48 protein-coding genes (1 of these 48 cut by a window edge) are annotated in these 56,717 nt (G+C 71.9%); 26 read left to right on the top strand and 22 right to left on the bottom strand.

What is annotated here, in order from left to right:
- Positions 1-148: 148 nt before the first annotated feature.
- Positions 149-619, bottom strand: a complete 471-nt coding sequence (locus ABB07_RS27790; protein ID WP_208901278.1) for an RDD family protein — start codon at positions 617-619, stop codon at positions 149-151.
- 210 nt (positions 620-829) lie between these two features.
- On the opposite strand from ABB07_RS27790, the gene glnA reads away from it, so the two are divergent.
- Positions 830-2,239 (top strand): type I glutamate--ammonia ligase, encoded by a 1,410-nt coding sequence (gene glnA / locus ABB07_RS27785; protein ID WP_208901277.1) that lies wholly within the window; start codon positions 830-832, stop codon positions 2,237-2,239.
- Positions 2,240-2,768: 529 nt separating this feature from the next.
- Positions 2,769-3,023 carry an SCO2583/SCO2584 N-terminal domain-containing protein gene (locus tag ABB07_RS27780; RefSeq protein WP_208901276.1) on the top strand — a complete coding sequence of 85 codons (255 nt, stop codon included), beginning with the start codon at positions 2,769-2,771 and terminating at the stop codon, positions 3,021-3,023.
- Between the two features lie 60 nt (positions 3,024-3,083).
- On the opposite strand, the gene ABB07_RS27775 is transcribed toward ABB07_RS27780, so the two are convergent.
- On the bottom strand, positions 3,084-4,112 hold the full coding sequence (locus ABB07_RS27775) for a methyltransferase (protein WP_208901275.1): 1,029 nt from the start codon (positions 4,110-4,112) through the stop codon (positions 3,084-3,086).
- A gap of 142 nt (positions 4,113-4,254) precedes the next feature.
- On the opposite strand from ABB07_RS27775, the gene ABB07_RS27770 reads away from it, so the two are divergent.
- Positions 4,255-4,440, top strand: a complete 186-nt coding sequence (locus tag ABB07_RS27770) for a hypothetical protein (RefSeq protein WP_208901274.1) — start codon at positions 4,255-4,257, stop codon at positions 4,438-4,440.
- Positions 4,441-4,487: 47 nt separating this feature from the next.
- Here the strand turns inward: ABB07_RS27770 and ABB07_RS27765 are convergent, their stop codons facing one another.
- Complete coding sequence (locus ABB07_RS27765; protein ID WP_208901273.1) at positions 4,488-5,147, bottom strand: TetR/AcrR family transcriptional regulator C-terminal domain-containing protein; 660 nt, start codon at positions 5,145-5,147, stop codon at positions 4,488-4,490.
- A gap of 116 nt (positions 5,148-5,263) precedes the next feature.
- On the opposite strand from ABB07_RS27765, the gene ABB07_RS27760 reads away from it, so the two are divergent.
- Positions 5,264-6,865: an MFS transporter gene (locus ABB07_RS27760; RefSeq protein WP_208901272.1), complete on the top strand. Its 1,602-nt coding sequence runs from the start codon at positions 5,264-5,266 to the stop codon at positions 6,863-6,865.
- A 28-nt stretch (positions 6,866-6,893) separates the two neighbouring features.
- Here ABB07_RS27760 and ABB07_RS27755 read toward each other — a convergent pair whose 3' ends face one another.
- The 7 genes from ABB07_RS27755 to ABB07_RS27725 all read right to left on the bottom strand — a co-directional run bounded on the left by ABB07_RS27755 (position 6,894) and on the right by ABB07_RS27725 (position 14,378).
- Positions 6,894-7,958: an LLM class flavin-dependent oxidoreductase gene (locus ABB07_RS27755; RefSeq protein ID WP_208901271.1), complete on the bottom strand. Its 1,065-nt coding sequence runs from the start codon at positions 7,956-7,958 to the stop codon at positions 6,894-6,896.
- A gap of 32 nt (positions 7,959-7,990) precedes the next feature.
- On the bottom strand, positions 7,991-9,304 hold the full coding sequence (locus ABB07_RS27750) for a CPBP family glutamic-type intramembrane protease (RefSeq protein ID WP_208901270.1): 1,314 nt from the start codon (positions 9,302-9,304) through the stop codon (positions 7,991-7,993).
- 616 nt (positions 9,305-9,920) lie between these two features.
- Positions 9,921-10,715, bottom strand: coding sequence for a CPBP family glutamic-type intramembrane protease (locus tag ABB07_RS27745; protein ID WP_208901269.1), 795 nt, complete (start codon positions 10,713-10,715; stop codon positions 9,921-9,923).
- Positions 10,693-12,066 carry a YcaO-like family protein gene (locus ABB07_RS27740; RefSeq protein WP_208901268.1) on the bottom strand — a complete coding sequence of 458 codons (1,374 nt, stop codon included), beginning with the start codon at positions 12,064-12,066 and terminating at the stop codon, positions 10,693-10,695. The genes ABB07_RS27745 and ABB07_RS27740 overlap by 23 nt, the downstream gene beginning before the upstream one ends.
- Positions 12,059-13,096 (bottom strand): TOMM precursor leader peptide-binding protein, encoded by a 1,038-nt coding sequence (locus ABB07_RS27735; protein ID WP_208901267.1) that lies wholly within the window; start codon positions 13,094-13,096, stop codon positions 12,059-12,061. Before ABB07_RS27735 ends, ABB07_RS27740 begins: the two co-directional genes overlap by 8 nt.
- Positions 13,097-13,224: 128 nt before the next feature.
- Complete coding sequence (locus ABB07_RS27730; protein ID WP_208901266.1) at positions 13,225-14,148, bottom strand: SagB family peptide dehydrogenase; 924 nt, start codon at positions 14,146-14,148, stop codon at positions 13,225-13,227.
- Positions 14,149-14,228: 80 nt separating this feature from the next.
- On the bottom strand, positions 14,229-14,378 hold the full coding sequence (locus ABB07_RS27725) for a hypothetical protein (protein ID WP_159025178.1): 150 nt from the start codon (positions 14,376-14,378) through the stop codon (positions 14,229-14,231).
- 392 nt (positions 14,379-14,770) lie between these two features.
- Here ABB07_RS27725 and ABB07_RS27720 point away from each other — a divergent pair, with 392 nt between their 5' ends.
- From ABB07_RS27720 to pspAB, 3 genes are all read left to right on the top strand, one after another.
- Positions 14,771-16,012: a cytochrome P450 family protein gene (locus tag ABB07_RS27720; RefSeq protein WP_208901265.1), complete on the top strand. Its 1,242-nt coding sequence runs from the start codon at positions 14,771-14,773 to the stop codon at positions 16,010-16,012.
- Positions 16,013-16,151: 139 nt separating this feature from the next.
- Entirely contained in the window at positions 16,152-17,072 is a 921-nt protein-coding gene (htpX, locus tag ABB07_RS27715; protein ID WP_208901264.1) for a zinc metalloprotease HtpX, read from the top strand.
- A 31-nt stretch (positions 17,073-17,103) separates the two neighbouring features.
- Positions 17,104-17,688, top strand: coding sequence for a PspA-associated protein PspAB (pspAB, locus tag ABB07_RS27710; RefSeq protein ID WP_208901263.1), 585 nt, complete (start codon positions 17,104-17,106; stop codon positions 17,686-17,688).
- 19 nt (positions 17,689-17,707) lie between these two features.
- Here the strand turns inward: pspAB and ABB07_RS27705 are convergent, their stop codons facing one another.
- The gene (locus ABB07_RS27705; protein WP_208901262.1) at positions 17,708-17,986 is read right to left on the bottom strand and encodes a hypothetical protein; all 279 of its coding nucleotides are present in this window, start codon (positions 17,984-17,986) and stop codon (positions 17,708-17,710) included.
- A 713-nt stretch (positions 17,987-18,699) separates the two neighbouring features.
- On the bottom strand, positions 18,700-19,014 hold the full coding sequence (locus ABB07_RS27700) for a hypothetical protein (RefSeq protein WP_208901261.1): 315 nt from the start codon (positions 19,012-19,014) through the stop codon (positions 18,700-18,702).
- A 220-nt stretch (positions 19,015-19,234) separates the two neighbouring features.
- Between ABB07_RS27700 and ABB07_RS27695 the strand changes: the two genes are divergently transcribed.
- Complete coding sequence (locus tag ABB07_RS27695) at positions 19,235-19,603, top strand: arsenate reductase family protein (RefSeq protein WP_208901260.1); 369 nt, start codon at positions 19,235-19,237, stop codon at positions 19,601-19,603.
- A 119-nt stretch (positions 19,604-19,722) separates the two neighbouring features.
- Positions 19,723-20,490, top strand: coding sequence for an RlpA-like double-psi beta-barrel domain-containing protein (locus tag ABB07_RS27690; RefSeq protein WP_208901259.1), 768 nt, complete (start codon positions 19,723-19,725; stop codon positions 20,488-20,490).
- 3 nt (positions 20,491-20,493) lie between these two features.
- Here the strand turns inward: ABB07_RS27690 and ABB07_RS27685 are convergent, their stop codons facing one another.
- Positions 20,494-21,351, bottom strand: coding sequence for an alpha/beta fold hydrolase (locus ABB07_RS27685; protein WP_208901258.1), 858 nt, complete (start codon positions 21,349-21,351; stop codon positions 20,494-20,496).
- Between the two features lie 68 nt (positions 21,352-21,419).
- Between ABB07_RS27685 and ABB07_RS27680 the strand changes: the two genes are divergently transcribed.
- The 6 genes from ABB07_RS27680 (at position 21,420) to ABB07_RS27655 (ending at position 28,819) form a co-directional block, all read left to right on the top strand.
- Entirely contained in the window at positions 21,420-21,914 is a 495-nt protein-coding gene (locus ABB07_RS27680; RefSeq protein ID WP_244189542.1) for a MarR family winged helix-turn-helix transcriptional regulator, read from the top strand.
- Between the two features lie 148 nt (positions 21,915-22,062).
- Entirely contained in the window at positions 22,063-23,094 is a 1,032-nt protein-coding gene (gene glnII, locus ABB07_RS27675) for a glutamine synthetase (RefSeq protein ID WP_208901257.1), read from the top strand.
- A gap of 104 nt (positions 23,095-23,198) precedes the next feature.
- Positions 23,199-25,013: a HEAT repeat domain-containing protein gene (locus ABB07_RS27670; RefSeq protein WP_208901256.1), complete on the top strand. Its 1,815-nt coding sequence runs from the start codon at positions 23,199-23,201 to the stop codon at positions 25,011-25,013.
- Between the two features lie 418 nt (positions 25,014-25,431).
- Positions 25,432-26,007 carry a winged helix-turn-helix domain-containing protein gene (locus tag ABB07_RS27665; protein ID WP_208901255.1) on the top strand — a complete coding sequence of 192 codons (576 nt, stop codon included), beginning with the start codon at positions 25,432-25,434 and terminating at the stop codon, positions 26,005-26,007.
- A gap of 69 nt (positions 26,008-26,076) precedes the next feature.
- Positions 26,077-27,108 (top strand): NAD-dependent epimerase/dehydratase family protein, encoded by a 1,032-nt coding sequence (locus tag ABB07_RS27660; RefSeq protein ID WP_208901254.1) that lies wholly within the window; start codon positions 26,077-26,079, stop codon positions 27,106-27,108.
- A 136-nt stretch (positions 27,109-27,244) separates the two neighbouring features.
- Positions 27,245-28,819, top strand: coding sequence for a DUF1996 domain-containing protein (locus ABB07_RS27655; RefSeq protein WP_208901253.1), 1,575 nt, complete (start codon positions 27,245-27,247; stop codon positions 28,817-28,819).
- Positions 28,820-28,961: 142 nt separating this feature from the next.
- Here ABB07_RS27655 and ABB07_RS27650 read toward each other — a convergent pair whose 3' ends face one another.
- Positions 28,962-29,372 (bottom strand): hypothetical protein, encoded by a 411-nt coding sequence (locus ABB07_RS27650; protein ID WP_208901252.1) that lies wholly within the window; start codon positions 29,370-29,372, stop codon positions 28,962-28,964.
- 113 nt (positions 29,373-29,485) lie between these two features.
- On the opposite strand from ABB07_RS27650, the gene ABB07_RS27645 reads away from it, so the two are divergent.
- The 5 genes from ABB07_RS27645 (at position 29,486) to ABB07_RS27625 (ending at position 34,865) form a co-directional block, all read left to right on the top strand.
- On the top strand, positions 29,486-29,995 hold the full coding sequence (locus tag ABB07_RS27645) for a tetratricopeptide repeat protein (RefSeq protein ID WP_425264768.1): 510 nt from the start codon (positions 29,486-29,488) through the stop codon (positions 29,993-29,995).
- A gap of 194 nt (positions 29,996-30,189) precedes the next feature.
- Complete coding sequence (locus ABB07_RS27640) at positions 30,190-32,106, top strand: hypothetical protein (protein WP_208901251.1); 1,917 nt, start codon at positions 30,190-30,192, stop codon at positions 32,104-32,106.
- A gap of 105 nt (positions 32,107-32,211) precedes the next feature.
- Positions 32,212-33,090, top strand: coding sequence for a metal-dependent hydrolase (locus tag ABB07_RS27635; RefSeq protein WP_208901250.1), 879 nt, complete (start codon positions 32,212-32,214; stop codon positions 33,088-33,090).
- Entirely contained in the window at positions 33,090-34,112 is a 1,023-nt protein-coding gene (locus tag ABB07_RS27630) for a PDR/VanB family oxidoreductase (RefSeq protein WP_208901249.1), read from the top strand. The genes ABB07_RS27635 and ABB07_RS27630 overlap by 1 nt, the downstream gene beginning before the upstream one ends.
- 36 nt (positions 34,113-34,148) lie before the next feature.
- Entirely contained in the window at positions 34,149-34,865 is a 717-nt protein-coding gene (locus ABB07_RS27625; RefSeq protein ID WP_208901248.1) for a TetR/AcrR family transcriptional regulator, read from the top strand.
- A gap of 1 nt (position 34,866) precedes the next feature.
- Here the strand turns inward: ABB07_RS27625 and ABB07_RS27620 are convergent, their stop codons facing one another.
- The 7 genes from ABB07_RS27620 to ABB07_RS27590 all read right to left on the bottom strand — a co-directional run bounded on the left by ABB07_RS27620 (position 34,867) and on the right by ABB07_RS27590 (position 47,535).
- Complete coding sequence (locus tag ABB07_RS27620) at positions 34,867-35,232, bottom strand: 5-carboxymethyl-2-hydroxymuconate Delta-isomerase (RefSeq protein WP_208901247.1); 366 nt, start codon at positions 35,230-35,232, stop codon at positions 34,867-34,869.
- 34 nt (positions 35,233-35,266) lie between these two features.
- Positions 35,267-40,603, bottom strand: a complete 5,337-nt coding sequence (pulA, locus tag ABB07_RS27615; protein WP_208901246.1) for a pullulanase-type alpha-1,6-glucosidase — start codon at positions 40,601-40,603, stop codon at positions 35,267-35,269.
- A gap of 231 nt (positions 40,604-40,834) precedes the next feature.
- Positions 40,835-42,211 (bottom strand): alpha-amylase, encoded by a 1,377-nt coding sequence (locus ABB07_RS27610; protein WP_208901245.1) that lies wholly within the window; start codon positions 42,209-42,211, stop codon positions 40,835-40,837.
- 167 nt (positions 42,212-42,378) lie between these two features.
- Positions 42,379-44,073, bottom strand: a complete 1,695-nt coding sequence (locus tag ABB07_RS27605; RefSeq protein WP_208901244.1) for a glycoside hydrolase family 13 protein — start codon at positions 44,071-44,073, stop codon at positions 42,379-42,381.
- Positions 44,074-44,228: 155 nt separating this feature from the next.
- Complete coding sequence (locus ABB07_RS27600; RefSeq protein WP_208901243.1) at positions 44,229-45,134, bottom strand: sugar ABC transporter permease; 906 nt, start codon at positions 45,132-45,134, stop codon at positions 44,229-44,231.
- Positions 45,135-45,153: 19 nt separating this feature from the next.
- A complete protein-coding gene (locus tag ABB07_RS27595; RefSeq protein WP_208901242.1) occupies positions 45,154-46,158 on the bottom strand; it encodes a carbohydrate ABC transporter permease in 1,005 nt (334 codons plus the stop codon).
- 102 nt (positions 46,159-46,260) lie between these two features.
- Positions 46,261-47,535, bottom strand: a complete 1,275-nt coding sequence (locus ABB07_RS27590; protein WP_208901241.1) for an extracellular solute-binding protein — start codon at positions 47,533-47,535, stop codon at positions 46,261-46,263.
- A 344-nt stretch (positions 47,536-47,879) separates the two neighbouring features.
- On the opposite strand from ABB07_RS27590, the gene ABB07_RS27585 reads away from it, so the two are divergent.
- Both ABB07_RS27585 and ABB07_RS27580 read left to right on the top strand, forming a co-directional pair.
- Positions 47,880-48,914: a LacI family DNA-binding transcriptional regulator gene (locus ABB07_RS27585; RefSeq protein ID WP_279617403.1), complete on the top strand. Its 1,035-nt coding sequence runs from the start codon at positions 47,880-47,882 to the stop codon at positions 48,912-48,914.
- A gap of 68 nt (positions 48,915-48,982) precedes the next feature.
- Positions 48,983-49,843, top strand: coding sequence for a phosphatase PAP2 family protein (locus ABB07_RS27580; protein WP_208901239.1), 861 nt, complete (start codon positions 48,983-48,985; stop codon positions 49,841-49,843).
- Here ABB07_RS27580 and ABB07_RS27575 read toward each other — a convergent pair.
- Positions 49,825-52,824, bottom strand: coding sequence for a bifunctional [glutamine synthetase] adenylyltransferase/[glutamine synthetase]-adenylyl-L-tyrosine phosphorylase (locus ABB07_RS27575; RefSeq protein ID WP_208901238.1), 3,000 nt, complete (start codon positions 52,822-52,824; stop codon positions 49,825-49,827). The two genes, ABB07_RS27580 and ABB07_RS27575, sit on opposite strands and share 19 nt — an antisense overlap.
- 645 nt (positions 52,825-53,469) lie before the next feature.
- Between ABB07_RS27575 and ABB07_RS27570 the strand changes: the two genes are divergently transcribed.
- The 4 genes in view from ABB07_RS27570 to ABB07_RS27555 are tightly spaced (at most 54 nt apart) and all read left to right on the top strand, a layout consistent with a single transcriptional unit that may run on beyond the window.
- Positions 53,470-54,357, top strand: coding sequence for an alkaline phosphatase family protein (locus tag ABB07_RS27570; RefSeq protein ID WP_208901237.1), 888 nt, complete (start codon positions 53,470-53,472; stop codon positions 54,355-54,357).
- Position 54,358: 1 nt separating this feature from the next.
- Positions 54,359-55,618 carry an MFS transporter gene (locus ABB07_RS27565; RefSeq protein WP_208901236.1) on the top strand — a complete coding sequence of 420 codons (1,260 nt, stop codon included), beginning with the start codon at positions 54,359-54,361 and terminating at the stop codon, positions 55,616-55,618.
- The gene (locus ABB07_RS27560) at positions 55,615-56,634 is read left to right on the top strand and encodes a TolB family protein (RefSeq protein WP_208901235.1); all 1,020 of its coding nucleotides are present in this window, start codon (positions 55,615-55,617) and stop codon (positions 56,632-56,634) included. Before ABB07_RS27565 ends, ABB07_RS27560 begins: the two co-directional genes overlap by 4 nt.
- A gap of 54 nt (positions 56,635-56,688) precedes the next feature.
- Positions 56,689-56,717: the 5' portion of a hypothetical protein gene (locus ABB07_RS27555; RefSeq protein WP_208901234.1), read on the top strand. It continues 256 nt past the right edge of the window; 29 of the gene's 285 nt are visible here — the first part of the coding sequence; its start codon is at positions 56,689-56,691; its stop codon lies off the right edge, out of view.

Here is a 56,717-nt window from a genome sequence, read left to right as displayed (position 1 = left end):
CCGCGACGATGCCGGTGGCCGTGCGACCGGGCAACCGGGTGAGGGCATCCGGGCCATTGCCGGGTGCGGGGCCGTGGCGGCTTGTCGCGCGGTTTCCCGCGCCCCTTGAGGCAAGCCGCGGCTCACCCAGCTGAGGGGCCGGAAACGGTCAGACCCGTACCTCTACGGTCTTCGCCAGCCGGTCGTGCAACCCGCGCCCGTCCCGGTCCCAGATCAGCGCCGGAATGGCGATACAGAGCAGCACCGTACGCAGAACGGCCCGCAAGGGATGCACCGTGCCGGTCTCCAGGGCCACCACTCGAATGCCGAAGAGCCGCTTGCCCGGGGTGAAGCCGATCGTGCCCACGGTGAGCACGCTCATGACGAAGAAGACGCCGAGCGCCCAGTTACTCGTGGCAGGGATCTTGTAGCCGCCCGTGATCAAGCTGTATGCGATCAGGACACTCAGGCCCCAGTCCACCGCCAGCGCGCCGAGCCGCCGGCCGGGCCGGGCGATGGAGTCCGGCCCCTCCTCGGGGAGGCCGAGCTGCTCCCCCCGGTAGCCGAAGTCCGCACCGGCCTCTTCCATGGCCGCGCGGGGCCCGGAGAGCCACGATCCGAGTGCTTGCCTGTTGTCCACCCGTCCACGGTACTGCGCCCGGATTCGGCCGCTGTGCCGAGGGGTGGGTCGGGGCTACGGTGGAGAGGTGGCCGGTTAACTTCTGCGAAACAAATGGGTCACGCCCGAGAAATCACCCGTCCCTAGGGTCATGACCAGCGTGTGCCACCGCACTGGCCGCACGAACGATCTACCACCCCGGCGAGGACGGTCGGGAGTAGGAGGAGCTGGATGTTCCAGAACGCCGACGAGGCCAAGAAGTTCATCGCGGACGAGGACGTCAAGTTCGTCGACGTCCGCTTCTGCGACCTGCCGGGCGTCATGCAGCACTTCACGGTGCCCGTCGAGGCGTTCGACCCGGACGAGGAGCTCGCCTTCGACGGATCGTCGATCCGTGGTTTCCAGGCGATCCACGAGTCCGACATGGCGCTGCGCGCGGACCTGTCGACCGCCCGGGTCGACCCCTTCCGCCGCGACAAGACGCTCAACATCAACTTCTTCATCCACGACCCGATCACGGGCGAGCAGTACTCCCGTGACCCGCGCAACGTGGCGAAGAAGGCCGAGGCCTACCTCGCCTCGACCGGGATCGCGGACACCGCGTACTTCGGCCCCGAGGCCGAGTTCTACGTCTTCGACAGCGTGCGCTTCGCCACCTCGGCGAACGAGAGCTTCTACCACATCGACTCCGAGGCGGGCGCCTGGAACACCGGTGCCCTCGAGGACAACCGTGGGTACAAGGTCCGCTACAAGGGCGGCTACTTCCCGGTCCCGCCGGTCGACCACTTCGCCGACCTGCGCGCCGAGATCTCCCTGGAGCTGGAGAAGGCCGGCCTGAAGGTCGAGCGCCAGCACCACGAGGTGGGCACCGCCGGCCAGGCGGAGATCAACTACAAGTTCAACACGCTGCTGGCCGCCGCCGACGACCTGCAGCTGTTCAAGTACATCGTGAAGAACGTGGCCTGGCGCAACGGCAAGACCGCGACCTTCATGCCGAAGCCGATCTTCGGTGACAACGGCTCGGGCATGCACGTGCACCAGTCGCTGTGGAGCAACGGCGACCCGCTGTTCTACGACGAGGCCGGGTACGCGGGCCTGTCGGACACCGCCCGCTACTACATCGGCGGCATCCTCAAGCACGCCCCGTCGCTGCTCGCCTTCACCAACCCGACGGTGAACTCGTACCACCGTCTGGTGCCGGGCTTCGAGGCGCCGATCAACCTGGTGTACTCGCAGCGCAACCGCTCCGCGGCCATGCGTATCCCGATCACGGGCTCCAACCCGAAGGCCAAGCGCGTCGAGTTCCGCGCGCCCGACTCCTCCGGCAACCCGTACCTGGCCTTCTCGGCCCTGCTGCTGGCGGGTCTGGACGGCATCAAGAACAAGATCGAGCCGGCCGAGCCGATCGACAAGGACCTGTACGAGCTGGCTCCGGAGGAGCACGCGAACGTCGCCCAGGTCCCGACCTCGCTGAACGCCGTCCTCGACGCGCTCGAGGCCGACCACGAGTTCCTCCTCCAGGGCGACGTGTTCACGTCCGACCTGATCGAGACGTGGGTCGACTTCAAGCGCACCAACGAGATCGCCCCGCTGCAGCTGCGTCCGCACCCGCACGAGTTCGAGCTCTACTTCGACGTGTGACAGACGGTCCCAGCAGACCGGACAGGCCCCTCGGCACAGCCGGGGGGCCTTCCCCGTGCCCGGCCCGCCTGCCGGAAGCGGCGGCGGCACTCCGTAGGGACCGCGTCCGGCCCCGCGCGGGCTGGGCGAGACGGTCGGATCGGCGCGCTGAACCGGCTCCGGCTCCCCGAAGTCCTTGGCGCCGAGGCGAGCGGCAGCCTTGACGTGTCGGCCGGCAGTCCAGCGGCGGCCGGCACACGCGCCCCCGACGCACGCCGAAGAGACGCGCCGGGCCCGTACGGCGGGCGTGTGCACCCGGCGGACCGCGTCCTCGCGGTCGGGGCGCCCGCCCGGCGCCGGTTTCCGGCCGCGGGTCGTCGTCCCGGCCGCCGCGACGCCCGGCGCCGCGGGTCGTCGGCCGGCTGCTGCGGCGCCCGGCCGATTTCGGTGCCACGGCCGCCGCCGGGGGCAACCTTTCCCGCTTCCCAGGCTTCCTACTCTCGGGGAATCATCTCTCCTGACCCTGCCGGACGAGAGAGGTTGAACGGGGATGACGGAACAGGACGACTGGGAGCGGGAGTTCGATCACCGCTGGGCGAACTCCGCCGAGCACAAGGAGCCCTCGGCCCGGGCCCGGATGCTCGCCGCACGCTGGAAGGACAACCCGCCGGCCCCGGCGCCCTTCCGCGCCGACCCGGACCCGGTGCCGCACCGGGCGTCCTGGGCGTCGACGGCCGTGGTCTTCGGGTGCGTGATCGTGGTGATGGTGCTGCTCGCGGTCGTACAGCTGAGTTCGGCCTCCTGAGGAGGTGAGCCACGCGGGACCCGACGGGGGATGCAAGCCCCGCGTGGCGTTCTCGGGGTGTCAGCGCACCGCGGCGACCTCCAGCAGGGACTGCGGCGGTGTCACCGGGGTGACGGACACCAGATGCAGGCCCGCCGATTCCAGCAGCCTGGTCCACTCGTCGAGGCGGCGTTCCCGGCCGCCGTTGTTCACCATGACCTCGATGTCGATGAACTTGCTCCAGTGGAAGGAGCCGTCGTCCGGGACCACCGTGTCCAGCACCAGGACCCGGGCGTCCGGCCGCTCGCGCAGCGCCGCGGCGAGCGGGAGCAGCATGGCGCGGGCGTCCGCGTCGCCGAAGCAGTGCAGGGTGTTCTTGAGCAGGTAGGCGTCCGCTTCGGGGGGCGTGGTCCCGGGCAGGGTGCCCGGGAAGAAGGTGATGCGGTCGTACTCGGGGGTGCCGGAGAGGGCGGGGCGGGCCGCGTCCAGTACCTCCGGGCGGTCCATCAGGACGCCTCGTGAGGAGGGGGCCGCGCCGAGCAGGTGGCGCAGCATCCGCCCGTGGCCGCCGCCGATGTCCGCGATCACCGGGTACCGGCCGAAGTCGTAGGCCTCGGCGGCCTCGGGAGCCAGCTCGTCGGTGAGGCTGCCCCACGCGCCCTGATAGGCGCGGGCGAGATCCGGGTGGTCGGCCAGGTAGGCGAAGAGATCGGTGCCGTGCACCCGGGGGAAGGCCGGCTCGCCGGTGCGCACGGTGTGCATGATGGCGCCGAAGGAGGCCCAGGTCGGCTCCGATCCGAGCAGGACCGTGAAGTCCCGGACGCTGCACGGCACGTCGGAGCGGAGCGCCTCCCCCATGGGGCGCAGGGAGTAGCGGCACTCCGGTTCCTCGGCCAGGACACCGAGGGCGGCCGCGGCGCGCAGGCAGCGGCCCAGCGCGTCCGCGTCCACGTCCAGGGCGGCCGCGAGCTCGGCGGCCGTACGGGGCTTGTCGGCCAGCAGGTCGGCGACGCCCAGCTCGGCCAGGACGTAGAGGGGCTGAGCCATCCATTTGCCGGCGACCAGGCCCATCAGCTGTACGTGCGGCGGCAGTTGCGGTGCGGTGGCCATCTGCCCACTCCCTCCCTAACGGCGTTAGGTATACTCTAACGGTGTTAGTGAGAGTGCGCAGGCGGAATCTCGCCAAAGGCGAGCCGATCCGCGGCGAGGCCCACGAGGCGTCCACGGCGGGCGCCGGAGGAGGTGTCAGGCGATGCGAGCTCCCTGGAAGGGCGACCCGGCCGAACGGGCACGGCAGCGCGCGGCGCAGGCCGAGAAGCAACGCGCGCAGGCCCGCAGGCAGGAGGAACAGCGGCTGGCGCAGGAGCGGCGGGAGCAGCAGCGCGCGGCCGAGGAGCAGGAGCGCGAGGCGAGGCGCGGCGAGCGGGACGGCCGGTGACGCACTCCGTCCCGTGTCCGGCCCCGGCCCGGCCCGGTGCGGCCGGCTCAGCGCACGTGGGCGGACAGCCCGTCGATGAGCCGGTCCAGGCCGAACCGGAAGCGCTCCTCGAGGTTGGCCTCGGTGAGCGCGTCCACGGACTCCGCGAGGTGCGGGAACTCGTCCTCCGGCAGCGCCCCGATCGCCGCCTTCACCCCGCGCAGCGCGTCCGAGCGCTCCATGCCCTCGGCGTTGGAGGCGGACAGCGGGGAGCTCTCGTGCAGGACGAAGCCCTGGACGTAGACGATGATCGTGTAGACGGCGTAGGCGGCGTCGTGGGCCGACAGGCCACCGGCGCGGAGCACGCCGAGGATCGGCTCCAGCACCCGGGCGAGCGAGATGCCGCCGACGAACCGGCCGGCGATGATGCGCGCCGCGTCACGGCGGCACCGCAGGAAGGCGCGGTAGTTGACCGCGGTCTCGGTCAGGGCGTCCGTCCAGGCCACCTCGCCGGTGGCCACCCGGTCCAGATCGGCCGGCAGGGCCTCGGTGCGGACCCGGTCCAGCAGTTCGTCCGCGAGCAGGTCGAGCACCTGCTCCTTGCTCTGCACGTGCCAGTAGAGCGACGCGGCCTGCACCCCGAGCTGCTCGGCCAGGCGCCGCATCGACAGGGCGTCCAGGCCCTCCCTCTCCACCACCTCGAGGGCCGCGGACACGAGGGCCGACATGGTCACCGAGGGTCTGCGTGCGGCCCGAGCTGCCGCGCTGGGCCGACGCACCGTCATTCGTCCACCTCCGTCAGCGGCTTGAAAACATAGCACGCCCCCCTCTGAGAGGTTCCGCCATGAGTGCACCGCCGAGCCCCGCACCGTCCGCGATGCGCCGCCGGCTCATCCTCCTCACCCTGTGCGTGTCCCTGTTCATGGCCATGCTGGACAACACGGTGGTGAACACCGCGCTGCCCACCATCGAGCAGAAGCTCGGCGCGGGCATCAGCGATCTGCAGTGGATCGTCGACGGCTACAGCCTCGCGCTCTCCGCCCTCATGCTGACCGCCAGCACGGTCGGGGACATGTTCGGCCGGCGCCGGGCGTTCCTGGCCGGGCTGGCCCTGTTCGCGGTGGGGTCGGCGGTGTGTGCGCTGTCGCGGGACGTCGGTCCGCTGATCACCGGCCGGGTGCTGCAGGGCGCCGGGGCCGCCGCCTTCATGCCCGGCACGCTGTCGATCATCCGGCAGGTGTACACCGACGAACGCGAGCGGAGTACGGCCATCGGCATCTGGGCGGGCGTCTCGGGGCTCGGCCTGGGGCTCGGCCCGCTGGTCGGCGGGCCGCTGGTGGACCACTTCGGCTGGCCGAGCGTGTTCTGGATCAACGTCCCGGTGGGCGTGGCCGGGCTGATCGCCGGGCTGCTGCTCATCCCGGAGTCGCGGGACCGGGCCGGCCGGGGTCTGGACCTCACCGGCCAGCTGCTGGCGGTCGCCGGGATCGGGGCCGGGGTGTACGCCACGATCGAGGGCCCGGTGCGCGGCTGGTCGGATCCGGTGGTCAGGTGGACGTACGTCGGCGCCGGCGTCGTCCTGCTGTTGTTCGTGCTGGTCGAGCGGCGCAGCCGGACCCCGATGCTGGACCTCGGCTTCTTCCGGGACCGGATCTTCGCCGGCTCGGTCCTGGCGGGGCTCTTCCTCTACCTCGGCATGTTCTCGGTGCTGTACTTCCTCAGCCTGTGGCTCCAGGTGGTGCTCGGCTGGTCGCCCACCGGAGCGGGGCTGGTGATCATGCCGGCGATGGTGGTGGTCGCCTGCGTGACACCGTTGGCCGGCTGGCTGACCGGACGGATCGGCGGCGGCTGGCCCATGGCGGCCGGCCTGCTCTGCTCCGCCTTCGCGCTCTACGGCCTGACCTGGTACGGCACCGGCGCGTCGTACCGGCACTTCTGGTGGCTGCTGCCGGTGATCGGCGTCGGGATGGGGCTCACCATCACCCCCATCACGGCGACCGTCCTGGACCGGGTGCCCGCGGCGCGGGCCGGCATGGCCTCGGCGGTCAGCAACACCGCGCGGGAGCTGGGCGGGGTGCTCGGCGTCGCGGTGCTCGGCTCGGTGCTGAGCAGCACGATGGCGGACCGGCTGCGGGAGCGGCTCGCGGCCGCGGGGGTGCCGGGGCCCGAACGGGACCGGCTGGTCGCGGCCACCACCGGCGGCACCGGGCGGCCGCAGGCCGGGCTGGGCGCGGGGACCCGGCTGTCGCAGGCGGTGAACGGCGCCTTCGTGGACGGGCTCCACCTGGCCGAGCTGTCCGGTTGCGCGATCCTGCTGGCCGGCGCCCTGCTGGCCGTGGCGCTGGTGCGCGGCGGCCGGGGCCCGGCCGAGGCCTCCCGCGGCGGCGAGTCCGGCGCCGCCGATGCCTCCGACGACACCGACGGCCGTACCGCGGTGGCCACCTGAGCCGGGCCCCGGCCGCGCGTGACGGGTCTCAGGGCAGCTTGGGCATCACCTGGTCGACGAAGAGGCGCAGGCTGGACTCCATGGCGGCGTAGTCCTGGCCGCCGAAGTCGACCTGCCACAGGAAGGTGTCGGCGCTCAGGTACTCGCTCAGTTCCAGGATCCGGTCGACCACCCGCTGCGGGGAGCCGACGATCGCGGTGCCCACGCTGCGGAAGTCGTCGATGCGCAGGTTCCGCAGGGAGAGCGCCATCTGGCTGTAGGCCGGATAGTCCGACGAGGACACCCCCGTCCAGTCCTCGGCGGACTCGGCCCACACGTCGAGGTACTCACGCAGGAATGGGTCGGCGGTGGCGAACGCCTGCTCGTCCGTCTCGGCGACGTACAGCGGGATGCTGACCGCCACCTTGGGCTCGCGGCCCGTGCCGGCGTGCTCCTCGCGGAAGGTGTCCAGGTACACCTCCACCATGTCCTTGGTGCGGGCGAGTTCGTCGCGCCGCGGCGGCGGGGTGACGAACAGGCCGTGGCCGGCCTCGCCGATCCAGGCGAAGCTCTGCCGGGAGCGCACCGCGGCGCACCACACCGGGGGGTGCGGCGCCTGGGTCGGGCGGGGCAGGGAGGTGGCTCCGCTGTAGGAGAAGAAGGGGGTGTCCTCGCTGACGTTCTCCTCGGTCCACAGGCGCAGCACGGCCTCGATGGTGGCCTGGAACCGGGCCCGGCTCTCGTCCAGCGGGACACCGAAGGCGGCGAACTCGTACGGCAGCCAGGCCCGGGCGAATCCGACCTCGAGGCGGCCGCCGCTGATGGCGTCCACCATCGCGGTGTGCGCGGCGAGCTGCACGGGGTGGTGGAAGGCGGCCTGGAGGCAGCCGGTCATGAGCCGGATGCGGGACGTGCTCGCCGCGACGGCGGACAGGAAGGACAGCGGGTCGGGGCAGTAGCCGCCGTAGTCACGCAGGTAGTGCTCGGTCATCTTGACGTAGTCGATGCCGGCCGCGTCGGCGAACCGGCTCAGGGCGATCACGTCGTGGAAGTAGGCCTCGGCGGACCGCCGGGCGGGCCGGCAGTCGGGCAGCAGCGAGATTCCGTGCTTCATGCGCACCTCACGGGTCGTAGGAGAGGGCTTGGTCAGGCACTGGCGAGGAGGAAGAAGGACCACTGCGCGGCGGCGGACGCGAGGACGTCCGGCGTGTGCAGGAACAGCAGCGAGTTGACGAGGGCGATCACGGCGACGCCGGTGACCGCCGCCGGACCGGACCGGCGCACGGCCGGGGCGGAGCCGACGAGCAGCGTCGCCACAGCCGCGGCCAGCCAGCCGGCCACGGTGCCGAGCGGCTTCAGCGCGAGGACCAGGCCCCCGCGCAGGGCCAGCTCCTCGGCGAGCGGCTGAGCGGCCAGCAGCGCCAGCAGCGCGGGCCAGGGCAACGTCCCGGCCAGCCCCCGCACCCGCCCGGCCCACGAGGTACGGGCCAGCCCGAGCCAGTTGCTGCCCCCCGCACTGGCGGAGGCCATGGCCCGTCCCCCGGCTCCACCCCGGCCTCCGGCCACCGGCACCGCCCCGGCTCCGGGGAACGTACGGCTTCCAGCGCCCCGGGAGGCCCGCCGACCGCCGGAACCGACCCCGTGCCCGGAGAGCGGGCCACCGGCCGGACCACGGGTCCCAGAGAGCGGGCCACTGGCCGGACCACCGGTCCCGGAGGGCCGGCCACCGACCAGACCACCAGTCCCGGAGAGACGGCCACCGACCAGACCACCAGTCCCGGAGAGACGGCCGGCACCTGGACCGGCATCCGTGCCGGAGACACGGCCCAAGCCCGGAGCGCCGGCGCCGGAACCGGTGAACCGGCCGAGGCCGGGACCGGGAACAGAGCGATGGCCCACGCCCCCACCGGCTCCGGAACCGGCCACAGGACCGACGCCCGGAACGGTGCGGGCGCCCCGTGCGGAGCCATCGCTGCCCGCGGACACCGGGGAGGACGCCGTGCCGGGCCGGCGGCCCAGGCGCCCGAGCCAGGACGGGGACGGCGCGCCCTGGCCCGGGGCAGACCCGCCGCGCCCGGCATCCACTCGCCCCAGCGGTCGTGGCATCCGCACCCGCCCCCGCAGCGCGGCCACGGCGTCCGCGGCGGCCACCGCGAGCAGGCAGGCGGCGGCGAACTCACCGGTGCCGAGGAGCAGTCCGGCGGGAACCAGCAGCAGGTCGGCCCGGGAGAGGGCGAGAGTGTGGAGCAGTCGTCCGGGGCCCGGGGCCGCGAGGCCCAGGGCACCGGCGCCGAGGAGCAGCAGCACGGCGAGGCAGGCAGTGCCGGTGGCCCACAGCGCGTCCACGGCCGCACGGCGGGCGCGCGGAGCGTGGAGCCCGCGCCGCAGCCGCCCGGCGAGCAGGTACCCCGCGCAGATCACAGCAGCGCCGACGATCCCGCCGCTCACGCCGCCGCTCACCGCGGAACTCCCGACTCGACGACGGAACGCCCCACGGCACACACCACCGACGCGGGCGGCGCAACCCTGACCACCCCCGACCCGGCATGCGCCCCGACGCCCGGCCGCCCCACGGCGAGACGACGGCCCACACCCGGCCCGCTACACAGGCCTCCCGACCCGACGACGGAACACCCCCCGACGCACACCACCGACGCGGGAAGCGCAACCCCCACCACCCCCGACCCGGTACACGCCCCAACGCCAGCCCACCCCACGACACGACGACGGCCCACACCCGGCCCGCCGCACAGGCCTCCCAACTCGACGACGGAACGCCCCACGACGCACACCACCGACGCGGGCGGCGCACCCCCCACCACCACCGACCCGGCATGCGCCCCGCCGCCGCCCCACCCCACGACACGACGACGGCCCACACCCGGCCCGCCGCATGGGAGGAAGCCGGTGCGGCTTGGACGCGGCGTCGCGGGTGGTCCCGTGTCGGGCGCCCGTGTGCCGGTGCGAGCCAGGGGGCCGTTTCCGGAGATCGCAGTCGGCCGGGCCGTGAGGCCCGGTTCGCCGTCGCTCGGCGCCGCGTGATGACGAGGTGTGGCCCCCGGGCCGTGAGCCATGGTCATCGCGCCGTCCCCGGTTGGGTGATGACCGGGCGGTGGCGCCAGACGTGCCAGTTGAAGAGGGCGTGGCCGACGGCGGCGGCGAGGATCGTGCCGAGGACGAGGGTCGCCAGCGTGGCGAGGAGGGACAGCGGCAGTTTGGCCAGGACCTGGTGCCAGCCGAAGAAGGCGTGGGACAGGGCGAAGGCGGCCACCGCCGCGGCGACCGCCGCCACGCGGGCGACGGGGGCGTCCGGGAGGAGGGCCAGGTTCAGCAGGACGCCCCGGAAGACGCACTCCTCGGCGACCGCGGTGGCCAGCAGCCAGCCGAGGGCGAGGTTCAGGTCCGTGTCGCGGCGGGTCGGTGTCCACCTCCGGTCGGCGCCCGTGTGCGCGGCCGACCGGAGGGGCGTCATCGTGCTGCCCAGCCCGACCGGCCGCAGCCGGTTCGGCGCCGCGCCCTCCCCGGCGGACGGGATGCGCGGCGCCGCGGGTGGCCGGCGGGCCGCCGTACGGCTGATCCAGCCGTCGGCCCATACGACCACGGGACCGAGCAAGAGCCCGGCGGCCAGTGAGGCAACCGCCCGGACCGGGCCACCGGGGCCGGGGCGCCACAGCCACCCCGGCCCGAGCAGGAGCAGCCCGCAGCCCACCGTGCCGGCCAGCACCGCCACGTGCACCGGCACCATCCGCACCCCGCGCGCGTCCAGCCGGCGCACGTGCAGATGCGAGGCGAGGGTCGTGCCGGAGGCGGCGGTCAGGGCCAGCCAGGCCATCGCCCACACGCGTGCGTCATGGGTAGGGATGGGGGTCATACCGCCGGAATCCTCCGTACTGCTCGAAGCGGCGGTGGGCCGCCGGGGGCGCGCTGGGCAGCGGCAGGCTGAGGGTGTCGGGCGACCAGACCCGCTGCACGCTGAAGCCGAGATCGGCGATGTCCACGGTCGACAGGTCGGCCCAGTACAGGCGCTTGCCGGTGTCCCGGAAGGCGGTGACCAGGGACCGTACGATCTGCTTCGGCGTGCCCCCGGCGTCCGGCGGCAGGTCGGCGGCGGCCGCGCGGTCGCAGTCGGCGAACCGGCGCTCCACCAGCCGGCTGCCCTCCGCCCCCGCGTAGTGGCCGACGTTGGCCTCCAGGTCGTAGAACCCGTCGGCGTCGGCGCCCTGCGTGCCGCCGCCTTCGGCGCGTTCCTCGATGGCGACCCAGGACGCCAGCCACTGCACGCCCGCGGCCTCCAGCAGCGCCCTGTACATCGCGGGCACCAGCCGGGCGCCGCTGCCGAGGCCTATGGCGATGCGGGGCAGCAGTCCCTCCGGCTGGCGCAGCAGGCAGGCCACGCTGAAGCCGGGCAGGTCCGCGTTGGGCAGCAGGTGGAACTCGGGGTCGACGGGGGTGTCGGGGAAGCGTTGCTGCAGGACGCGGGTCAAGTGACGGGTGCGATGGTCGAGTTCGATCCGGATGCTGCGTGCCGCGCCGTGCCAGTGGCCCATCGCGGAGTCGAGCTGGACGACCTCCTCCAGCGCGGCGGCGAGGGCGCGGCCGGGGTCGGTGTGGGCGGCGGTGCCGGTGGTGACGGCGGACTGGAGCCACAGTTCGTCGGCGTCCGGGAGGTGCCCGAGCAGGAACCACTGGGCGGGCACCCAGCAGTCGTCCTCGCCCAGCAGGGACCTCAGCCGCACCCAGCCCAGCGGCGCGTCCGGTGTGAACCGCTGGTAGGGGAAGCCGTCGCGGGCGTACTGGTCGGGGGTGAAGAGGGTGAACGCCTCAAGTGGCAGGGTCGGTTCGCCCGCCTCGGTCAGTTCCGCCCAGGTGGCCCGGCGGACCGGGAAGCGGCCCTCGGCGACGACGGCGTGGCCGGCGTACCGTTCCAGGGACTCGGCGAGCACCCGGATGTGGCTCTCGAAGGGCACGGTGCCAGAGCCGCCCAGGTGGAAGCTGCCGGGTTTGGGCGCGGGCCGGCCCTGCAGGACGTGGACGCCGGTCAGGTCGCCGCTGGCGATCAGCATGCGCGGGCCGGTGCGGGTGCGGCTGAGGAAGCCCATCGAGGTGAGCACGCCGCACAGCGGGCTGTGCATCCTCGAGCGCAGGGCCGCTGCCCGCTCGTCCTCGTCGCGCAGCAGCCGCAGGTCCAGTGCCGGCACCTCGGCGGTCAGGGTCTCAGTCATCCAGCCACGTCCTCGGGTCGAAGACGAGGCTGGTGTCGTCGCGCTCGGGTACCGGGGCGCAGCCGCGGCAGCCGGGCATGCGCAGCACCTCGTTGTAGGCGATCTCCATGGTCGGCAGGTAGACGCCGAGGACCTTGTCGACGCTGAAGGCGCTGCCGGAGTGCAGGTAGTTGACGGTCTCCAGGCCCAGGTGGGAGGCGAGCAGCCCGCTCAGCGCGGGCAGCACGGGCGCCTCGCCGACCAGCACGTCCCCCTTGGCGAGGGCGTTCTTGTAGGTCAGATAGGAGGACGCCTCGCGCAGGTTCATGGTGACCCGGGTCTCGAAGCACTCCCAGCAGGCCGAGCGGTGCGGGACCACGGTGGGGCCGACGAAGACGAAGGGCCCGTCGAGGGCGCCGTGGATCCAGGTGATGTTCAGCTCCTGGGCGAGCCGGTTGAACGCGCGGAACCGCAGGGGCTGGACGACCGTCTCGGCGAGGACGGCGAAGGAGTCGCGCCAGGGGGCGAACTCCTCGGCGAGGGCGGCGATGTCGAGCCCGTCGTGGAAGGCGGCGGGCTCCAGTTCGGTGAAGCGTTTCCACAGCGGGTCGGCGGGGCCGGGCCGGCTGACCGGGACGCGTACCGTGCCACCGGTCTGGTCCTCGATCTGCTCGGTGATCCGGGGATCGCCGAGCAGCAGCAGCCGGTCGGCGAAGCGGGGCGCCTCGACGGCGGCGCCAAGGGTCGCGACCTGCTCCACATAGGCGTCGAGGGCGCCGGTCGGGGTCTCCTCGATGACGCCGAGGCTGTAGAGATGGTCGACTACGGCCTCTACGTCGGCGCGGCTGACGCCCTCGCGCTTGGCCAGATCCCGACGGCTGAGCGAGCCGTCCAGGCCCGACACGATGTTGAAGAGTTTTCCCCGGCCGGTCTCGTCGGTGAGTGTGAAAGACCTCGGGTTCCACACACCGGCCCGCAATTCCACGACATCGGGGCTGTGCCCGATGACCGTGAAAACTTTTCGGACACGCGGGTTTATTGCGCTTGCCATTCCTTCTCCCCGATGAATCGGAACCGTACGGCACCGCCCTGGCCGAAGTTCCGTGCGGCCGGAAAAAGGGAAATCGGCGGCCCGGAATCGGCGGAAGTGCCGAAATTCGGAAGTCTTTACCGAACCCGTCAGCGCGGGGTACCCACGATCACGGTGTGCACGAGGCATTCATGGACACCGTCGATGTCCAGCGCGTTGTTGGACTCGTCGTCGTAGAAGCCGGAGAAGTCGACGGCGCCGAGACCGAGGGCGGTGACGGCGAGGTGCGCGTTCTGGGCCATGGCACCGGCCTCGTGGAAGACGAAGCGCATGCCGCGCGGACCGTACTTGCGCATGGTCCGCCAGGGCCGGGCGACGAACAGCAGGACGGCGGCGGCGCGGTCGAGTTCCACCGTGCCGTCCTGGACGTCGAAGGAGGCGAGCAGGGAATCGACGGCTTCGGGCCCACCGTGCGGGGCGAATGCGTCGCGGTCCGGTACGTAGCGCAGGACGCCGGGCTCCATGTCGGCCACGCGCAGCACGGCCACCCACAGCTGGACGGGGTACAGGCCACCGGCACTGGGTGTGGCGCGCAGGGCCACCGGCACCGAGCCGCCGTCCATCAGGTCGGCGACGCCCTCGGCGCTCACGGAGGCGGCGTGGCGTACGACGGCGGCCAGTTCGTCCTGCCGTACGGGCTCGCCCGACCAGGTGCGCACGCTGCGCCGGGAGGCGAGGGCCGCGGTCAGGCCGGCCTCGAGGGGGCCGGATTCGGCAAGGGGCAGCAGGTCGGCGCCGGCCTGGGGCTCGCGGTCGGTGCGGGAGCGGCTGACGACCTCGGCGTCGGCGGCGTAGGAGGCGATGGACAGCAGGGTCTCGCGGTCACAGCGGCGCAGCCGGGAGGCGAGCAGGAACTCCTCGGCGGGGCGCGGAAACCGGTCGGAGGAGAGGTTGTCCAGGCGTAAGGCGTGGGTGCGCAGGCCCACTCCGGCCAGGCCCGGACTGATCGTGCGGCGCGCGGTGGACGCCACGGAGGACAGGACGAGAGCGGAGTCGACTGGGGTGTCGCCCACTGACGGAATCCTTTCTTCACGCCCTGGGAGGAGCCGGGCGGGGCCGCGTACGGCCCACCCGGCTCCCAGGGCAGCGGATGTCAGCCGCGCGGGCGGACGACGGCGCCGGAGCAGCAGCAGCACGCGCCGGGCACCAGGACGGCCTGGTTGCCGGCCGCGCCGAACGCCTCGAGGGCGGGCTGGGCGGAGCGGCTGCGGTGCTCGGTGACGACCTTCGCCGTGAGCTTCATGATGACCTCCGAATTCTGGACAGGTTTGCCGTACAGGTCCGGGAAGAGCCGCCTTCCGGCTGGAGGATCACTTGCTGGCGGAACGGACCCTTCAGGAAAGCCGCGTTCCCGGCCGGCACCCCGTGGGCCCCTCGGTGTGCCGCGACGAACCTAACACCATTTGGCTGGAAGCAGTCAACCCCTCGCAGAGTGAACACCAGAGAGCCCCATGTAATACTCCCGCAACACGTCCGGGAAAAGCGGATCGACCGACTCCGATTTAAATAAGAGTCAACGGACGAGAAAGACTCCGCCCATCTTTTGGATTTCTTTTACGTCCGCTTTCCCTTTCCGCCCGCCATGACCGCCTTTACTTTCTGGTGGCCCGCGCTCGACGCGGAGAAGGAGATGACGTGCCCGAGCAGATGACCGACCTGCCCGATCTGCCCTCCCCCTTCGGCGCCGCCGACGCCGCCGATCCGTACCCGTCGTACGACCGGTTGCGCGCCTCCGGCGGCATGCGCCGGATACGGATCCGGCCGGGACTCGAGCCCTGGCTCGTCTCCCGGTACGAGGACGTGCGCGACGTGCTCGGCGACGAACGCCTGAGTACGGATCCGGCCACCACCACCGAGGAGGTACGCGCCGCCATCCGGGCCGGCCGGGCCGAGGAACAGGTCGCCCTGCTCGGGCGCAACCTGCTCAGCGTGGACCCGCCCGACCACACGCGGATGCGGCGCGTGATGTCCCGCGCGCTCAGCGCCCGGCGCACCGTTGACCTGGAGAAACCCGTCACCCGGCTGGCGGACGAACTCCTCGACGAGCTCGGCCGGCGCGGCGCGGGCGACCTGCTGGCCGACTACACGCTCCCGCTCGCCGTCAGCGTGATCTGCCGGATCATCGGCATCCCGGAGGAGGACCACGCCCGCTTCCGCGCCTGGGGGCGGGCCCTGGTGCGGGCCGAACTGGAGGACATGACCGCCTTCGACCGCGTCAGCGACGAGATGGCGGAGTACTTCGTCCCGTTCATCCTCGGCAGGCGCCACTCCCCCCGCGACGACCTGGTGAGCGTCCTCGCCTCGGCCCGCGACGAGGACCGGCTGGACGACCACGAGCTGATCTCGCTGGTGTACCAGTTGTTCTTCGCCGGGCACGAGAGCAGCGCCTACTTCATGGCCAACGCCGTGCTCACGCTGCTGCGGCACCCCGCCGAGCTGGCCCGGCTGCGCGCGAACCCGGAGCTGCTGCCGGGGGCGATCGAGGAGCTGCTGCGGTACGAGGGCTCGGTGAAGGTGCCGACCTGGCGGTTCGCCAAGCGGGACCTGGTGATCGCCGGCGCGGCCGTCGCCCAGGGGGAACCCGTCCTCGCCCTGCTCGCCTCCGCGGGCCGCGATCCCGGGCGCCACCCCGACGGCGCCGGCGAACTGCGCATCGACCGCGCCGACACCGCGCACCTGGCGTTCAGCCACGGCATCCACCACTGCATGGGCTCCGCGGTCGGCCGGCTGGAGTCCCGCATCGCCGTCTCCCGGCTGCTCGACCGCTTCCCGAACCTGCGCCTGGCCGTGCCGGAGGACGCGCTGCGCTGGCGGGTCAACCTGATGATGCGGGGCGTGTGCGAGCTCCCGGTGGCCCTGGGACGTCCGGCTTCCTGACGCCGCTGTCGAGTTCCTGATGCCGTGGTCGAGCGGCCTGAGCTTTTGCTGCCGCTAGGGCCGATCGGAACCGCTTCATGGGAATCGGCTGGTGCACACTGGACAGCGGGACGAGTGCCTGACTGCGGGGTGATGCAAGATGCAGAGCCGCTTCCGGAGCGACCGACGGCTGACCGTGCGCATGGGTCTGACGATGTTCCTGCTCGGGCTGCTGTACGTGGGCTTCGTGGCCGCGCTGATCGCGCTGCTGAGGTCCTGGGTGCTGGTCGTCGTGCTGGTCGGGGCGATGTTTGTGGCGCAGTTCTGGTTCTCCGACCGGATCGCCATGTTCGCGATGCACGGCCGGGTCGTGGAGCGGGAGGAGTATCCCGAGCTGCACGCGGTGGTCGACCGGCTCTGCGGACTCGCGGACATGCCCAAACCGGTCGTCGCGGTGTCCGAGATGGACATGCCCAACGCGTTCGCGACCGGCCGTAACCCCGACCACGCGGTGGTGTGCGTGACCACGGGGCTGCTACGGCGGCTGGAGCCGGCCGAGCTGGAGGGCGTGCTGGCGCACGAGCTGTCGCACGTGGCGCACAAGGACGTCGCCGTGATCACGATCGCGTCCTTCCTCGGTGTGCTGGCGGGCCTGATCGTGCGGTTCGCCTTCTACTCGCAGCTCTTCGGCGGCGGCCGCCGGGACCAGAACACCGCCGCCGTCTTCGCCGCGATCATGGGCGTCTCCGCCGCGGTGTACGCGATCAGCTTCCTGCTGATCCGGGCCCTGTCCCGGTACCGGGAGCTGGCGGCCGACCGCGCGGCCGCGCATCTCACGGGCCGCCCGTCGGCTCTCGCCTCGGCGCTGACCAAGGTCTCCGGGGACATCGCCCGGATCCCGACCAAGGACCTGCGCACCGCCCAGGCCTTCAACGCCTTCTACTTCACCCCGGCGACCGGGAAGGAGCCGGGCATCGAGCGGTTCTTCTCCACGCACCCGTCCCTGGAGCAGCGGCTGGAGCAGCTGGGCCGGATCTCGGCGGAGCTGGGTGAGGCCGCCACCCCGGGCGGAGCGAGCTGAACACATGGCACTACGGAAGGCGGGCTGAGCGTTGGGGCTGCTGGACATCCTGCTGGGCCGTACCAAACCGGTCGTGCCCGATCTCGACCAGCTCTTCGCGCTGCCCTCGGCGGCCGTGACCCTCCAGGCCGCGGCCGGTTTCACCCCGACCGGGACCGGCGCGGTGTGCTTCGCGACGGTGGAGGGCGCGGCCTTCGAGCAGACCCACCGGGAGGTGCAGGCGCTGCTCGACGCGGACACCGACCGCTCCGGTCCGCCGGTGGAGCTGCGCCGGGACGACTACGGCTACTCCTGGCTGGTGTCCGCGCGCGGCCCCGAGCAGTTGCCGGAGCTGGTCAACGACCTGCACGCGGTGAACAGCGCGATGGAGGTCAACGGCTTCGGCCCGCAGTTGCTGTGCTCGCTGGCCGCCTTCACGGACGACGGCGGCCGCAGGCTGGCGCTGGTCTACCTCTACAAGCGGGGCACCTTCTATCCCTTCGCTCCCCTGCCCGGCGCCGCCGAGCGGCGGGACAACGCGCTGGAGCTCCAGGTGAGGGCGACGCTCGCGAACGATCTGCGGATCGAGCAGGACCTCGGCCGCTGGTTCCCGGTGTGGGGCGCCCCCGGCCTGTGACCGGGGACGCCCCGCATCCTCACCTGCTCTTCTCGCGCTCCTGCCGGCGCGTCTCGAAGGGCCGCTCCCGGCGGTAGCGGCGCTCCCACTTCGCCTGCCGGTCCCGGCGGTCACGGTAGGCGCGGTAGCTGTCCGGCAGGGGCGGGGTGGCCGCGCCGGCGGGTGGTGGTGTGCCGGGTGAGCCGCGTCCGTGCGTCGCGTACAGATACAGCAGTGCGACGGCGGCGAGCCACCACAGATGGTTTCCGATTCCGAGGATCACCAGGACGACGGTCCCGGTAGCGACGATGCCACGCATGACGGACCTCCTCCGTGAGGTGGGGGTGGCTGGGGTGGAGTGTGTCGGCTTCGTGCCGTTTGTTCAGCGTAGGGAGGCGGTGGCGGCGGCCGCATCCCGTTTTCCGCCCGGCGGGGCCCACCGTGAGTGAATGACTCCACGAGCGAACTCACCGCGCTCACCCACGACTTCGCCGGCTCTGCTTCCGCGATCAAGCCGAGGACCGGCGGGTGCGCTTGCAGAGCTCAGCCTGCGTCGCCGGTTCGAGCAGGCGGTGGCGGTGGTCGACGCGCACGCACCGGCGGACGATCCCCTCGTGCTGGTGGGGTTCAGCGGTGGGTCCCCCCCCCGTTTATCCGCCCCGAACTCCCCGATGCGGAGCACCGGTTGGGGCTCTGGTTCCGCGATCACGCCGAGGGCCGGCGGGAGTTCGTGAACGCGCCGGTCGGCGGGCTCGACGGGGAGCGGGGCTGGGCGGTGACCCGGGCGCGGGCGGGCGGGACCGTCTGTCCTGGCGGCTGCTGGACGCCCTCGGGTGCGCGCCCGGCGCGGAGAAGCTGGTGGTTCCGTGGCGCGCCCTGGGCCGTACAGATCTGACCCCCGAGGTGCCGGGCACGCGCCCGGAGCCTATGTGCGTGGACTGCTGCAGCGCTGCGGCTGAGCGGCCCCCGAACGCGCTCCGTCGCCGGGCGCCGCCGAGGAGAAGCGGTGGCGCCCGGCACCGGTCCCGGGTGTCAGCGGCTGTAGCGCATGAAGGCCCGGACCATGTGGCACGTGGTGTCGGAGGGCGGACGCATGCCGATCTCCTCCGCCGTGCTGCGGATCCTGTCGTCGCGGGCCTGCGCCGGGAGGTAGACCCCCGAGTCGAGCAGGGCTATGGCGAGGCGCATGGCCTTCAGACGGCGGTTGTGGGTGACGTACCACTCGCGCGGCCGTCCGGCCGGCAGCGGCCGCTTCACCACGGGCTCGTAGGGCGAGTCGAACAGCACGGGATGCTTGGCGGTGGACTGGGTGGGCGACGGCTTCGGCTTCAGGGCGGCAGCGGGCACGGGCATCCTCCTGTCGCGGTCAGGGCACCGGCCGGACAGCCCGGCGATGCCCTCGAACACTGCTTCCAGTCTACCGGCGGCCACTGACAATCGACGGTCCGCGACGACGCCCGAATGCCCAGGTGGGGCACGGAATTCGGCTTGCGTGACAGGTGGTCGGGGAGGGACGGCCGGGATGTCGGAAATTCGAACAGAGCCGGCGCCGAGTACCGTGTCCCGCATGGAAATCTGGATCAATCCCGCCTGCTCCAAGTGCCGCAGCGCCATCAGCCTGCTCGACGCCGAGGGAGCCGAGTACACCGTCCGCCGCTACCTGGAGGACGTGCCGAGCGAGGACGAGATCAGGGCGGTGCTGGAGCGGCTGGACCTGGAGCCGTGGGACATCACCCGGACCGGCGAGGCGGTCGCCAAGGAGCTGGGGCTGAAGGACTGGCCGCGGGACGCCGGCTCCCGGGACCGGTGGATCGCCGCGCTCCGCGAGCACCCCAAGCTCATCCAGCGCCCGATCATCACCGCCGACGACGGAACGGCCCTGGTGGCCCGCTCGGAGGACGCGGTACGCGAGGCCCTGGCCCACAGCAAGAGCTGAGCGCTGCTCAACTCACCTGTGACGCAGGCCACTTCACTGACTCCCGAAACCGCTGAGTAACCTCGTTCGGTATCTCGTACATAGCGGCGTACGCTCCCCTACCTCTCCAGGAGGCGCGCATGTCGCGTAGGCGCACCCTCAGTACGAAGAAGAAGCTCGCGGTGCTCGTCAGTGCCGCCGCGGTGGCGGGCGGCGGGGCCTTCGCGCTGGCCACGACGTCCAACGCGGCCCAGCCCGCGCAGGGCGCGAAGACCCTGTCGGCCGCGGACAACTCGACCGTCTGCCAGGGGCTGGCCACGGCCCACGGCAACAACGACCGGTTCATCGCGGACCAGAAGGCGCACCCGGACGCGCAGTCGGCGGCCCGGATCGCCAACCGCGAGGCGGTCATCAAACAGATCGAGGTCCAGCAGAAGGCGGCCGGGTGCACGGTTGGGGAGTCGGCTCAGGGCTCCCAGACCGGGCAGCAGGCGCAGAACGGCCAGCAGGGCGCGGACCAGCAGGCCGGACAGCAGGGCGGACAGGCCGCGGGGCAGCAGGGCGCCGGGCAGCAGGCCGGACAGGCCGCCGGGCAGCAGAGCGCGCAGCCCTCGCAGTCCGCCGCGGGGAACGCCGGCGGTGGTGCCGCCGCGGCCTCCGGTCAGCAGGTCTGCAACGGCTCCACGGTCACGCTCTCCGGTGAGGGCGGAGCCCCGGCCGCCTCCAGCAACCAGTTCCCGGCCGGGACCACGCTGAAGGTCACCAACCTGGACAACAACAAGTCCACGACGGTGAAGGTGACCTCGGTCTCCGGCAGCTGTGTGCTGCTCAACAACGCGGCCTTCGAACAGGTCCGGGAGCCCGGCAAGTTCCTCATCCGCCACGCCCGGATCGAGAAGGTGGGGTGACGCTCAGGGACCGGTCAGGAAACCGGTGAGGCGGCGGGCCAGGGTCGCGGGCGCGGCCTGCGGCAGCGCGTGATGCGAGACGTCCGGCAGTACGGCCGTCTCCACGTGCGGCAGCAGCGCCCGCGCCCCGGCGGCCACCTCGCGGGGATCATGGGTCCTGCTGTTCGCGGCCACGAGCAGCAGGACCCGCAGGTCCAGGGACCGCAGCGCGTCCGGCGCCGGGCGCGGTCCGGTCACCGGCTTCGCGGCCGGGAAGCCGGCGGCCGCCTCCTGGAGGGCGAGCCAGTCGGGGTCCAGGGGTGCTCCCCCGGTCTCCCACTCCAGGAAGGCGCGGACCCGGCGGGGCGTGGGCCGCAGCAGCATCGGCAGGGCGTGGCACAGATAGGCCGCCTTGTACCCGGCGAAACACTGGGTCGGGTCCAGGAGGAACAGGCGGCGTATCCGGGCCGGATCGCGCAGGGCGTGCTGCAGGGCGATCCAGCCGCCGTACGAGTGCCCGCCCAGGTCGGTCCGGGCGGCGCCCAGGCCGTCCAGGACCGCGTCCAGCCAGACCGTCAGGTCGGCGACCGCACGGGGGTGGCGGTCGCCGGCCTGGACGCTCAGCCCCGGGGCGCCGATCACGTCGACCGCGTGCACCCGGCGGATCCGCGCCAGCTCGGCGACCTGGGCGTACCAGGAGACGGAGGTCTCCCCACCGCCGCCCGGCAGCAGGACCAGCGGCGGCGCGTCCCGGGGGCCGCAGCTGTTGACCCGGGTGTCACCGAAGGGCGTGGCGACGGTCAGCGCCTCCCGCTCGGACGGCCACTTGGCCAGGACCTTTTCGTAGGCAACCCGGAAGGCCTCGCCGTCGTGTCCCGCCATGCCATGACCCCCTATTATCTCGTTCACCAAGATATTCGCTCATCGAGATAATAGCCACGGAGGCCCGGGTGCAGCCCGACCTGGAGATCGTCCACCTCCTGCGTGCCGTCGCCGTCGAACTCGGCCTGCACAGCGCCCGGTTCGCGCAGTCGAACGGCATGCACCCCACGGACGTACGGGCTCTGATCGCGCTCATGGACGCACGGCGGGCCGGTGCGGAGCTGACCGCCGGGCGGCTCGGGGCCGTGCTCGGGCTCAACTCGGCGGGGACCACGGCCCTGCTCGACCGGCTGGAGCGGGCCGGTCATGTGCGGCGGGTGCGCGGGACGGTCGACCGGCGGAAGGTCGTCGTCGAGGTGACGGAGCACGCCGTGCACCTCGGGCAGGCCTCCTTCGGGCCGCTGATCGAGCATTCCCTGGGGCTGCTGCGCGGCTACGACGACCATCAGCGGGCGGCGATCCGGGACTTCCTCGACGGGGTGCGGCAGGCCGCTGCGGAAGGCACCCATACCCCGCCCGCCGGGACCTCACAACGTGAGCCGGGACACGGAACGACCAGGTAACACGGGGTTCACACGCGAGCAATGGCCGGGAAATCGCCTGTTGACAGGCTGCGCGGCAGATCGACGCGGCGCCCCGGTGCCGTAGCGCCGCAGCAACCCGCAGCACCCGCACCGAGTGCGCCCGACCACCCCCGAAGGAAGTGGCCCCGTGACCTTCAAGGCCGAGTACATCTGGATCGACGGCACCGCGCCGACGGCCAAGCTCCGTTCCAAGACGAAGATCATCACGGGCGCCCCGGCCGGTCTCGACGCACTGCCCATCTGGGGCTTCGACGGCTCCTCCACCAACCAGGCCGAGGGCCACTCCTCGGACCGCGTGCTCAAGCCGGTCTTCACCTGTCCGGACCCGATCCGCGGCGGCGACGACGTCCTGGTGCTGTGCGAGGTCCTCGACATCGACATGACCCCGCACGCGTCCAACACCCGCGCCGCGCTGGCCGAGGTCGCCGGGCGGTTCGCCGCGCAGGAGCCGATCTTCGGCATCGAGCAGGAGTACACCTTCTTCGACGGCTCCCGCCCGCTGGGCTTCCCCGAGGGCGGCTTCCCGGCCCCGCAGGGCGGCTACTACTGCGGTGTCGGCGCCGACGAGATCTTCGGCCGCGAGATCGTCGAGGCCCACCTGGAGAACTGCCTGAAGGCCGGTCTCGGCATCTCCGGCATCAACGCCGAGGTCATGCCCGGCCAGTGGGAGTTCCAGGTCGGCCCGCTGTCCCCGCTGGAGGTCTCCGACCAGCTGTGGGTGGCCCGCTGGCTGCTGTACCGCACCGCCGAGGACTTCGGCATCTCCGCGACCCTCGACCCCAAGCCGGTCAAGGGCGACTGGAACGGCGCGGGCGCGCACACCAACTTCTCCACCAAGGCCATGCGCGAGGGCTACGACGCGATCATCACCGCGTGCGAGTCGCTCGGCGAGGGCTCCAAGCCGCTGGACCACGTCAAGAACTACGGCGCCGGCATCGACGAGCGCCTGACGGGTCTGCACGAGACCGCTCCCTGGGACAAGTTCTCCTACGGCGTCTCCGACCGCGGCGCCTCGGTCCGCATCCCGTGGCAGGTCGAGAAGGACGGCAAGGGCTACATCGAGGACCGCCGCCCGAACGCCAACGTCGACCCGTACGTGGTGACCCGCCTGCTGGTGGACACCTGCTGCTCCGCGCTGGAGAAGGCCGGCCAGGTCTGATCCACGCCGCAAGGCTCTCCAGGGGGCGCTCACCGCACGGTGGGCGCCCCCTGCGCACGCTGCCGGACGGCCGCGTTGTCAGTGGTGCGTGCCATCGTGGGGGCATGGAGATCGACTGGGGGAAGCTCACGCACGCGTACGGGCCCGCCGACGACATCCCCGGGCTGCTGAGCGCGATGGCGTCCGAGGACGCGGCCGTACGCGAGGAGGCGTCGCACGAGCTGTTCTCCGCGCTGTGCCACCAGGGCGGCATCCACGACGCCTCGGCCGCCGCCGTCCCCCGCCTCGCCCGGCTGGCCCTCGACGGGCCCGGCCACCGGCGGGAGCTGCTCTGGCTGATCGCCGCCATCGCGGACGGCGCCGGGAGCCCCGCCGAACGCGCCGCCGCGCGGCGGGCCGTGGCCGAGGCACTCCCGCCCCTGCTGCACCTCGCGCACGACACCGACCCGGAGACCCGGGACGCCATGGTGCTGCTGATCGCGAGCCTCGGCCATCCGTACGCCCTGCCGCTGCTCCCCCTGTTGCGGGCCCGGCTCGCCGAGGAGCCCGACCCCCGGGTGCGCGAGCACGTGGTGACCGCGCTCGGGTTGCTGGAGGCGGGCGACGGCGGCTGGCGGCACGGCCTGCTGACCGACCCCGAGCCCCGGATACGGCTCGCCGCCGCCGAGGACCTGCTGCGCACCGCCGAACTGCCCCTGCCCGGCGAGCTGGTGGACGTCTGCGCCCGGGCCCACGCCGCCGACCCGCACGACCGGGAGAGCGGCCACTGGCCGGATCCCTACCGCCCGTTCACCGACCGGCTCCTGGAGGACGACCCGGAGGCGGCGGTGCGGGCCCTCACCCGGGGTGTGCCGCTCGCCCACGACATCACCGAGCGGTGGCGGGACCGCGAGGCGGACGTCCTGCCGTGGGTCCTGGCGGAACCGGTCACCGCAGCCTGGGAGTTGTACCGGCTGGCCCGGCTGGCGTGCGCGCTGCCGCGGGAGTCGCGCGGGCGGGTGCGGGAGCGCGCGCTGCCGCACCTGGACTCCGCGGACCCCCAGGTGCGGGCGGCGGCGCTCACGGTGCTGGCCCGCGCCGGTGCGGCCGAGGCGGTGCCCGAGGTCGTACGGCTGGTCGAGGAGGCGCCCGGCCTGGACGGCACCGCTCGTGCCGTCACCGCCGTGGCCGAGGAGTTCGGGGCGGCGGCGCTGCCGGTGGCGCGGGCCGTGGCCGGGCGGCCGGCGGCGGTCTCGCCGCGGCTGGCCGGAGTGCTGGCGCGGTATCCGGAGGCGGCGGCGGAGGCCGTGCCCGAACTCGCCGCACTGCTGCCGGCACACGCCGGCACGTACGCCGAGGTGCACGTGCTGGGCGGGCTCGTAGCGGCCGCCGGTGGGGCCGGTGCCGAGGCGCTGCGGGCGGCGGCGACCGGAGGTGCCGGCTCCTCGGTGTCGATGGCCGCCGCGCTGGCGTACCACCGGGTGACCGGCGATCCGGAGCCCGCGCTCGCCCTGCTGGGCCGCGAACCAGCCGACGCGGACCCGGAGTGGGTGGACCACGCCGGTGAACTCGGCCCCGCCGCCGCGCCGTTGCTGCCGCTCGTCGAGCGACGGCTGGCGGAGAGACGCACGGCCGGCGGCCGGGGCCGGGCGGCGCTGGCCCTGTGGCGCATCACCGGCCGCACCGAGGACACGGTGGAGCCCCTCGCCCGGTGGCTGGTCGGACGGGACTCCTGGTCCGGCCTCGGCCTCCCCCCGGCCCTTCCCGCGCTGACCGCGATCGGCCTGCTCCCCCGGTTCGCCGTGGCCCCGCTGCGCGAAGTCGCCGAGTCGGAGCGGCGGGTCCGCTCCGACCTGTTCGTCGAGGGCGGCCCCCATCCGGACTACGTCCTGCGGAGCGCCGTACGGGAACTGCTGTGCTCCGCGACGGTGCCCGGCTGAACACCGCGTGTCCGGATGCCGAGACGGCATTCCGGACACCTCGGCGGCCCGGAAGCCGCTGATCAGGGCTTTGTACGCGTCGGCGACACACCTGCCACGTCAACTTCGTACCAAGGAAGCGTCCAAGCTGTGAGAGGCGGCTCCTGTCCGGCGCCCGCGTCTGCTTCAATGGGCCCATGGCCAGCTTCCAGAAGTACACCGCGACGGGTCGCCATGACCTCGAGCCCTTCTGGCCTTCCCGTCAGCACCACGACTTCGACCGGGTGTGTTGCCGCGCGGTGAACGCGCGGGCCCTCTAAAGCCGTAACCCCCGGCCTTCGGCCAGCGCGAAACGACGTACGTCCTCCGGCGCGCCCGACCACGAATCGCGGCCGTCGTTCCCACCGACGAACCTCTCGCGCGAAAGAGCTGACCTCTCATGGCGACCACTCGTTCTCTCTCCTCCGCCTCCACCCTGACCGCACCCGCCCGGCACCGGCTGCGCGCCGTCGACCGGGACGAGGTGGTCGACGTCGCGGACTTCCTGCCGCCGGGCGCCACCTGGCTGCCCGCGCCGCAGCACACCCTGCCGACCCTCCCCGGACAGCCCCCGATGGTCGGCTACCTGGTGCTGGTCCCGGCCGACCAGCACCCGCCGTTCCTGCCGGTCGCGGTGCCGGACCAGCCGGAGACGGCGGCCCAGGTCGCGGACCCGGGCGCCGAGCCGCTGGTGCGGATCGACCCGGTGCAGCGCACCGCCAGCGTCGACGGCCGTGAACTCGACCTCACCTACCTGGAGTTCGAGCTGCTGGCGCACCTGGTGGCCCATCCGCACCGGGTGCACACCCGCGACCAGCTGGTCACCACGGTGTGGGGCTACGGCCACGTCGGCGACGGCCGCACCGTCGACGTCCACATCGCCCGGCTGCGCCGCAAGCTGGGCGCCGAGCACCGCCAGTCGATCCAGACGGTGCGCCGGGTGGGCTACAAGTACACACCGCCGACCAGCCGCTGACCCTCCCCCGGCTCTGCCCTCGGCTAAGTCCCGTACCGCCGGGCGCCCGGAGCGGGCACGATCACCGGTATGAGACTTCTGGTGCTGGGCGGTACGGAATTCGTGGGGCGAGCCGTCGTGGCGGCGGCGCTGGGGCGCGGCTGGGAGGTGACCGTCTTCCACCGGGGACGGCACCGACCGCCGCCCGGGGTGCGGTCGTTGCACGGCGACCGCACCGCCCCGGACGGCCTCGCCGCGCTCGCCGCCGACGCCGGCTCCTGGGACGCCGTGATCGACACCTGGTCGGCCGAGCCGCGTGCCGTGCTCGCGGCGGCACGGCTGCTGCGGGACCGTGCCGGGCGGTACGTCTACGTCTCCAGCCGGTCGGTGTACACCTGGCCGTGGCCCAGCCTGGGCGGGGCCGGCGAGGAGGGCGCGGTGGTCGAGGGCGCCGCCGCCGACGCCGGGCCGACGGACTACGCCCGCGACAAGCGGGGCGGCGAGCTGGCCGCCGTCGAGGTGTTCGGCGCGGCGGACTCGCTGCTGGCGCGGGCCGGGCTGATCCTCGGACCGTACGAGAACGTGGGCCGGCTGCCCTGGTGGCTCACCCGGATCGCCCGCGGCGGCCCGGTCCTGGCGCCGGGACCACGCGACCTGCCACTGCAGTACATCGACGCCCGCGACCTGGCCGACTGGCTCCTCGGCGCGGTCGAGCAGCGGCTGAGCGGGCCGTACGACCTGGTCGGCCCGTCCGGGCACACCACCATGGGCGAGCTGCTCCAGGAGTGCGTCCGGGCCACCGGCGCCGATGCCGAGCTGCGCTGGACCGACCCGCGGACCGTCCTCGACGCCGGGATCGAACCGTGGACCCAGCTGCCGGTGTGGACGCCGCCGGGCACGGACCTGCACGACTCGGCCCACCGGGGGGACGTGTCCCGGGCGCTGGCCACGGGCCTTGTGTGCCGGCCGGTGCGGGAGACCGTCGCCGACACCTGGCGGTGGCTGACGGACATCGGCGGCACGGCACCGCGGCGGCCGGACCGGCCGGCGCCGGGGCTCGACCCGGAGACGGAGGCCAAGGTACTGGCCGGGGCGGAGGCCGGTCCGGGCCAGGACCGCTGACCTGCCAACTCCGGTGTTCCTGCGAGGAATTTGTGAGACCGGTGAACACCTCTGGGGCGGCGTCCGTATGGAAGGGCGCCGCTTCACTCCTGTCGGGCGCCTCGATGCTGCCCCGCAAGGAAGTCAGAGGAGTTCCATGGGACGCAACACACGAAAACGCCGTACGCCGCTGGCCGCCAAGGCCATAGCCGCATCGGCGGCCCTAGCGCTCGGTGGGGGCGGGCTGATCTGGGCGAACTTCTATGCCTCTGCGCATGAGTCGAACAACCAGTCGTGGGGAGGCAACCAGACGAAAGCCGCGACGGCGCAGGTCGCGACGATCTCCTGCCCGGACGTCGGCCAGAAGCTGACGAACGTGCCGAACGCGGCCCGCCAGGGCGTGGCGACCGAGCTGGCCAACCTCGACCGGCAGATCACCGAGGCCTACAACCGGCTCGCCTCCACGCGCAACGCGCAGGCCAAGGATCCGAGCTTCGTGCAGAACGCGATCGTCGGCCCCCTCAAGGACAAGCGGGCGGCGACGATCGACCGGATCCGGATCGACGTCCAGCGCGTCGGCGGCACCTTCAACACCGCCCTGTCGCAGCTCGCCGCCTGTACGACGCAGACCGCGAATCAGACCACCGCCGGGGGGAACAGCGGTGGCCAGCAGCAGAACAACGGCGGCCAGCAACAGGGCGGCCAGCAGCAAGGCGGTCAGCAGCAGGGCGGCCAGCAACAGGGCGGTCAACAGCAAGGTGGCCAGCAGCAGGGCGGTCAGCAGCAGGGCAACAACGGCGGGCAGGCCGGTGACGGCCCGGCCGCGGCGGACTTCGTGGACATCACCAAGGTCGCTCCGAACGTCCTGTCCAAGCCGAACAAGACCCCCAACGCCTCGACGGGCACCTTCACCACCCGCTGCGGTGTGAACGCGAACCAGAACCACAACAGCGACAACGTGATCGTCGCGCCCGGCGTGACCAACGGTGCCCACCACGTGCACGACTACGTCGGCAACCAGAAGGTCAACGCGTTCTCCAGCAACCAGACGTTCCTGCAGGGCGGCACCAGCTGCCAGAACCGCAACGACCTGTCGGCGTACTACTGGCCGGTCATCCGCGAGCAGGACGGCACCCAGGAGAAGGACGCGGGCGCGGACGGCGGTGGCAAGGACCTCAACGTCGGCAAGATCCTGGTCGCCCAGCAGGCCCAGATCAAGTACGTGGGCAGCCCGGCGAGCAAGGTCGTCGCGATGCCGCAGTTCCTGCGGATCATCACCGGTGACGCCAAGGCCTTCGTCAACGGTCCCGCCAACGCCAACGCGCACTGGAGCTGCACCGGCTTCGAGAACCGGGTGCAGCTGACCGACAAGTACCCGATCTGCCCGCAGGGCAGCAACGTGGTGCGCTCGTTCGCCTTCCAGAGCTGCTGGGACGGCCAGAACATCGACAGCGCCAACCATCGCACGCACGTGGCCTTCGCCGACCCCGCGAGCGGTGTCTGCCCGAACGGCTTCAAGGCGATCCCGCAGCTGACGATGCGCCTGGTCTACAACGTGCCGCAGCCCGTCATCCAGGCGGACGGCACGGTGAAGAACGCCTACGCGGTCGACGGCTTCCCGGAGGAGCTGCACAAGCCGATCACCGACCACGACGACTTCATCAGCGTCACGACCGGTGGCCTGGCGAACCGGATCGCCAACTGCATCAACAGCGGCCGGAACTGCGCATGACCGCCTGACGCGGGCCACGAGACGAGGCCGGTGACGGACCCCCCTCCCGTCACCGGCCTTTCTCGTGCGCATCAGCCGCCGTGCGCTGAACGGTCCCCGCCGCCGTGCCCTGATCGGTCCCAGCCGCGCGCCCGGAACGGTCTCAGCCGCCGTGCCCGGAATGGGACGCGTGGCCGGCGTGGTTCGTGCCGATCTCCACGTCCCCGCCGAGCGTGCCGCGCAGCGCCTTGACCACCCCGTCGTCGCCGACGGCGACCCACTTGCGGCCGACGAGGTAGTAACCGCCGTAGTCCTTCGCGTCGTTGATCCACTCGCGCTGGCCGCGGTCGGTGGAGAACGTGGCGAGGATGAACTTCCCGTCGGTGTTCGTGCAGATGGCCTGGCGGATCGTGTCGGCGTCGGTCTGCATGTTCGGCTTGCACTTCACCTCGGCGGCCAGGCTCTCCAGGCTGCCGGTCGCGGTGGGCGGGACCGCCTTGGTGTCCCCGCCCGAACCGCAGCCCGCCAGCGCCAGTACGGCCGCAGCACAGAGCACCGCACGTGTCACCCTCATCTGTTCCTCCGGTCCTGTGGGCCAAGCATGCCTCAGCTCCTTCGGATACGGCTGCCGGCCGCCGTCCGCTCAAATCCGGTGCCGGAGTGGCACGGGTGTGCGAAGGTGGCGCGGTGAACCAGAACTGGGAAGACCGCGTGGCCGCCGCCTGGGCCACCTTCGACGACTATCCGGAAGAGCGCGCCCACGAGTTCCGCGCGGTGATCGACGCCCTGGTCGCCGAGCTGCCGGACGACAGCCCGCTGGGCCCCTTCGAGCAGGCCTGCGCCTGGGACTCGACCGGGCACTCGGACAAGGCGGTGCCGCTGTACCGGGAGGCGCTGGCGCGCGGGCTGAGCGAGGCGAGCCAGTACAAGGGCCGCCGGGCCAAGATCCAGCTGTCCAGCTCGCTGCGGAACATCGGCGAGGCGGAGGAGGGCGTCAAGCTGCTCACCCCCGAGCTGGACGCTCCCTCCGACGAACTGGACGACGCGGTACGGGCCTGTCTCGCCCTGTGCCTGTCCAGCCTCGGCCGCGACCGCGAGGGCCTGTCCCTCGTCCTCTGCGCCCTGGCCCCCCATCTGCCGCGCTACCAGCGGTCGATGGCGAACTACGCCCGCGCGCTGGTCGACCCGCGGGACTGAGGCGGGGCTGCGCACGCCGGCGGACCGACGGCCGAGCCGGCGGACCAAGAGCCGAGCCGACGGTCGGCCGACGGATTGAGCGGCGAGCCGAGAGCCGAGCCCCCGGACTGCCGGCGGACCGGGGGGCGTACCGCCGGTTGGCCGAATCACCCATCCGGTGGTGACCAACCCACGGCTCGCTCGTTCTCCATGACGTGCAGTCACAGGATGTAGCCCAGCGTCACGCACCCGCCTCCGGGAACACCGGACCGTTCGATGTCGAGCAGGCCGAGGCCGCGCTCGTCGAGCACTATCCACGGCTGGTCCGGATCGCCTATCTGGTGCTGCCGCCGGGCCTCGGCCGCAGCCGCCGGGTGCTGACCGCACACTCCCTCGCCCAGCGCGCCCTGCCCAGCGGCCGGGGGCGGCAGGCCGTGATCCCGGCCCAGAGCTCCGAACCCGAGGGCGACCCCGGGTACGCCTTCCTGCGCGAGCGCGTCCTGCGTACGGCGCTGGAGGCCGCCCGGCCCCGCAAGGGCCTGCCCCGGCTCTCCCAGCTGCCGCCGCTGCTGCCCCAGGTGTGGGGCCTGAGGCTGTTCCCGCGCTCGGGCGGCGCCGACGAACTCGCCCTGGACCAGCGGCTGTCCGCCCTGTCCGGCCCGGCCCGCGCCGCCTATGTGCTGCGCGGCCTGGAGAAGCTGTCCGACGCGGAGATCCGCAAGGTGCTCACCTCGGCCGGGGTGGACGACCCGGGCGGCGCGCTGGCCTCGGCGAACGGCGTGCCCACGCAGCCCGCGCTGCTCGCCTCCCCCGAGTTCGACCCCTGCCTGCTGCAGGCCCGGCCCACCGATCTGATGCGCCGCCGCCAGCACACCAAGGCCGCGCTCGCCGCCGCCGCGGCCCTCGCGGTCTGCGGGGCCCTGGTCACCCTGCCCTCGGGCGGCTGGGGCCCGGACGGCGCCGCCGCGCCCGTCTACGCCGGGAACCCGGCCGCCGAGGCCGCCCTCGACCCCGCCCGGCTGATCCAGGTCTCCCCCGCCGACTGGAAGACCGCCGCCCGCACGGACTTCTCGGTGTGGCCCGCGCGCGGCCCGCTCACCGGGGACACGGACCTGCTGCGCCGCGCCCTCGCGGTGTGGGCCCGCCCCGGCGCCACGGTCCACGTCTCGGCGACCCCCGGCACCCAGACCGGCGGCCCGGCCGGCCCGCCCCAGCTGCTGTACGCGGGCCAGGTGGCGGGCGCCCGCGTGGTGCTGCTCTACGACGGCCTGCGCATCGCCCGTTACGCCGAGCCGGTCGACGGCACCCAGGGCGCGGCCCTCGACCTCGCCCGGGTCGACGGCGCGACCGGCGCCGAGGCGAGCGCGCTGGTGCTGGGCCGCTCCGACGGCAACGCCCAGTACCTGACCGCACCCTGGGTCAGGAAGGTGGCCTCCCGGAACCTGATGAAGCCGGACGCGGACCCGACCCCGGTGAAGGTCACCGACGGCATCACCGCGCCGCTGGCCAGCCCCGCGCTGCAGCCCGGCAGGTGCACCTCCTGGACCGTGCTCCAGCTGACCGGCGCCTCCGGTACGTCACTCACCACCGACCTGGGCGAGCTGGTACCGGCCCACCTCACCGCGGGCCGGCCCGGCTCGCCCGGCGAGGCGTCCGGACCGGCCGGGCTGCGGGCCTGGGCGCCGTTCGCCTGTGCGCTGGACGCGGCGCGCTCCGGCGGGGTGCGCAGCGTCAACGCCTGGTCGTTCGCCGGCCAGCCGCTGCCCGACGGCAGCGGATCGGCCTCCTGGGTGTGCGCCAGGGCCGAGACCTGGCGCGGTGACGGCACGGGCTCGCTGGCCCTGTTCGGCCTGCCGGGCCGTCCGGTCGGGGCGCTGGTCGCCAGGGGCACGGACGCGCGGGCCTGCGGGCCACGTGACCCCCATGTGCTCGCCGGAGTGCTGTGGAAGTCCGCGGCCGGGCACTGGTACCTGCTGGCGGCGGGCGACAAGGACACGGCGTCGATCCAGGCGGGCGGCGGGGTCACCGCGGCCGGTCAGGGGCAGTTCCTGGTGGCCCGGGCCAAGCAGGGCGCCCGGGCCACGCTGAAGGGCACGCTGACGGACGGGACCGAGGTCGACGGGTTGAAGTAGGCGCCATGGAGTGGGCCCCCGGAAGAGCCACCTTTATTGACACCGGCGTAAACAAGCCCTGTCGCAGGGGTTCTCAGCGGGCCTACCCGTCAGTACATTGACGCCATGTCTAACACGCAGGCCCGGGTGCCGCTCAAGGCACGCAAGGTGTCCTTCTCCTGGGACGGCACGCCGCTGCACTGGGTGCCGGAGGATCCGTTCACCACGCACACCATCAACGTGCTGCACCTGCTGCTGCCCGCCGGTGAGCGGTGGTTCGTGCACGTGTACAAGCAGGTGCTGCCGTACATACGCGACGAGCGGCTCCGCGAGGACGTCATCGGGTTCATCGGCCAGGAGGCCATGCACTCCCAGGCCCATGACGAGGTGCTGCCGCACCTGCGCGAGCAGGGGCTCGACCCGACGCCGTACACCGCGCAGGTCGACTGGTTCTTCGAGAAGCTGCTCGGGGACCGGACGCTGCCGCCGGGCAGGCCGCGCCGGTGGTGGCTGATGGAGCGGGTCGCGCTCATCGCGGCGATCGAGCACTACACCGCGTTCCTCGGCAACTGGGTGCTCAACGCCGAGGAGCTGGACCGGCGCGGCGCCGACCCGACCATGCTGGACCTGCTGCGCTGGCACGGCGCGGAGGAGGTCGAGCACCGCTCGGTCGCCTTCGAGCTGTTCCTGCACGTCGACGGCAGTTACCGGCGGCGCGTACGGACCTGGGCCACCGCCTTCTCGGCGCTGGTGTTCCTGTGGCAGCGCGGGGCGCGGTTCTTCATGGAGAACGACCCGACCCTCATCGACGGCAAGGCCACCTTCAAGGACTTCTACGTCCGCGGCAGGCGGGGCCTGCTGCCCTCGACCGGGGACATGCTCCGGTCCATCCCCCGCTATCTGAGCCGTGACTACCATCCCTCGCAGGTGGGCGACACCGAGCAGGCCGTCGCCTACCTGGCCTCCTCACCGGCGGCCACGGCGGCGGAGAAGAGGGCCGCCTGATGCCGAAGCTGCGCAACGCCGTGCTCGTCGCGGGCGCCGCCCTGCTGGCCCGGCAGGCCCTGCGCCGCCGCATCCAGGCCTCGCCGCTGTGGCCGCTGCCCGCACTGGAGGAGCCCACCTCGGGCCGGCCGCGCTCGCGGGCCCTGCGGCTGCTGGTGACCTCGCACGAGACGGTGGCCGAAGGGGTGGTCCAACTCCGCCTGGAAGGGCGGGACTTGCCGCGCTGGGAGCCCGGGGCGCATCTCGACCTCGTGCTGCCGTCGGGGCTCGTCCGGCAGTACTCGCTGTGCGGCGACCCGGAGGACACCTCCTCGTACACCGTCGCGACCCGGCTGGTCGCCGGCGGGCGGGGCGGCTCGCGCGAGGTGCACGAGCAGGTGACGGAGGGCATGGAGCTTCAGGTACGGGGGCCGCGGAACCGTTTTCCGCTGGTCGAGGCGGAGTCGTACGTCTTCGTCGCCGGCGGGATCGGGATCACCCCGCTGCTGCCGATGCTGCGGGCACTCCCCGACGGTGCCGAGTGGCGGCTGCTGTACGCGGGGCGCGACAGGGCCTCGATGCCGTTCCTGGAGGAGGTCGAGAAGCTGGGCGGTGACCGGGTGACCGTCGTGGAGGGTCGGCCGGACCTCGACGCGCTGGACGTGGGTGAGGGCGCCGCCGTCTACTGCTGCGGGCCCGAGGGGCTCATGACGGCCGTCGCGGAGCGCTTCCCGGACGTCCGCCTGGAACGGTTCGCGCCGCGTACGTCGTCCGACGGCAACGCGGAGTTCGAGGTCGAACTCCGGCGCAGCGGACGGACGGTGACCGTGCCCGCCGACTCCACCGTGCTGGCCGCCGTACGCCGGGAACTGCCGGACACCGCCTACTCCTGCGAGCAGGGCTTCTGCGGGACCTGCCAACAGCGGGTACTGGGAGGGGAGATCGACCACCGCGACGAGCTGCTGACCGACGAGGAGCGCGCCGACTCGATGCTGATCTGCGTCTCGCGGGCCCGAAGCGATCGTTTGGTGCTCGACATGTGAACACCCGCGGTCGAACCCGATCGGTAAGGTGTGCCCATGAGTACCGGGGTTCGCCGCAGGATGGGCGTCGAGGAGCGGCGGCAGCAGCTGATCGGCGTCGCCCTCGACCTGTTCAGCCGACGCTCGCCCGACGAAGTCTCCATCGACGAGATAGCGACGGCCGCGGGCATCTCGCGGCCGCTCGTCTACCACTACTTCCCCGGCAAACTCAGCTTGTACGAGGCCGCGTTGAAGCGTGCCGCGGAGGATCTCGCGGGCCGCTTCGCCGAGCCGCACGAGGGCCCGCTCGGCGCGCGGCTGCTGCGGGTGATGGGCCGCTTCTTCGACTTCGTGGACGAGCACGGCCCCGGTTTCTCGGCGCTGATGCGCGGCGGCCCGGCCGTCTCCGCGGACGGGGTCAGCTCGAAGGACCACGTGTCGGCCACGAACGCCCTCATCGACTCCGTGCGCCAGGCCGCGTACGAGCAGATCCTCGCGCACCTCGGCGTCACCGACGCCTCCCCGCGCCTGGAGCTGGTCATCCGCTCCTGGATCTCGCTCGCCGAGTCCACCGCGCTGCTCTGGCTGGACGGCCGGCGCATCCCGCGCGCCGAGCTGGAGATCCAGCTGGTGCACGACTTCGCCGCGCTGGCCGCGGTCAGCGCCGCCTACGACGAGGGCATGGCGACCCTGCTGAAGGAGATGGTCAAGGACGAGCCGGCCGACGGCCCCTTCGCGGAGCTCGTCGGCCGGCTGCTGTCCCTGGCGCCCTGAACTACCGGTCGAACTTCCGGTACGACGGGTCCAGGTCGCGGACCTCGGCGGAGGCGTGCAGCAGCGGGAACGCCACGTCCGCCACATGCCTGCGCAGCAGTTCCAGCGCCGCCTCCGTCAGCCTCGCCTTGGTCTCGTCGCTGCGGCCGGCGAGGAGCCCGATGGTCACGTGCACGATGGCGTGACCGCGCACCCCCGGGTCCTCGTACCCGTACGCCGTCTGCGCGCTCGACCGGAACAGCGTCTTGCAGGCCTCCGGCTTCGCCGCCGCGATCTCCACGGTCGCCTCGTGCAGCGCCCGCGCGAAGCCCGCCCGGTCGAAGGCGTTCTCCATGGTGTCGGAGTAGTCGACGGTGATCTGCGGCATTGCGCACTCCTGTTCTACGGCAACGGACCCGACCCTACTTCGCCACCCGGCTGAACACCGCCACCGTCCGCGCCGGGACGCTGAACGTGCCCGTACCGGCCGCGTAGGCGGAGGTCTTCACCACCGGGTCGGCGCCGGAGGCCTGCACCGGGTGCAGCCGGTACCGCGTCCCGGCCAGGTCGCCGATCCGCTGCTCCTGCCGCTGCGGGGTGGCGTTGAAGACGACGACCAGGTCACCGAGCTTCATCGTGATCACCCCCGGCGTCTCGTCCTTGCCGGACAGCGGGAAGGACAGCTGGTCCTGCACCTGCGCGGCCGTGCCGAGCGAGAACGCCTTCTCTGTCGTGCGGATCCTCAGCAGCTCCCGGTAGGCGGCGGAGGCGCCGGTGATCTGCGGGCAGCCGACCTTCACGCTCGTGAGCAGCGGCCGGGCGTAGTCCCACTTGGACTGGTTGTCGGCCGCCATGGGCAGCCCGCGCCCGAAGCCGTTGCCGTCGGCGCAGTTCCAGTGGATGGCGTTGAACCAGTCCCCGCTGTCGAAGGAGTTGCGGTCCAGCGACTTCGAGCGCAGCAGGTCGGTGCCCGCCTGGGACAGGGCCGGCCCCTGCGACAGGGCGGCCGTGGCCATCGCCAGGACCTGCATGCGGGCCCGGTCGGAGGCGGAGGTGTCCTTCGGGAGCTTGTAGGTCAGGGCGTCGAACAGCGACTCGTTGTCGTGCGCGTCCACGTAGGCGAGGGCGTCGCCGGGCGCGTCCGCGTAACCGGCGGGCGAGCCGTTGTAGTCGATCTCCGCTCCGGTGACCTCCTTGCCGTCGGTGTCGGTGAAGTGGTACTTCGCCAGGTTGCCGCTCAGCCCGACCTTGATCAGGTCCTGGTAGTGCAGGAGGCGGGCCTTCTGCTCGTCCTTGGTGCCGTTGGCGGTGGAGGAGTTGGGGTCGGTGTACAGCCCGGACGCGAAGCCCTGGACGCCGGGGTCGGAGTCGAAGGGGCTGCCGCCGCGCACCGCGTCACGGGCGCGGTCGGAGAAGGTGGCGATGCCGGTGCCGGCCATGTTCTTCTGCGTGGCCTGCACGAACCGGGCGTCGTTCGCGACCTCGCCGAAGTTCCAGCCCTCGCCGTACAGGATGATCTTCTTGCCGTCGACGCCGTCCTTGGCGACGGTCAGCGCGTCGAGGGCCTTCCTGACCGCGAGGATGTTGGCCTTCGGGTGGTGTCCCATGAGGTCGAAGCGGAACCCGTCGACCTTGTACTCCTTGGCCCAGGTGACGATCGAGTCCACCACCAGCTTGCCCATCATCGCGTTCTCGGGCGCGGTGTTGGCGCAGCAGGTGCTGTTGGCCACGCTTCCGTCGGCGAGGAGCCGCTGGTAGTAGCCGGGCACGATCCTGTCCAGCACGCTGGTGTCCGCCTGGCCGCCGGCCGCCGTGTGGTTGTAGACGACGTCCATGACGACCCGCAGGCCGTCCTGGTTGAGCGCCTGCACCATCCTGCGGAACTGGACCGTACGGGCGGTGCCGTCCGGGTCGGTGGCGTACGAGCCCTCGGGAACCGTGAAGTGGTACGGGTCGTAGCCCCAGTTGTAGGCGTCCTTCGCGGCGGTCTTCGCCACGCACTCCTGCTGCTTGTCGGAGTCGGCCGCGTAGGAGGCCAGGTCGCAGTCGGTGCTCGCCTGGTCGGCCTTCTTCTCGGGGACCGTGGCGAAGTCGAAGGCGGGCAGCAGGTGGACGTACGACGTGCCCGCCTTGGCCAGCTCCCGCAGGTGCCTGGACCCGTCGCTGCTGCTGTCGGTGAAGGCCAGGTAGGTGCCCTGGTCCCGCGCCGGGACGGTCTTGTCGGCGACCGAGAAGTCCCGGATGTGCAGCTCCTGGATCTGCGCGTCCTTCAGCGGTACGGCCCTGGGCTTGTGCAGGGCCGACCAGCCGCTCGGGGCGAGGGCCTTGTCGTTCAGGTCGACGACGAGGCTCCGCTCGGAGTTCGCGGTCAGGGCGACCGAGTAGGGGTCGGTCACCTTGTTGGTCACCATCTTGCGGACGCTGGGCGCCCACACCTTCACGACGTACCGGTAGGGCTTGCCCTTCCAGGACGCCGGACCGGTGACGGACCAGACGCCGGTGGTGTCGTCGCGGTGCATGGCGTGGGCCGAGCCGTCCAGCTCCAGGGACACGCTCTGCGCGGTCGGCGCCCACACGGAGAGCGTCGGCCTGCCGTCGTGGAAGACCGGGCCGAGCGCGGCCTTGGTGGCGCCGGGGTAGAGGTCGTCCAGCACGCCCGCGATCTGCACGCCGGTCGCGGCCAGGACGGCCCCGTTGGCGGCCCGCTGCGAGGCCACCAGCTGGCCCTTCAGCGCGTCACGCACCCGGTCCCGGTCGCGCGGGTCGACGGACCAGGCGGTGTAGTCCTTCAGGTGCGGGAACCTCGCCTTCTGGGCGTCGGTCAGCGTGGTCTTCTCCAGCCGGATCCAGCGCTCGTCGTCGCTGGTCAGCGCCCCGTCCTTGACGGCGATCGAGCCGTCGAGGGAGTACAGCAGCTGGGTGGAGGCGGCGCCGTCCGCGCCGTTCCAGGCGACGGTGTCCCGGTCGATCCAGATCGCCTTGGAGGTGCTCAGGTCGAGGGCGGCCGTGCTGCCCGCCGGCTGCGGCAGCAGGTACTTCTCCTGCCCGTTCAACAGCCACACCTCGTAGCCGTTGGCCTTGAGGTCCAGGGACTGGTCGGCGGGCAGGTCCTTGTCGTCGCCCTTGTGGATGATGTAGCTGAGGCTGGTGGCACCCTCGGTGAGCGGCACCTCGAAGACCGCGCCATAGGCATCAGTCTTCACCGGCTTCAGCGGGTTCGACCAGTCGGTGGGGTGCGCGGCACCCGTCCACACGTGCAGGCCCCAGCCGTCGTAGTTCCCGTCGGCGCGGTGGTAGTGGATGACCGCCTTGGCCTTGTCCTGCGCCGGGTAGTCGGGCCTCTGGGTCAGTACGTCAGGCTTCCCCTGCTCGACCCAGACCTCACCCGTCTTGGTGACGTCGATGCTCCGGTCGGCGGAGACGTCCTTGTTCCCGTTCTTGTCGACGACCAGGAAGCCCACGTTCGAGGCGCCCGGCTTGAGCTTGACATAGGCGAAGGCGCCCCAGGCGTCCCGGCCGACGAAGGGGTGGCCGGCCGGCCAGGTGGTCGCCTCGCCGTCGGCGAGGTCGCCCCAGGCGTACAGGCCCCAGGTGTCGTAGTCGCCGTCGGTGCGCTGGTAGTGGACGATCGCGTAGTCACGCGAGGAGGCCGTGGGGACCTCGGGCGCGGCCGGGGTGCCGGAGGCGCTGCTCGCCGTGGCGCTCGCGGTGTGCCCGGCGGAGTCGACCACGACGGCCTTGTAGCGCAGCGCGGTCCCGGCGGGGACGTCCTTGCCGAGGGTCTGGGTGACCTTGTACGGGGCGTGGTCGGCGGAGCCGAGCACCTGCCACTTGGCGTCTTTGACCTGGGCGGCGAAGACGACCCGGTTCAGCTGACCGCCGTCGACGTCGGCGCCGACCTCCACCGTGCCGGTGGCTCCGGCGGCCGGGGCCTTCAGGGTGATCGTCGGCACGGCGGCGGGCCGGGTGAGGGTGCCGGTGGCCTTGTAGACGACGGCGGACTCGGCCGGGACGGTGACGGTGACCTTGCGGTCGCCGTCGGAGGTCACGGTGCCGGTGGCGCCGTGGATGCCCCGGTACGACATGTCCGCCGAACCGGTCGCGAAGGTCGCCGTCTTCTCCGTGTCCGCGTTGTTGAGGGCGACGACGTACTCCTGCCCGGTCTTCGCGTCCGTGCGGGTGAAGGCGTAGATCCCGGCGCCGTCGGCGGCGTAGCGCTGGGTCTGGACGCCGTCGGTCAGGGCCGGGTTGGCCTTGCGCAGCTCGGACAGCGCGGCGATCTGCCGGTAGAGGGGCGCTGAGGTGTCGTAGGAGTCGCTGGCGTGGGTGCGGTCGGTGCCGATCTCGTCGTCGTCCAGGTAGTCGGCGACCTTGGAGGCGAACATGGTCTGGCGGGCGTCCTTGTCGCCACCGGAGCCGGTGAAGCCCTGCTCGTCGCCGTAGTAGACGACCGGGTTGCCGCGGCTGAGGAACATCAGCTCGTTGGCGAGCTCGTCCTTCTTCAGGACCTCGGCGTCGGACGCCTTCGGGTTGTCCTGCTTCAGGAAGTACCCGATGCGGCCCATGTCGTGGTTGCCGAGGAAGGTGACCTGCTCGTACGCGTTGGCCTTGTCGGTCGTGTACTTGTAGTCGTCGCCGAAGACGCCCGCCAGCTTCTGGGCGCTCGCGCCCTGGGAGGCGTAGGCGCGGGCCGCGTCCTGGAACGGGAAGTCGAGGGTGGCGTCGAGGCGGCCCTGGGTGACGTACGGGGACGTGATGGAGGTGTCGGCGGAGTAGACCTCGCCGAACATGAAGAAGTTCTTCCGCCCGCGCTCGGCCGCGTACTTGTCCAGCGCGGTCGCCCACTGGGTCCAGAACGGCATGTCGACGTGCTTGACGGTGTCGATCCGGAAGCCGTCGACGGCGAAGTCCTTCACCCACCGCTCGTAGATCTTCTCCATGCCGTGCACGACCTCGGGCCGCTCGGTCCACAGGTCGTCCAGGCCGGAGAAGTCGCCGTAGGTGGTGGACTCTCCGGCGTACGTCGAGTCGCCCCGGTTGTGGTACATCGTCGGGTCGTTGAGCCAGGCCGGGACCTTGCTGTCGCTCGTGACCCTCGGGGTGTACGGGAAGGAGGCGCGGGAGACGGCCGGGAACTTCTTGCCGCCGGCCGCGTAGTCGGCGTCGTCGAAGGGCCTGCCGTCCTTGGTGAGGTAGGGGAAGGCGCCCTTGGAGAGGTAGTCGGAGGACTTCTCCTCGTAGCTCACGACGTCGGCGGTGTGGTTGGTGATGACGTCGAAGAAGACCTTCATGCCCTTGGCGTGCGCCGTGGAGATGAGGGTCTTGAGGTCGGCGTTGGTACCGAAGTGCGGGTCGACCTGGGTGAAGTCGGTGATCCAGTACCCGTGGTAGCCGGCGGAGGCGTTGGCGCCGGTGCCCTGCACGGGACGGTTCTTGAAGATGGGGGCCATCCAGATGGCGGTGGTGCCCAGGCCCTTGATGTAGTCGAGCTTCCTGGTCAGGCCCTTGAGGTCGCCGCCCTGGTAGAAGCCCTTGTCGGTGGGGTCGTAGCCGGTGCTGAGTCGCGAACCGGTCAGGCCGCCTTTGTCGTTGGATGTGTCCCCGTTGGCGAAACGATCCGGCATGACGAAGTAGAACTGCTCACGCGTGTCGTCATGCCGGGCCGGCACGGCGGCGAGCCTCGCGTCCGAAGGAGGCGCGGGCGGCGGGGAGGCCGCCTGCGCGGCCAGTGGCTGGATCAGGGCGGCGGCAAGGGCCATGGCGGTGACGGCCGCGGCCCGTCTCGCTCTCGGTATCACAGGCGGTAACTCCTAGCGCATGCGGCTCTTTTGGGTCCGACCCCGCGCGACCGTATCGCCGCCGAAAGGTTTACAGCAAGAGTCTTGAAACTGATGGCAAGAGATTTCACGAGGCCGGGACGAACCGCTCGTACGCGACGGGCAGTTCGTCCGGCCACGCGACGGGCGGCACCTGGAAGTAGGCGTCCGGGCTCAGCAGCTCGGCTTGCCGGCGTAGATCGCGAGCGCCGTGTTCGAGCCCAGGGTGGCGGTGAACTGCCCACTGGAGTTCACCGTCACCGTCGTGTTGTTCTGGACGTTGCAGTACGTCCCGGCGGGCAGCGAGGTCTGGTACGTCCGGGTCAGTGACGAGGACTCGTGGTTGATCGCCACATACCCCTTGCTCCCCCGCCCGAACGCGATCGCGTTGTTGCCGTCGTCCCACCAGTTGGTGACCGACTGGCCGCGCGTCGCGTTGCGGAAGGCGACCATGCGGATGATCTCCGGCCAGGCGTGCTGGCACTTCCAGCCGTCCTGCCAGCAGGCATTGGCCTGGCCGCCGTTGGGCGGGCCCGCGTCCGCGTCGGACCACTCGTAGCCCGAGTTGATGTCGGGCGCGCCGTAGGGCCAGGCGAGCATGAAGACGTTGGCCAGGGTGTAGTCGGCGCCGTCCTTGTAGTTGAGGGTGGAGCCGTTGCGCTCGGTGTCGTGGTTGTCGACGAAGACGCCGGCCACCGAGCTGCTGAGATAGCCCCAGCCCTCTCCGAAGTTGGTCAGGTAGGCCAGCTTCTCGTTGGTGAAGACCCGCTTGAGGTCGTAGGCGTAGCGGAACTCCTGGACGTCTCCGTTGCCGGTGTACTCGGAGGGCTGGACGGCCTCGTTCGCGCCGTAGATGACCTCCTGCTTCCAGTACACGGACGGGTTGGTCAGGCGGGACTTGATGTTCGCCAGGTCCTCCGCCGGGATGTGCTTGGCCGCGTCGATGCGGAAGCCGTCGGCGCCCAGCGAGAGCAGGTCGTTCATGTAGCCGGCGATCGTCTTGCGGACGTACTCCTCGCCGGTGTCCAGGTCGGCGAGGCCGACGAGTTCGCAGTGCTGGACGTTCCAGCGGTCCTGGTAGTTGGTGACCTGGGAGGTGCAGTCGTCGAAGTCGGGGTACGAGTACAGGCCGGGGTAGTCGTACTTGCTGTACGTCGAGCCGCCGGTGCCGGTGCCGCTGCCCGCCGACATGTGGTTGACGACGGTGTCGACGACGACCTTGAGGCCGGCCGCGTGACAGGTGTCGATCATGTTCTTGAAGGCGGCGCGGTCGCCGAGGCGGCCCGCGATCTTGTACGACACCGGCTGGTACGACGTCCACCACTGCGGGCCCTGTATGTGCTCGGCGGGCGGGGAGACCTGGACGTAGCCGTAGCCGGCGGGGCCGAGGGTGCTGGTGCACTCGCGGGCCACCGAGGCGTAGTTCCACTCGAAGAGGACGGCGGTGACGTCCTTGGTGCCGGGCGGGGAGGCGTCTGCGGTGGTCGGGTTCATGCCAACCAGAGCGGCGGCCGTGAGGGCGACCACCGTGGGGAGGGTTCTGCGTGCCATGTGGGGGTCCTTCGTCCTTGAAGGCTGGGAAAGACCGCTTGAAGACGCTTGCTGCAATGTTTCAGCAAACTTGCGGTGACGCAGATGTTAAAGGCCCGCCGCCTGAAAGGCAGCGGGCCGTTGTGAAGTTGATGCAAGAACTTTCAGAGGGGCGGTCAGGCCGTCGGTCAGACGGCCGTGAACCACACCGTCGTGTCGGCGGGCACCTTCGTCTCGTCGTCGGCCTCGGTCACCTCACCGCTGGCGAGCAGCACCCGTCCGTACGCGGGGGTCGTCACCGCCTCCCCCGTCGCGTTCGCGACGCACACGAACTCCCCGCGCCGGAAGGCCAGGACGCCCTCGGGCGCCCGCAGCCACTCCACCGCGTCGCCCGCGCCGAGGTCCGGCCGGGCACGGCGCGCGCTCAGCGCGGACCGGTACAGCTCCAGCGTCGAGCCGGGGTCCCCCGTCTGCGCCTCCACGCTCAGCTCGCCCCAGCTCGCCGGCTGCGGAAGCCAGCTGCCGCCGCTGCCGAAGCCGTACGACGACCCCGTGCGGGTCCACGGGATCGGCACCCGGCAGCCGTCGCGGAAGCCGTCCTGCCCGGCGCCGCGGAAGTACGCCGGGTCCTGGCGCACCTCGTCGGGCAGGTCCACGACGTCGGGCAGGCCCAGTTCCTCGCCCTGGTAGATGTACGCAGAGCCGGGCAGCGCCAGCATGAGGAGGGTGGCGGCGCGGGCCCGGCGCAGGCCCAGTTCGCGGTCGCCCGCGGTGCGGATCTGGGTGCCGAGGCCGGGCGGGTTGGCGAAGCGGGTGGCGTGCCGGGTGACGTCGTGGTTGGACAGGACCCAGGTGGCCGGGGCGCCGACCGGGCGCATGGCCTCCAGGGTGCGGTCGATGACCGCGCGCAGCTCCTCGGCGTCCCACTCGGTGCCGAGGTACTGGAAGTTGAAGGCCTGGTGCAGTTCGTCCGGGCGGACGTAGTGGGCGGTGCGCTCGACGGTCGGGGTCCAGGCCTCGGCGACGAAGATGCGTTCACCGGCATACTCGTCCAGGATCCGGCGCCACTGGCGGTAGATCGCGTGCACGCCGTCCTGGTCGAAGAACGGCATGACATCGTTGCCCAGCAGTTTCAGCTGGTCGTGGGAGCCGAGGTCGGGCAGGCCGTCGGCCTTGACCAGGCCGTGGGCCACGTCGATGCGGAAGCCGTCCACGCCCATGTCCAGCCAGAAGCGGAGGATGGAGCGGAACTCGTCGCCGACGGCCGGGTGTTCCCAGTTGAAGTCGGGCTGCTCGGGCGCGAAGAGGTGCAGGTACCACTCGCCGGGGGTGCCGTCGGGCTCGGTCACCCGGGTCCAGGCGGGGCCGCCGAAGATGGACTCCCAGTCGTTGGGCGGGAGTTCGCCGTTCTTCCCCTTGCCGGGGCGGAAGTGGTAGCGCTCGCGCAGCGGGGAGCCGGGGCCCTCGGCGAGGGCGCGCTTGAACCACTCGTGCTGGTCGGAGGAGTGGTTGGGGACCAGGTCCACGATGATGCGCAGGCCGTGGGCGTGCGCGTCGCGGATCAGGGCGTCGGCGTCGAGCAGGTTGCCGAACATGGGGTCGACGGCGCGGTAGTCGGCGACGTCGTAGCCGGCGTCGGCCTGCGGGGAGGCGTAGAAGGGGCTGAGCCACACGGCGTCGACACCGAGGTCGCGCAGGTACGGCAGGCGGGAGCGTACGCCCTCCAGGTCGCCCATGCCGTCGCCGTTGCTGTCGGCGAAGCTGCGCGGATAGACCTGGTAGATGACGGCGTCCCGCCACCAGTCGCGGCGGCGGTCGGCGACGGCGGATGCGGCGGCTGCGGCGGAGTGGTGGGCCGGTGCGGCAGGGTGCTGCTGGCTCATGGCGTCCTTGATGCGTTGCGTAACAGGGTCATGGTGGGCGTGGGTCAGCGGCGGGCCGGGGGTGCGAGGCGGCCGCGGTGACAGCGGGGTCGGATGGTCACCGCGGCCGCCTACCCGCGCGGTGAGGCGCGCGGGAGTCCTTCAGGGAAAGGGACTCAGCCCTTGGTGCCGCCGGCGGTGAGGCCGGTGACGAGGTTCTTCTGCACGAGGTAGAAGAACACCGACACGGGTATCGCGATCAGCACCGCGGTGGCGGCCATGTAGTTCCACTGGGCGTCGTGCTCGCTGACGAAGGTCTGCAGGCCGACGGCGAAGGTGTACTTGGAGTCGTCCAGCATGAAGGTCGTCGCGAAGGCGACCTCGCCGACGGCGGTGATGAAGTTGTAGAAGGCGGCGACGGCGAGGCCCGGGCGGGCCAGCGGCAGGATCAGCCGGAAGAAGGTGCCGAACGGGCTGAGCCCGTCCACCCGTCCGGCCTCGTCGATCTCGAAGGGGATGGTGTCGAAGTACCCCTTGAGCAGCCAGGCGCTGTACGGCACGGCGGTGGTGCAGTTGATGATGATCAGCGACCAGTAGGTGTCGATGAGGTCGAGCTGGCTGAAGATCTCGTACATCGGCACGATCAGGATGGCGATCGGGAAGGCCTGGGTGAGCAGCAGGACCCACATCAGCTGCTTGTAGCCGGGAAAGCGCATCCGGGAGACGGCGTAGCCGGTGGTGGCGGCGACGAAGACGCCGATCACGGTGGTGCCGCAGGCCACGATCATCGTCGACTTGAACCAGTCGAAGAAGCCGGTGTGCTGCAGCACGAAGCTGTAGTTGGAGAAGCTGAGCTTGCCCAGGATCTTGCCCGGGTGCAGGTAGTCGTCCTTCTCCGGGCCGAGCGACAGGAAGATCAGCCAGGCCACCGGGGCGAGCGCGATCAGGCTCGCGACGGCGAGGCCGCCGTGCAGGAGGGCGGCGCCGAGCGGGCCGCGTTCGCCGCGCCGGCGCGTACGGCGCGGGGGCTGGGCGGCGGGGGCGGGTCCGGCCTCGGTCTTCTCAAGGGTCGTGGTGCTCATGGCGGCTTCTCCTGCGGCGTCAGACGGCGAGCTGGTCATTGCGCTTCAGCCAGCGGAAGTAGAAGGAGGTGAAGACGGTGATGATCGACAGCAGCAGTACGCCGTAGGCGGCGGACTGGGCGAAGTCGCGCGGCTGCTGCCCGAAGCCCAGGAAGTAGGCCCAGGTGACGAGGATCTGGGCGTCGGGGGCGCCGGTCGGCCCGAACAGCAGGAAGATGATGGTGAACTGGTTGAAGGTCCAGATCATGCCGAGGAGCACGACGGTGGAGCTGACGGACCTCAGCCCCGGCAGGGTGACGTGGCGGAAGCGCTGCCAGGCGCTGGCGCCGTCCATCTCGGCGGCCTCGTAGAGCGAGGAGTCGATGGACTGCAGCCCGCCGAGCAGCGAGAGCATCATGAACGGCACACCGCACCAGGTGTTGACCATGATCGCGGCGAACCGCTGCCAGAAGGTGTCCTCCAGCCACTGCGGCTCCGGCAGGTGCACCGCGTGCAGGATCTGGTTGAGCACGCCGGAGTCGGAGAGCATGATCCGCCAGGAGAAGACCGTGACGAAGGTCGGCACGGCCCAGGGCACGACCAGCAGCACCCGGTAGAGGGTGCGGCCGCGCAGCTTCTCGTTGAGCATGAGCGCGAGGCCGAGGCCGATGGTGTAGTGCAGGAACACGCAGGCGACCGTCCAGAAGACGGTCCACAGGAAGTGCGACCAGAACCGGTCGTACGACAACGGGCCGAACAGGATGTCCTTGTAGTTGCCGAACCCGATGAACTTGTAGGTGGCCGGGATGTGGTTGACGCCGATCGTGCGCGCCGAGTTGAGGCTGTTGGCGTCGGTGAGGGTGAGGTAGACACCGCGGACCAGCGGGTAGCCCACGATCACCGCGAGCACGATGACCACCGGGGCGATCATCGCGTAGGCGTACCAGTACTTCTGGTAGCCGTGCCTGATGCGCTGCCCCAGCCCGGGCCGAGGCGCGCGGTCACCGCGGCGCTTGCCGGTCGCGCGGTCGATGGCGACTGTCATGGTTCGACACCTTCAAAACGATCAGGGGGTGGGCCGGGCACAGGGCGGTGGCCGCCGGATCCTTCCCCTCCTTTTCGAGAGGATCCGGCGGCCACCCGGGCGTCACTTGCTGAAGTCGGGCACCAGCTTGGCGATGGCGAGCTCAGCGTTGCTCAGGCCCTGGTCCAGCGACTCCTTGCCACCGGCGATCTTCGGCAGCTCGGTGTCGAGCGGACCCCACAGGCTGCTGTACTCGGGCAGCGCCGGGCGGGGCTGGGCGGCGGGCAGGACGGCCTGGTAGCCGGCGATGCCGGGGTCGGCCTTGACCTGCGCGGTGTAGGCGTCCTCACGCGTGGGCAGGGTGGAGTTCTTCAGGGCGATGGTCTCCTGGGAGGAGGCCGAGGTCATGAAGTTCACGAACTTCAGCGCCGCGTCCTGGTGGGCCTTGTCCGAGCCGGCGTAGACCGCGAGGTTGTGGCCGCCGGTCGGGGCGCCCGCCTTGCCGGTGGAGCCGGCCGGGACGGTGGCGATGCCGAGGTTGGACTTGTCCTTGAAGGCGCTGCCCTTGTAGAAGTTCGTGATCTCCCACGGGCCCTGGACGATCGCGGCGACCTTGCCGTTGACGAACGCGTCCTGGATGTGGGCGTAGGCGTCGGCGGTGGTGTCGGCCTTGTGCAGGCCCTTGCCGGAGAACGTGCTCAGCCAGGTGCCGTAGGCCTTCTTGGCGGCGGCCGAGTCAACGGTGATCTTCTTGGCGCCCGCGTCGACGGTGTCGGTGCCCTCGCCGTAGAGGAAGGTCTGGGCGTAGTAGGCCTGGGTGGAGCCCCAGTAGCCGTCGGCGCCGGTCTTGGCCTTGATCTTGGCGGCGTCGGACTTCAGCTCGTCCCAGGTCTTGGGGGCGTCGGCGATGCCGGCCTTCTTGAACAGGGCCTTGTTGTAGACCAGGGCCAGGGTGTCGGTGACCAGCGGCACGCCGTAGGTCTTGCCCTGGTACTGGGCCTGCTTGATCAGGCTGGGCTGGAACTTGGCCTGGTCGGCGAGGGCCTCGGTGCCGTCCAGCGGCAGGAAGTAGCCCTTCTTCGCGAACGCCGGGGTCCAGCCGACCTCGGAGCGCAGCACGTCCGGGGCGCCCTTGGAGCCGGCCGCCGTGTCGAACTTGTTCTGCGCCTGGTCGAAGGGCACGTTGACGTACTTGACCTTGATGTTCTTGTTGGCAGCCTCGAACTGCTTGATCAGGGCCTGGTACGTCGGCGCCTCGTTCGTGGCGTTGGAGGTGTCCCACCAGGTGATGGTGACCGGGCCGTCCGACTTGCCGCTGTCGCTGCTCCCGCCGCCGCAGGCCGTCGCCGCCAGGGCGAGGGACGCCACCAGCGCGGAGGCCGCTATGCCACGCCGCATGAGTTCTCCTTGAGGGTTAAGCCCGTGTGAGGCAGGGGCGGTCCCGTCCGCCGTCCCTGCGGTCTTGCCGACAGCGCCGTTGCGGCGGCCGGGCGACCAGGAACGTAACAGCGTTGTAAGCGTTGCGAAAGACCTTGCAGAAAAAAAGTGCAAGGGAACACGATGGTTACCCCGTCGTTACCGCTCACCGGAGTGACGACACTTGTGCAAGACTCTGCAAGCTCTTGCCGCCACCAACTCGAGGGAGCCCGATGAGGCAGCAACCCAGGGCGGGCCGTCCGGCCGCTCGCGCACGGCGTCCCGTCGGTGTGCAAGGCGGCATACGCCCGGTACAGTCCAGTGCCGTGACCACACGGCTTGCGGACATCGCTGCGCAGGCGGGGGTGAGCGAAGCGACCGTCAGCCGGGTCCTCAACGGGAAGCCGGGCGTCGCCGCCACCACCCGCCAGTCCGTGCTCGCCGCGCTGGACGTCCTGGGCTACGAGCGCCCGGTGCGGCTGCGGCAGCGCAGCGAGGGGCTGGTCGGCCTGATCACGCCGGAGCTGGAGAACCCGATATTCCCGGCCCTCGCCCAGGTCATCGGCCAGGCGCTGACCCGCCAGGGCTACACGCCGGTGCTCGCCACCCAGACCCCCGGCGGGTCGACCGAGGACGAGCTGACCGAGATGCTGGTGGACCGGGGGGTCGCGGGGATCATCTACGTCTCCGGGCTGCACGCCGACACCACCGCCGACATGCAGCGCTACGAGCGGCTGCGGGCGCAGGGCGTGCCGTTCGTCCTGGTGGACGGGTTCTCGCCGAAGGTGCAGGCGCCCTTCATCTCCCCCGACGACCGGGCCGCGATGACGCTGGCGGTGACCCACCTGGTGTCGCTCGGGCACACCCGGATCGGGCTCGCCCTCGGCCCGAAGCGGTTCGTGCCGGTGCAGCGCAAGATCGAGGGATTCGTGCGGGCCGTGCAGGACCAGCTGGGGCTCGCGGCCGAGGTGGTCGAGACCGAGCTGATCCAGCACTCGCTGTACACCCTGGAGGGCGGTCAGGCGGCCGCGACCGCGCTGATCGACCGGGACTGCACGGCCGTGGTCTGCGCCAGCGACATGATGGCGCTCGGTGCCATACGGGCCGCCCGGCAGCGGGGTCTGGAGGTGCCCCGGGACGTGTCGGTGGTGGGCTTCGACGACTCCCCGCTGATCGCCTTCACCGACCCGCCGCTGACCACGGTCCGCAAGCCGGTGCCGGCGATGGGCCAGGCCGCGGTGCGCACGTTGCTGGAGGAGATCGGCGGGACGCCCGCGCCGCACAGCGAGTTCGTGTTCATGCCGGAGCTGGTGGTGCGCGGTTCGACCGCTTCGGCGCCGCATGTCGTCCGTACGTCGTAGAAAGTGCGTGCCGGACCCGACCTTGGGATGATCGGTCGAAGGACCCTTTTCTGGCAGACTTGATGGCTATGAGTGACTCGACCGTGACGCAGTCGGAAGGTCGCGAGGAGGTGGCCGTTCCGCAGGCCGTCACGGGCGAGGAGCGACCGCGTCCGCTGGTCCGGCTGCGACGGCCGCGGCGGCCCCGGCTCTGGTTCGAGATCCTTCTGATCGCGGTGAGTTACTGGACGTACTCGCTGATCCGCAACGCCGTCCCGGAGCAGAAGGGCAAGGCGCTGCGCAACGCCGACTGGATCTGGAGCGCCGAGCACCATCTGGGCATCGCCGTCGAGCGGTCCGTCAACCACGCCGTGAACTCGGCGCCTTGGCTGATCATCGGGATGAACTACTACTACGCCACGCTGCACTTCATCGTCACGATCGGTGTGCTGGTGTGGCTGTACCGGTGGCATCCGGGGCGTTACGCGGCGGCCCGGCTGGCGCTGTTCGCGACCACCGGTGTGGCCCTCGCCGGTTACTACCTGTTTCCGCTCGCGCCGCCCCGGCTGATGCGCGACGGGCACTTCGTGGACACCGTGATGGTGCACCACACATGGGGCTCGATGGCCTCCGGCGACCTGAAGCACATGTCGAACCAGTACGCGGCGATGCCCTCGATGCACATCGGCTGGTCGCTGTGGTGCGGGCTGACCGTCTTCGCGCTGGCGTCCGTGCCGTGGGTGCGGGTGCTGGGCCTGCTCTACCCGGCGGCCACCCTGCTGGTCATCGTCGCCACCGCCAACCACTTCTGGCTGGACGCCGTGGGCGGAGTGCTCTGCCTGGCCTTCGGGTTCTCGGTGGCGCGGATGTGGTACGGCGCGCTGCCGTACGCGTTGCCGCGGGTGGCGCCGGGCAGGGCGCTGCGGCCGGCTCAGGTTCCGGTGCCGTAGAACAGCTCCTCCACCACCGTGCGGGCCCTGCGGGTGGTGCGGCGGTAGGCGTCCAGCATGTCGCCGGCGTGCCCGGCGCCGTAGCCCAGGTAGCGGCCCACGGCGGCCAGCTCGCGCGGCTCGGTGGGGAAGGTGTCCCCGGCCCGGCCGCGCACCAGCATCACCGCGTTGCGCACCCGCGTCGCCAGCACCCAGGCCTCGTCCAGGATCTCCGCCTCCTCCGCGGACAGCAGCCCGGCGTCGCGGGCGGCGGCCAGCGCCTGGCGGGTGCGGGTGGTGCGCAGACCGGGCTGCTCCCAGCCGTGCCGGAGCTGGAACAGCTGGACGGTCCACTCGACGTCGGACAGCCCGCCCGGGCCGAGCTTGGTGTGCAGCCTGGGGTCGGCGCCGCGCGGCAGGCGCTCGGACTCCATCCGGGCCTTCAGCCGGCGGATCTCGCGTACGGCGTCCTCGCCGAGGCCGTGCGCCGGATAGCGCAGGGGGTCGATCAGCTCGGTGAAGCGGCGGCCCAGGTCCTCGTCCCCGGCGACCGGCTCGGCCCGCAGCAGCGCCTGGGACTCCCAGACCAGCGACCAGCGGCGGTAGTACGCCTCGTACGACTTCAGGGTGCGCACCAGCGGGCCCGACTTGCCCTCCGGGCGCAGGTCGGCGTCGATGAGCAGCGGCGGGTCGGAGCTGGGCAGCTGCAGCAGGCGGCGCATCTCGGCGACGACCTTGTTGGCCGCGGTGGCCGCCTCGTGCTCGTCCACGCCGTCCTGCGGCTCGTGCACGAAGACGACGTCCGCGTCGGAGCCGTAGCCCAGCTCGTGGCCGCCGAAACGGCCCATCCCCATGATCGCGAACCGGGTGGGCAGCGTGTCGCCCCAGCCGTCCCGGACCACCGCGCGCAGGGTGCCGGCGAGGGTGGCGGCGGTGAGGTCGGAGACCGCCGCGCCGACCCGGTCCACCAGGGCGCCCTGGTCGGCCTCGGCGGGGCTGGTCTCGGTGCCGTAGGAGCCGACGATGTCGGCGGCGGCGGTGCGGAACAGCTCGCGGCGGCGCACGCCGCGGGCCGCGGTGACGCCCTGCTCGGCGTTCTCCGCGCGGCCCGCGGCGGCCAGGATCTCCTGCTCCAGGGGAGCGCGGCCGCGGGGTGCGAGGCCGCCGCCGTCGCCGTCGCCCAGCAGGGCCACCGCCTCGGGGGCGCGCATCAGGAGGTCGGGGGCGAGGCGGCCCGCCGACAGCACGCGGGCCAGGTTCTCCGCGGCCGCCCCTTCGTCCCGCAGCAGGCGCAGGTACCAGGGGGTCTTGCCGAGCGCGTCGGAGACCTTGCGGAAGTTCAGCAGGCCCGCGTCCGGGTCCGCGGAGTCGGCGAACCAGCCGAGGAGGACGGGGAGCAGGGTGCGCTGGATGGCCGCCTTGCGGGTCACGCCGGAGGCGAGTGCCTCCAGGTGGCGCAGGGCGGCTGCCGGGTCGGCGTAGCCGAGGGCGACGAGGCGCTCGCGGGCCGCCTCGGGGCTCAGGCGGGCCTCGCCGGGGGCGAGCTGGGCGACCGCGTCGAGGAGCGGGCGGTAGAAGAGCTTCTCGTGCAGTCTGCGTACGACGCCGGTGTGCCGCTTCCACTCGCGGTTCAGCCCGGCCACCGGGTCGGTGCGCAGGCCGAGGGAGCGGCCGAGGCGCCGCTGGTCCTCCTCGGCGACCGGGACGAGGTGGGTGCGGCGCAGGCGGTAGAGCTGGATGCGGTGCTCCATCGCGCGCAGGAAGCGGTACGCCTCGTCCAGGCGGGCGGCGTCCTCACGGCCGACGTAGCCTCCGGCGGCCAGCGCCTGCAGGGCGTCCAGGGTGGTGCCGCTGCGCAGGCTCTGGTCGGTGCGGCCGTGCACCAACTGCAGCAGCTGGACGGCGAATTCGACGTCGCGGAGACCGCCGGGGCCGAGTTTGAGCTCTCGTTCGAGCTCGGACACCGGGATGTTCTCGATGACGCGGCGGCGCATCTGCTGGACGTCCGCGACGAAGTTCTCGCGTTCGGCGGCCTTCCAGACCATGGGTTCGAGTGCGTCGACGTACGCCTGGCCCAGTTCCGCGTCGCCCGCCACCGGGCGGGCCTTGAGCAGGGCCTGGAACTCCCAGGTCTTCGCCCAGCGTTGGTAGTAGGCGAGGTGGGAGGAGAGGGTGCGGACCAGGGGGCCGTTGCGGCCCTCGGGGCGGAGGTTGGCGTCCACCGGCCAGATGGAGCCCTCCACGGTGGTCTCCGAGCAGATCCGCATCAGGTGCGAGGCGAGGCGGGTGGCGGCGGTGAGCGCCTTGGCCTCGGTGGTGCCCTCGGCCGCCTCCGCCACGAAGATCACGTCCACGTCGGAGACGTAGTTCAGTTCGTGGCCGCCGCACTTGCCCATCGCGATCACCGCGAGGCGGCAGGCGGCGGCGTCGGCGGGTGCCTGCGCCTGCGCGATGGCCAGGGCGGCTCGCAGGGTGGCGGTGGCGAGGTCGGCGAGTTCGGCGGCCGTCTCGGCGACGTCCGTGGTGCCGCAGACGTCGCGGGCGGCGATGGAGAGCAGGCAGCGGCGGTAGGCGACGCGGAGGGAGACGGGGTCGGTGGCCTTCGCCAGGCCGCGCTCGAACTCCTCGACGCCGGGGTGCAGGTCTCTCGGCTCGTAGGTGACCAGGGCGTGCCAGTCGCTCGGGTGGCGGGCCAGGTGGTCGGCGAGGGCGGCGGAGGCGCCGAGGACGCCGAGGAGGCGGTCGCGCAGGGGCTTGGCCGCGATGAGGGTGTCCAGCAGTGCGCGGTGGGCCGTGTTGCCGTCCTGGGCCTCCAGGAGGCGGACCAGGCCGTGCAGGGCGAGGTCGGGGTCGGCGGTGGCGCCCAGGGCCTCCAGGAGGACGGGGTCGTTGCGGACGGGGGTGAGCTCCGGGCCGTCCAGGAGGCGCTCGGCTGCGGAGGGGTCGGTGAAGCCGTGTCGGAGCAGGCGGGTGAAGGTACTGCTTCTACGCCCCGGCGTCATCTCCGTGGCCTCCCCTCGGATGCGGTCGTCCTGGCCAGAGCCTAACCGGAGGGGCGGGGGGTGGCTTGGGGACGGCGGGGTGGGGGGCGGTGGGGGTGGCGGCCGTGCGGGGGCGGGTGCGTCGTCGGGTGCGGGTGCGGGTGTGTCGTCGGGTGCGGGTGCGGGTGTGTCGTCGGGTGCGGGTGCGGGTGTGTCGTCGGGTGCGGGTGCGTGGTCGGGTGCCTGCGGCCGCCCGTGCGGGGGCGGGGTCGCGGGTGCGGCGGCTCGTGCGGGTGCGTGGTCGGGTGCGGGTGCGTGGTCGTATGCCTGCGGCGGCCTGTGCGGGTGCGTTGAGGCTGGGGTCGCGCCTGCGGTTCAGTGGGAGTCGGTGCCGCGCCGGGTGGTGTCCGTCCTCGGTCCGGCGGGCTGTTTGCCGCGTTGTGCAGGGACTTTTCGCCGGCCGCTGCGGGCGGACACCACCCGGCACGTCCCCTTCCCGCCGTGCGCGGCTGCGGGCCGTCGTTCGCGCGCCGGCCGCTGCGGGTAGTCGGCAGTTCATCCGTTCTTCACTCTCTCGGTTGGGTGCCGTGGCGCGCGGGAATGTTGGCGTGTGCATGCTCTGTCCGCACCGCCAGCCCCGTCCCACCCCCCACACCGGAGGTTGATGTGTCCGGCAGTTCCGTGTACCGCCGTGCCCGTACCGTCGTGGCGGCCGCAGCGGCCCTCGCCGCGGCCGCGTTCGGGCTGTGGGCCGGGATCGGCGCAGAGTCCGCGCATGCCGCGGGCGCCGTGCCGAGCCCGGACCACGTGGTCGTCGTGGTCTTCGAGAACCACGCCTACAGCCAGGTCATCGGCTCCTCCCGCGCCCCGTACATCAACTCGCTGAAGGCGGGAGGCGCCAGCCTGACGCAGTCGTACGCCGAGACCCACCCGAGCCAGCCGAACTACTACGCCATGTTCTCCGGCGACACCCAGGGCATCACGGACGACAGCTGTGTCACGCCCGGATTCTCCTCGGCCCCCAACCTGGCGTCCGAGGTGATCGGGGCGGGCCGTACCTGGGCCAGCTACAACGAGGATCTGCCCAGCCAGGGTGACACCACGTGCAGCAGCGGCGACTACGCCCAGAAGCACAACCCGTGGTTCGGATTCAGCAACGTGCCGGCGGAGAGCGCCATGACGTTCGACCAGTTCCCGACCGACTTCACCCAGCTGCCGCAGATGTCGTACGTGGTCCCCAACCTGTGCAGCGACATGCACGACTGCTCGGTGTCCACCGGTGACACCTGGCTGAAGAACAACCTGGGCGCCTATGCGACGTGGGCCAAGACGCACAACAGCCTGCTTGTCGTCACCTTCGACGAGGACAACCGGCTGAGCGGGAACCGGATTCCGACCGTGCTGTACGGGCAGCCGGTGGCCGCGGGGTCGTCCAGCTCCACGACCTACAACCACTACGACCTGCTGCGCACCCTGGAAGATCTGGAGGGGCTGGACACGCACGCCGGTAACGCGGGGTCCGCCCAGGACATCACCGGTATCTGGGCGTCCTGAGGTGTACGTCGCGGACAGCCGCGCGGGTACGCCGGCGTCCGCGGACGGTGCCGTCCGGCCACCTGCCGGGCGGCGCCGTGCCGCGGTCGGGCCTGTCGTGCTCGCGCTCGGGACGGTCAGCCTGGTGACGGACGTGTCGTCCGAGATGGTCACCGCCGTGCTGCCGTTGTACCTGGTCAGCGGGCTCGGTCTATCGCCGCTGGGCTTCGGGCTGCTGGACGGTGTGTACAACGGGTTCTCGGCGGTCGTACGGCTGGTCGGCGGGCATCTCGCGGATCGCGGCGGCGGGCGGCACAAGTGGGTCGCCGGGTTCGGGTACGCGGTGTCGGCCCTGTGCAAGCCGTTGCTGCTGGTCGCTCACTCGCTGACCCCGATCGGGCTGGTTCTCGCCGCCGACCGCACGGGGAAGGGGCTGCGGACGGCGCCCCGGGACGCCCTCATCTCGCTGTCCAGTACGCCGCAGGCGCGGGGGCGGGCCTTTGGCGTGCACCGGGCCATGGACACCGCGGGTGCGCTGCTCGGCCCACTGGTGGCCTTCCTGATCCTGCGGGCGACGGTGGACGGCTACGACGCGGTGTTCACCGTCAGCTTCTGTGTCGCGGTGCTGGGTGTGGTGGTCCTGGTGCTGTTCGTGCCGGGCGGGCGTGGTGGTGTGGTCGTGCAGGAGCGGCCGAGCCTGCGCGGTGCGGTGGGGCTGTTGCGGCGGCGGGGGCTGCGGCGGATCGCCGTCTGTGCGCTGCTGCTGGGGCTCGCCACGGTGAGTGACTCGTTCGTGTATCTGCTGCTCCAGCGGCGTCTCGGGGTGCCGGACCGGTGGTTCGCGCTGCTGCCGCTCGGTACGGCCGCCTCCTTCCTGCTGCTGGCGGTGCCGCTCGGGCGGCTCGCGGACCGGGCGGGCCGGTGGGCGGTCTTCGTGGGCGGGCACGGTGGTCTGCTGGTCGCGTACGGGTTGCTGCTGACGGCGTGGCACGGCCGGGCCCTGCCGTATGTCGTGCTCGCTCTGCACGGCGCGTTCTACGCGGCCACCGACGGGGTGCTGATGGCGGCGGCCTCGGAGGGGGTGCCTCAGGCGCTGCGCTCGTCGGGGCTGGCCCTGGTGCAGACCGGGCAGGCGCTGGCCCGGTTCGCCTGCAGTCTGCTGTTCGGCGCCGCCTGGACTCTGTGGGGCGACCGTGCGGCGCTGGTGGGCGCGGCGGTGGCGCTGGTCGGCTGTGGGGTCTTCTCCGTCGTCGTCCGTCCGAAGGGAGCGGTGCCCGCATGACCGTACGCAACCGGGTCCTGATCCTGGTCGCCGCCGTCGCCGTGCTCGCGGCGGTGGGGCTGGCGTCGGTGCTGCACGCCTCGGCCCGGGCCGACCGCCGCGACCGGGCGCAGGCGGGCGGCCCGCGGGTCACGGCCGGGGCGGTGACGCTGACGGGGCGCGGGCGGCTGGTGTTCCGGAACATGGCGTGGGGGCCGCACCGGGACGAGCTGGTCGCCGTCGCGGCCGGCGATCCCTCGGGGGCGCGGACCGCCTCCGGGCTCAAGTGCCTGCGTTTCCACGCCGCTTCGGGGACCGGTGTGTGTCTGCAGGCGGTGCACGGGCCGGTCTCGGACACCTATCGCGCGCTGATCCTGGACGCGCGGTTGCGGACCGTGCACCGGTACGACGTCCCGGGCATTCCGTCGCGGGCCCGGGTCTCGCCGACGGGGCACTTCGCCGCCTGGACGGCATTCGTGGGCGGTGACAGTTACGCCGGGACGAACTTCTCCACGCGGGCGGCGATCGTGGACACGAGGAGCGGTGAGCTGATCCCGTCCCTGGAGGGCTTCCGGATCGTCAAGGACGGGCACACCTCTCACGCGGCGGACGTCAACTTCTGGGGGGTAACGTTCGCGAGCGACGACCGCACGTTCTACGCGACGCTCGCGACGAAGGGCAGGACGTATCTGGTCCGGGGCGACCTGCGCACCCGTACGGTCACCACCCTGCACGCGAACGTCGAGTGCCCGTCGCTCTCGCCCGACGGCACGCGGATCGCCTACAAGAAGCGGGTCGGGGGCCTGCCGAAGGACGCGCCCTGGCGTCTGTACGTCCTGGACCTGCGGACCATGCGGGAGACTCCGCTGGCCGAGCGGAGGAGCGTGGACGACCAGGTGGTGTGGCGCGACGCCCGTACGGTCGTGTACGCGCTGCCCGGTGACTACGGCGCGGACCTGTACGAGGTCCCGGCGGACGGGTCGGGAGCGGGGCGGCGGATCAGCACGGCCGCGGTGTCGCCGGCGTACATCGGATAACCGCACCGTCGTCAGCCGCGTGACCTGGGCCGATTCGGTGTCGTTGACCAGGGCGTGAAGAAGACCACCGCGCTCGTCGCGCT

The sequence above is a fragment of the Streptomyces incarnatus genome (genome assembly GCF_001027185.1).
GTDB lineage: Bacteria > Actinomycetota > Actinomycetes > Streptomycetales > Streptomycetaceae > Streptomyces > Streptomyces puniciscabiei.
Note: the sequence above shows the minus strand (reverse complement) of the source record. Positions and strands in the feature narration are given on the sequence as shown.

What these genes read in the sequence shown, in the direction of transcription:
- ABB07_RS27770 (WP_208901274.1), top strand. Translation starts at nt 4,255, where the DNA reads ATGCGAGCTCCCTGGAAGGGCGACCCGGCCGAACGGGCACGGCAGCGC.
- pulA (WP_208901246.1), bottom strand. Translation starts at nt 40,603, where the DNA reads ATGGCCCTTGCCGCCGCCCTGATCCAGCCACTGGCCGCGCAGGCGGCC.
- ABB07_RS27755 (WP_208901271.1), bottom strand. Translation starts at nt 7,958, where the DNA reads ATGAAGCACGGAATCTCGCTGCTGCCCGACTGCCGGCCCGCCCGGCGG.
- ABB07_RS27760 (WP_208901272.1), top strand. Translation starts at nt 5,264, where the DNA reads ATGAGTGCACCGCCGAGCCCCGCACCGTCCGCGATGCGCCGCCGGCTC.
- ABB07_RS27765 (WP_208901273.1), bottom strand. Translation starts at nt 5,147, where the DNA reads ATGTCGGCCCTCGTGTCCGCGGCCCTCGAGGTGGTGGAGAGGGAGGGC.
- ABB07_RS27670 (WP_208901256.1), top strand. Translation starts at nt 23,199, where the DNA reads ATGGAGATCGACTGGGGGAAGCTCACGCACGCGTACGGGCCCGCCGAC.
- htpX (WP_208901264.1), top strand. Translation starts at nt 16,152, where the DNA reads ATGCAGAGCCGCTTCCGGAGCGACCGACGGCTGACCGTGCGCATGGGT.
- ABB07_RS27745 (WP_208901269.1), bottom strand. Translation starts at nt 10,715, where the DNA reads ATGACCCCCATCCCTACCCATGACGCACGCGTGTGGGCGATGGCCTGG.
- ABB07_RS27735 (WP_208901267.1), bottom strand. Translation starts at nt 13,096, where the DNA reads ATGGCAAGCGCAATAAACCCGCGTGTCCGAAAAGTTTTCACGGTCATC.
- ABB07_RS27660 (WP_208901254.1), top strand. Translation starts at nt 26,077, where the DNA reads ATGAGACTTCTGGTGCTGGGCGGTACGGAATTCGTGGGGCGAGCCGTC.
- ABB07_RS27650 (WP_208901252.1), bottom strand. Translation starts at nt 29,372, where the DNA reads ATGAGGGTGACACGTGCGGTGCTCTGTGCTGCGGCCGTACTGGCGCTG.
- ABB07_RS27665 (WP_208901255.1), top strand. Translation starts at nt 25,432, where the DNA reads ATGGCGACCACTCGTTCTCTCTCCTCCGCCTCCACCCTGACCGCACCC.
- ABB07_RS27575 (WP_208901238.1), bottom strand. Translation starts at nt 52,824, where the DNA reads ATGACGCCGGGGCGTAGAAGCAGTACCTTCACCCGCCTGCTCCGACAC.
- ABB07_RS27625 (WP_208901248.1), top strand. Translation starts at nt 34,149, where the DNA reads ATGAGTACCGGGGTTCGCCGCAGGATGGGCGTCGAGGAGCGGCGGCAG.
- ABB07_RS27635 (WP_208901250.1), top strand. Translation starts at nt 32,212, where the DNA reads ATGTCTAACACGCAGGCCCGGGTGCCGCTCAAGGCACGCAAGGTGTCC.
- ABB07_RS27630 (WP_208901249.1), top strand. Translation starts at nt 33,090, where the DNA reads ATGCCGAAGCTGCGCAACGCCGTGCTCGTCGCGGGCGCCGCCCTGCTG.
- ABB07_RS27725 (WP_159025178.1), bottom strand. Translation starts at nt 14,378, where the DNA reads ATGAAGCTCACGGCGAAGGTCGTCACCGAGCACCGCAGCCGCTCCGCC.
- ABB07_RS27560 (WP_208901235.1), top strand. Translation starts at nt 55,615, where the DNA reads ATGACCGTACGCAACCGGGTCCTGATCCTGGTCGCCGCCGTCGCCGTG.
- glnA (WP_208901277.1), top strand. Translation starts at nt 830, where the DNA reads ATGTTCCAGAACGCCGACGAGGCCAAGAAGTTCATCGCGGACGAGGAC.
- ABB07_RS27780 (WP_208901276.1), top strand. Translation starts at nt 2,769, where the DNA reads ATGACGGAACAGGACGACTGGGAGCGGGAGTTCGATCACCGCTGGGCG.
- ABB07_RS27590 (WP_208901241.1), bottom strand. Translation starts at nt 47,535, where the DNA reads ATGCGGCGTGGCATAGCGGCCTCCGCGCTGGTGGCGTCCCTCGCCCTG.
- ABB07_RS27605 (WP_208901244.1), bottom strand. Translation starts at nt 44,073, where the DNA reads ATGAGCCAGCAGCACCCTGCCGCACCGGCCCACCACTCCGCCGCAGCC.
- ABB07_RS27740 (WP_208901268.1), bottom strand. Translation starts at nt 12,066, where the DNA reads ATGACTGAGACCCTGACCGCCGAGGTGCCGGCACTGGACCTGCGGCTG.
- ABB07_RS27690 (WP_208901259.1), top strand. Translation starts at nt 19,723, where the DNA reads ATGTCGCGTAGGCGCACCCTCAGTACGAAGAAGAAGCTCGCGGTGCTC.
- ABB07_RS27705 (WP_208901262.1), bottom strand. Translation starts at nt 17,986, where the DNA reads ATGCGTGGCATCGTCGCTACCGGGACCGTCGTCCTGGTGATCCTCGGA.
- ABB07_RS27620 (WP_208901247.1), bottom strand. Translation starts at nt 35,232, where the DNA reads ATGCCGCAGATCACCGTCGACTACTCCGACACCATGGAGAACGCCTTC.
- ABB07_RS27600 (WP_208901243.1), bottom strand. Translation starts at nt 45,134, where the DNA reads ATGAGCACCACGACCCTTGAGAAGACCGAGGCCGGACCCGCCCCCGCC.
- ABB07_RS27580 (WP_208901239.1), top strand. Translation starts at nt 48,983, where the DNA reads ATGAGTGACTCGACCGTGACGCAGTCGGAAGGTCGCGAGGAGGTGGCC.
- ABB07_RS27685 (WP_208901258.1), bottom strand. Translation starts at nt 21,351, where the DNA reads ATGGCGGGACACGACGGCGAGGCCTTCCGGGTTGCCTACGAAAAGGTC.
- ABB07_RS27610 (WP_208901245.1), bottom strand. Translation starts at nt 42,211, where the DNA reads ATGGCACGCAGAACCCTCCCCACGGTGGTCGCCCTCACGGCCGCCGCT.
- ABB07_RS27655 (WP_208901253.1), top strand. Translation starts at nt 27,245, where the DNA reads ATGGGACGCAACACACGAAAACGCCGTACGCCGCTGGCCGCCAAGGCC.
- ABB07_RS27775 (WP_208901275.1), bottom strand. Translation starts at nt 4,112, where the DNA reads ATGGCCACCGCACCGCAACTGCCGCCGCACGTACAGCTGATGGGCCTG.
- ABB07_RS27695 (WP_208901260.1), top strand. Translation starts at nt 19,235, where the DNA reads ATGGAAATCTGGATCAATCCCGCCTGCTCCAAGTGCCGCAGCGCCATC.
- ABB07_RS27595 (WP_208901242.1), bottom strand. Translation starts at nt 46,158, where the DNA reads ATGACAGTCGCCATCGACCGCGCGACCGGCAAGCGCCGCGGTGACCGC.